We start from the raw sequence: 57,671 nt of genomic DNA, 5'->3' as shown, positions 1-57,671 counted from the left end.
AACAGAAAAAGGCGGCGCCATGAGCCGCCGTCCGAAATGCCATGCGCGCGCGGCGCCATTTGCAGTAAACTGCCATCCCAAGCACCAGCACTTTTTCCAAGGACATCCCATGCTTCCACGCCGCCAGCACGGCTTTACGCTCGTAGAAATCGCCATCGTCCTGGTCATCATCGGCTTGCTGCTCGGCGGCGTGCTCAAGGGACAAGGCTTGATCGACAGCGCCAAGGTGAAAAACATCATCCAGCAATCGAATGCGCTGACGGCCGCCGTCAATGCCTACCAGGACAAGTTCCGCGCCCTGCCCGGCGACGATATCCAGGGCACCGTGCACGTGCCCAATTCCGCCGGCAACGGCAATGGCGACGGCCAGATCGGCGACGGCCAGCCGCGCGAATTCACGCTGGCGCCGCAGCACCTGGCGCTGGGCGGCTTCATTACCGGCTCGTTCAACGGCACCTCGCAATTCATGACCAGCGCCCAGGGCGGCGCCGTCTACCTGTACAACGACGAAGTGGGCGGACGGGCTGGCAACGGCATCCGTTTCGACAACCTGCCCGAGAGCTACGCGGAGCAGATCGACAGCAAACTCGACGACGGCGTGGCCAGCACGGGCAGCGTCCGGGCGAACATGCCCTATGGAAATACCGGTGCTATCATCCCCCGCACCGCCGTGTTTTTCTGAGCCGCCAGTCACTATCGAAGGAATACCATGCCACTGCACCGCACACTCATCGTTTCCCTGGCCGCCGCCTGCGCCTTGCTGGCCGGCGGCGCGCACGCCCAGTACGTGGGCCCGACGGCCGGCCCGGCAGCACCCGGCAATGTGGCTGCCATCCTGAAAAATCCCGTCGACGACCAGGCCGTCGTGCTGCGCGGCCACCTGCTGCGCAAAGTGGGGAACGAGAAATACACCTTCTCCGACGGCACGGCGGAAATCCGCGTGGACATCGACGACAAGGTCTTCATGAACCGCAAGATCGACGCCAACACCCGGGTGGAAATCCGTGGCGAAGTGGAAAAAGACTTCATGGAAAGCCCGGAAATCGATGTCGACGTGCTGACCGTGGTCCCGTAAGTTTTCCTGCCCTCCCGCCGCCACGGCGGGATGGGCGCCCCCTCTTCTGTATCCCTTGCACAACCTTTTTTCCACCCAAGAAACTAGGCTTGTCAGAACAATCAATTTCGTCTAGCATCTTTTCATTCAAGGTCAGCCAGCGCCAGCGTGAGCCTGCCTGTCGACTCATCCATTCTGGGAGCTTTCCGGGTGCAAGATTTGCCTTCGATACGCTCAAGAATTTCATGGCTGGTGTTCGCCTGGGTCATTCCGACGGCGCTCGTGTTTCTCCTGCTCGTGGCGCAAAGCTACACGCGCGAACGCGACCATGTCGTCAGCGAAACGGCGCAGGCGGCGCGGGCGGTCGCCGCCGCCATCGAACGCGACCTGAGCGGCGCCCAGATGGCCGCGCGCATCCTGGCCGCCTCGCCCGCCCTGCAAGACGACGATATCGGCACCCTGCACACCCTGGCCGGCAGCCTGCTGCAGCCGGGCCGGGCCGTCAGCGCCTACATCATCTCCGACGCCAAGGGACGCCAGCTGGTCAATACAGCCTTGCCCGCCGGCCAGGCGCCGCCGCCCTTGCCGCAGAAATGGGCCGCCAGCCTGGAGCGCGCACGCGACTACGGCAAGCCACGGCTGACCAGCCTGCTCATGGCGCCGGACGAGGTGCCGCGGCTGGCCCTGAACCAACCCTTGCCGCGTGATCAAGGTCCCGCCTATGTGCTGACGGCGCTGTACCCGCCCGACTACCTGCCCGTGCTGCTGCGCGAGCTGCACCTGCCGGCCTACCTGGGCGCGGCCATCATCAATGCCGACGGCATCAACGTGGCGCGCACCCTGGCGCCGCAGCGCTATGTGGGCCAGCGCAGCCCGGCCCCCCTGCTGGAGCAGATACGCCAGGCGCGCGAAGGCGTGCTGCGCCATGCCACCCTGGAAGGCATCGACGTGTATACGGGCTTTCGCCGCGCGCCGGACAACGCCTGGACGGTGGCCGTCACCATCCGCACCAGCACGGTGGCCGAAGCCCTGCTGGGTTCCGTCGTCACGGGCTCCCTCATCCTGGCCCTGCTGCTGGGTACCGGCTTTGCCCTGGCCTGGCGCGTGGGCGGCCGCCTGGCCCGCACCCTGCAGGAACTGACCGTGCAGATCCAGGCGCTGGCGCAAGGCAAACCCCTGCTCTCGCACCGCCACACGGACCGCGAATCGGCCGACATGGCAGCCGCCCTGGGCGCGCTGGAACGCGACTTGCGGCGCCACCGCACGCAGCTCGAAAGCCTGGTGGACGAACGCACCCTGGCCCTGGAAAAATCCACGCGCCTGCTCGAAACCGTCTACGCGACGGCGCCCATCGGCATGCTGTTCGTGGACCTGGATTTGCGCATCGTCATGATCAACCAGTACCTGGCCGCCATCAACGGGGCCAGCGTGGCGCAGCATCTGGGCCGTCCCGTGGGCGCCATGCTGTTCGACGCCGCCGTGCGCATGGAGGTGGAACGCTGCGTGCGCCAGGTGCTCGAAACGGGATCGCCCATCGTCGACCTCGAATTGCAGGGCCATAGCGGGCAGCAGCGCGAGCAGCTGAGCCACTGGATCGTCTCGTATCATCCGATTTTCGGCCCCGAGCAGCAGTTGCTGGGCGTGTCGGGCCTGTGGCTGGACATTAGCGAACGCAAGCGCAGCGAAGCGGAATTCCGCCGCTCGAAACACCTGTTCGGCACCATCATCGAAAACATCCCGGCCATGGTCTTCGTCAAGCGCGCCGACAAGCTGAGCTTTGAAATGGTCAACCGCCACGCGGAACTGACCCTGGGACGCTCGCGCGAGCAATTGCTGGGCAAGACCGACCACGACTTCTTCCCGCCGCAGCAGGCGGCCGCCTTCGTCAGCGCCGACCGCAAGCTGCTGGCCACGGGGCAGATGGTGGAAATCGAACAGGAGCCGATCAACACGGCCGACGGCACCACGCGCTACTTCACCACGCGCAAGGTGCTGCTGCGCGACGACGCGGGCCGCGCCAGCCACGTGCTCGGAGTAGCGATCGACATCACGGAACGCAAGCGCGCCACCGAGGTGCTGCACGCCACCACCTTGCGCCTGGAACAGAGCGAGCGCTTCATCCGCACCGTCACCGACAACCTGCCCGGCATGGTCTCGTACTGGGGTGCCGATCTGCGTTGCCGCTTCGCAAATAATTTCTATAACGAATGGTTTGGCCGCAGCAGCGCCGAGCTGGCCGGCATCCACATGAGCGAATTGCTGGGGCAGGAATTGTTCGACGTGTATGCGCCTCATGTCGAGGGCGTGCTGGCGGGCCGGCCGCAAAGCTTCGAGCGCGACCTGCTCGACCCCACGGGCCAGGTATGCCATACGTGGACCAATTACATCCCCGACGTCGACGACAGCGGCGGCGTGCGGGGCTTCTTCGTGCTGGCCTCGGATGTCTCCGAACTCAAGCGCACGGAATTGCGCCTGCACGAACTCAACGAGCAAATGGTGCGCGCGCGCGACAAGGCCGAGGCGGCCAGCACGGCGAAGAGCGAATTCGTCGCCAACATGAGCCATGAAATCCGCACGCCGATGAACGCCATCATCGGCCTGGCGCGCCTGCTGGAAGAGTCGCCGCTGGAACGGCGCGAGCGCAGCTACGTCGGCAAGATCCAGATGGCCACGCAGTCGCTGCTCCATATCGTCAACGACGTGCTCGATTTTTCCAAGATCGAGGCGGGACAGATGGTGCTGGAACAGCGCCGCTTCCAGCTCGAGCGCATGCTGGGCAGCATCGGCGTCCTGCTGGCCAGCAGCGCCTGGGCGCGCGGCGTGGAACCCGTGTTCGTGCTCGACCCGGGCGTGCCCGACGAACTGATCGGCGACGCCCTGCGCGTGGAGCAGATCCTGATCAACCTGGTGGGCAACGCCGTCAAATTCACCGCGCATGGCGAAGTGGTGCTGACCATCGCCATGGCGGCCGAGGATGCGGCCAGCGCGACCCTCGAGTTTTCCGTGCGCGACACGGGCATCGGCATCGGCGCAGCCGAGCAGGAGCGCATCTTCGACGCGTTTTCCCAGGGCGACAGCGGCACCAGCCGCAAATACGGCGGCACGGGACTGGGGCTGGCCATCTGCCGGCGCATGGTGGAATTGATGGGCGGCCAGCTCAGCGTGAAAAGCGCGCTGGGCCAGGGCTCCGACTTCCGCTTCCGCTGCCGCTTCGGCAAGGTGGCGCCGCCGCCGGAGCCGGCGGGCAAGGGTGCGCCCAGGGATCTGTCGCTGCTGATCATCGACGACAACGCCAGCGTGCGCGCCATGCTGGAAGGCTGGTGCGCGGCGCAGGGCTGGCACAGCCGCAGCGCCGACAGCGGCGCGGCCGGCCTGGCGCTGCTGCGGGACCATGCCAGCGGCGGGCCGGCGGCAGACCTCGTATTGCTGGACGCGGCCATGCCGGGCATGGATGGCATTTCCATGCTCACCGAGGCGCGCGCCGGCGCGCACCTGGCACTGCCGCCCGTGATCATGCTGGTGGCCGACCAGGACAGCGAAAACCTCGAACGCCTGGCCGACAGCCTGATGCTGGCCGGCATCGTCTCGAAACCGGCCACCCCGGCGCGCCTGCTGGCGGCCGTGACGGCCGTGCGCGACGGCCGCAATGGGCGCAACGCACCGTCCGCGCTGCCCGTGTCCACGCCCTTGTCGGGTTTGCTGGAAGGCATGCGCGTACTGCTGGTGGAAGACAATGAAATCAACCAGGAAGTGGCGCAGTACATTTTGCTGCACTCGGGCGCGCGCGTAGCCGTGGCCGCCAACGGCAAGCTGGCCGTCGACCTGCTGGCGCACACCCCGCAAGCCTGGGACGTGGTGCTGATGGATTTGCAGATGCCCGTCATGAACGGCTATGACGCCACCCTGGCCATCCGCGCGCTGGGCTTGCCGGACCTGCCCATCGTCGCCATGACGGCCAATGCCATGGACGAAGACCGCCTGCGCGCCGTCGCCAGCGGCATGAATGCGCACGTGGCCAAGCCCATCGATGTCGACGAGATGATCCTGACCCTGACCCGGCTGGTGCCGGCGCCCGGCGGCGGCGCAGTCCGGACGGGCGATGCCGTCACGCGGACGCCGGACCTGCCGGCCGCGGTGCCCGGCATCGACCTGGCGGCGGCCCTGCACCGCTTCGGCGGCGATTACGGCGCCTTCCTGGCCCTGCTCAAGCGCTTTGAGAATTCGCAAGGCGATGCCGTCGAGGACACGCGGCGCCTGCTGGCCGCTGGCCAGACGCGCCAGGCGACGCAGCTGCTGCACCGCGTATGCGGCGTGGCGGCCAACCTGGGCGCCACGCATGTCGCCAGCCTGGCCGGTGCAGCGGAAAAGGCGCTGAACATGGAGCAATCGCACGCCGCGGCGGTCTTGCTGGGACAGCTGGAACTGGCGATGGCGGAAGTCATCGAAGCGGCGCGCACCCTGCCCTCGCCCCTGCGACGCGGCCAGCCGGCAGCGGCGGCGCCCGGCAGCGCACCGCTCGACCTGGGTGCCGGCCTGGCCGACCTGCTCGTCCTCATCCGCAACAATAACCTGAAGGCGCTGGCGCAATTTCACGCCCTGCACGCCGCCATACAACAGTCAGACCGGGAAGCGGCCCTGGCGCTGGCCAACGCGATCGAGACACTGGATTTTTCCGAAGCGGAAAAACTCGTGCTCGATCAGCTGAAACGAGAGGAAAACAAGTGAGCTGGACCAACCTTGCCATGAACGGGCGCATCCTCATCGTCGATGACGCCATGGAAAACATCCAGATCCTGCACCAGCTGCTGCGCGAGGAACACGACGTGCTGTTCGCCCTGAGCGGTGTCAAAGCGCTGGAAATTGCGCACAATCAACTGCCGGACCTGATCCTGCTCGACGCCGTCATGCCCGGCATGGATGGCTATGCCGTCTGCAATGCGCTGCGCGAATCGGCCGTCCTGAGCGCCATCCCCGTCATTTTCGTCACGGCCCTGAACCAGCCCGAGGACGAGACGCGGGCGCTGGAAGCGGGCGCCGTCGATTTCATCACGAAACCGTTCAACGCGGCCGTCGTGCGGGCCCGCGTGCGCAGCCAGCTGACCATCAAGCGGCAGGCCGACGCCATGCGCGAACTGTCGCTGACGGATTCGCTGACGGGCGTGGCCAACCGGCGCAGCTTCAATGACACGATGGACAGCGAATGGCGGCGCTGCGCGCGCGACGGCGTGCCGATGGCCCTCATCATGGCCGATATCGACCACTTCAAGGATTACAACGACACGTATGGCCACCAGGCGGGCGACCTGTGCCTGCAGCAGGTGAGCGCCGCCCTGCGCCGCTGCGCCGTGCGCCCGCCCGACCTGCTGGCGCGCTACGGCGGCGAGGAATTCATCATCCTGCTGCCGCAGGAAACGCGCGACGGCGCCGAAGTGGTGGCCCAGCGCATCCTCGACGAAGTGCGCGCGCTGCACATTCCCCACGCCAGATCGAGCGCCGGCCCGCACGTCACCGTCAGCCTGGGCATGGCCAGCGTCATGCCGACCGAAGGCATGGACCCCAGCGCCCTGATCCGCGCCGCCGACGCCCTGCTGTACCGCGCCAAGCATACGGGGCGGGACAGGTATTGCGCGTCGGAGGGGGAGTAAAGAGGAGGCGCGCGCACCTGCGTCGGCTTACGCCCTGCGGGCTAAACCGACCTACGCCGACCTACGATGTGGGCTCAGCTTGCCGCTCAGCGATAGCAACGCATCAGAAATTCCGCCACGCACACGGGTTTCGTGTCGCCTTCCCTCTCCATGGTGACGGCCCAGTTCACTTGCGCCCCTTCCGGCACGTCCTCGACGGACAGAATGTCGAGCCGCGCGCGCAGGCGGCTGCCGACAGGCACAGGGGCGGGGAAACGCACTTTATTGAGGCCATAGTTGATGGCCATGCGGATGCCGGCCATGTGCAAGGCGCCCTGCAACATCGCGGGCAGCAAGGACAGTGTGAGAAAGCCGTGCGCCACGGTGCAGCCGTACGGCGACTCGCGCGCGCAACGCTCCACATCGACATGGATCCACTGGTGGTCGTCCGTGGCGTCGGCAAAGGTGTCGATGCGCTGCTGCGTGATGGTGAGCCAGTCGGAGACGGCCACGTGCTGTCCCGACAAGGCCTGGAAACCGGCGATGCCGGCGATATCACGCATGGTGTTCTCCGGCCGGACGGCGGCCGAACATGCCCATGCCTTCGACGGTGGTCACCACCTCGCCATGCTGGTTGCGCACGCTCCATACGGAAATGACGATGCCGCGGTCCGGCTTCGAGGTCGACGGCCGCACTTCCTTGACCTGGTAAGTCAGCTGCAAGGTGTCGCCCGCGCGCACGGGTTTCAACCAGCGGATGCTGTCCAGGCCGGGCGAACCCATGCTGGACGAATGCTTGAGCAGATTGTCCACCACCAGGCGCATCATCATGCCGCAGGTATGCCAGCCGCTGGCGATGACGCCCTTGAAGATGGTCTTTTCCGCCGCCGCATGGTCGACATGGAACGGCTGCGGGTCGAAATCCGTGGCGAAGGCGATGATTTCCGCCTCCGTCACGTGGCGCTGGCCCAGGTCGATTTCCAGGCCTTGCGTAAAGTCTTCGAAATACCAGTGCTTGGGTTTAATTTCCGTCAATGCGGTCATGCGGTCTCCGTCGGCAAAAAGCCCGGCTGGGCGATAAAGCGCTCGATATGATGGTCCACGTCGCCCAGGGTCAGGGCGATCATGGAGAGGCGCTTGAAATGGTGGGCAGCGGGCAATTCATCGGTCACACCCATGCCGCCATGCAATTGCACGGCTTGCTGGCCGACAAAGGTGGCGGCCAGTCCCACCCGCGCCTTGGCGGCCGAGACCGTACGGCGGCGCTCGGCGACGTCTTCGCTGTCGACCTTGGCGGCGGCCAGCATGGCCATCGAACGCGCTTGCTCCAGGTGGATGAACATGTCGGCCATGCGGTGCTGCAAGGCCTGGAACTTGCCGATCGGCGCGCCGAACTGCTGGCGCGTCTTCAAATAGTCAAGGGTGGCGGCAAAGATGGCGTCCATGGCGCCCACGGCTTCCGCGCACAGCAAGGCGGCGCCATAGTCGAGAGCCGCGTCGAGCACGGCCCAGCCCTGCCCTGCCTGGCCGATCAGGGCGTCATGCCCCAGCACCACTTGCACGAGTGTCACGGTGGCGGCGCGCTGGCCGTCGATGGTACGGCAGTCGCGCACGGAAACGCCGGGCGCGCCGACGGGCACGAGGAACAGCGAGATGCCGTCCGTGTCATCCTGGCCGCCGCCGCTGCGCGCCGAGACGATCAGAGAATCCGCCTGGGCGCCATGGATGACGACGGTTTTCTCGCCATCGAGCACGAAACCGTCGCCGCTGGCGATGGCCGTGGTGGCGATATCGTGCAGGTCATGGCGCGACTGGCGTTCGCCCAGCGCGCAGGCGAGCTTCAGGCCGCCGCCGGCGACCTGTTCCAGCACCGCATCATGGCCGCCGGCCAGGGTCAAAAAGCGCGCCCCCAGCACGGTGGCGAAATACGGCTCGACCACGAGGCCACGGCCCAGTTCCTGCATCACCAGCAGCATGTCGACGGCCGTGCCGTCGAAGCCGCCTGCGCTGGCCGGCAGCGGCAAGGCCGTCATGCCCAGCTCGGCCAGGGTGGCCCAGGCGGCATCGGACGTGCCGGTGGCGGAATGGATGATGGTTTGCCGCGTTTCAAACGGGTAATCCTTGTCGACCCAGCGCCGCAGCGCGTCGGCGAATTGCTGCTGTTCCTGATTAAAATGGAAGTCCATGTCGTCTCCTTCTGCCTTACAGGCCCAGAATCATCTGCGTGATGATGTTTTTCTGGATTTCATTCGAGCCGCCATAGATCGATGTCTTGCGGTAATTGAAGTAATACGCGGCCAAGGGCGCTGCCAGGTCGTCGCCAGCGCTGCTGTGCGGCGCCCCGCCGTCAAGAAATGCCGGGTCGAAGGGCAAGGCTTGCGGGCCGATGGCTTCGACCATCAGTTCCGTCAGTTGCTGCTGCAGTTCCGAGCCGCGCACCTTCAGCATCGATGCCTGCGGCCCCGGCCCCTTGCCTTCTTCGCTGATGACGCGCAAGACCGTCATTTCCAGCGCCATCAGTTCGATTTCCAGGGTGGCCACCTTGGCGGCAAACGCCGGATCGTGCAGCAGCGGCGCGCCGCGCTTGGCTTGCTGCATGGCCAGCTGCTTGAGGAAAGTCAGCTCGCGCTTGGAGCGGCCCACGGCGGCGATGCCCGTGCGCTCGTGGCCCAGCAGATACTTGGCGTAGGTCCAGCCCTTGTTTTCCTGGCCCACCAGGTTGCTGACGGGCACGCGCACATTGTCGAAAAAGACTTCGTTCACTTCGTGCTCTTCATCGAGCATGATGATGGGGCGCACGGTGATGCCCGGCGTTTTCATGTCGATCAGCAAGAAACTGATGCCTTCCTGCTTGCGCACCGTGCTGTCCGTGCGCACCAGGCAAAAGATCATGTCCGCGTGCTGGCCCAGGGTGGTCCAGGTTTTCTGGCCATTGACGATGTAATGGTCGCCGTCGCGCTGGGCCGTGGTTTTCAGCGAGGCGAGGTCGGAACCGGCACCGGGCTCCGAGTATCCCTGGCACCACCAGTCGTCGCAGTTCAGGATGCGCGGCAGATAGTAGGCTTTTTGTTCGGCGTTGGCGAAGGCCATGATGACGGGCGCCACCATGTTGACGCCGAAGGGCAGGATGGGCGGCGTGGCGGCGCGCGCGCACTCGTCTTCCCAGATGTGGCGCTGCACGGACGTCCAGCCCGTGCCGCCGTATTCGACGGGCCAGGCCGGCGCGGCCCAGCCTTGCTGCGCGACTATCTTGTGCCAGCGCACATAGTCGTCGCGGTTCAGGCGCAAATGCTGGCGCACCTTGCGCTGCAAGTCCGCCGGCAAATGGGTGTCGAGGAAGGCGCGCACCGTGTCGCGGAACGCCGTCTCCTCGGCCGTGTAATGCAGGTCCATGTCTGTCTCCTTGTTCTTATCGGTTGCCGTGATGACTGCACGCAAGGAAGCTCAGCGCACAAAAAAGCACGACCGTTCTCAAGGATTGTACAACAGATTGGGAGTGGCGCCAGGGGTTTTACACAGGCCGGCGCGCAGGAGCGGGCCACCTGGCGGGCGCGTTCGCCGACAAGGGCGGATGCTCTACCCGTGGCTGGCTGCCGCGCCGATCCATATCAAACGCTGGCCGCGCGTCCGAGATCGGCGCCGAGCTTCTCGACGAAGCGTTCCATGGTTTCCTCGCCTAAATCAACCGCCTTGGCCCCGCCACCGGCAACGAAGGTCACGTCGCCGATACCGATCACGCCAAGCACGAGGCGCAGGTACTGGGTGGCGATGTCGCGCTCCCGGATCGGCGAGCCCTCCGTATAGACGCCGCCAGACGCGATCAGTACGGTTGCCTTCTTGCCGGTCACGAGGCCGCGTCCGTCGAAGCCCAGCGTCAGCCCCTTGCGCACGATATGGTCGATCCAGGCCTTGAGCACGGCCGGAACATTGTAGTTATAGACGGGCGTTGCGATGACAATGTGGTCGGCGGCAAGCAATTCCGCAACCAGCTCGTCCGACAGCCGTAACTCGTCCGCCATGGCGGGAGTATGCTGTTGCGCAGGCGTGAAGTAGGCTTGCAGCCAGGCCGCGTTGACGAACTGCAGTCCCGCATCCATGAGGTCGCGTTCGACCACTTCGCCATCCGGGTGCGCGGCGCGCCAGTCCTGCACGAAACGACGCGTCATGTTGCGCGACACGGAGTGCTTGCCACGAGGGCTGGTTTCGATTACCAATAGCTGAGTCATACAGTCATCCTTAAAAATAGCACCGCGGGGTAACGCCTGAAGCACGCTTGTCGGTCAGGCCGCTTATGTGTCTCCACTATATCGCCGCGAATCTATTTCCAATAGAGATTAAAATATGATGATTTCCATCGATAATTATGATGGAGTTGCCATGGAGACGCTATTTTGATTGGAAGTCTGACGCTGGACCAGTTGCGGGTACTGGTCACGATCGCCGATACGGGCAGCTTTTCCGCCGCCGGTCGACAACTTGGCCGCGTGCAATCGGCCATCAGCCAGGCCATCGCGACGCTGGAGGATGTGCAAGGCGTACGGCTGTTTGACCGCAGTGGCCATCGCCCGAGCCTGACCGAGACTGGCAGGGTTCTGGTCGAGCAGGCGCGTCTGGTCTTGGCGAGCGCGGCCCGCTTCGAGGGAGTGGCCATGGGGACGCGTTCGGGCCTGGAACCCGAGCTCGTCATTGCCATCGATCCTCTCGTGCCGACGGCGCCCTTGATCGAGAGCCTGTCCGCACTGAGCCGGACATTTCCCAATCTGCCCGTCAGCTTTTCGACCGAAGGCCTAGGCGGTTCGCTGCGGCGTCTGAGAAATGACCCGGCCGCCATCGGGATCTGCCTGTTGCTGCCTTCTGTTCCAGACGACATTGCCGCCTATCCGCTGCTGCGTGTCGGCATGCAGGCTGTCGTGGCGCCAGGGCATGCACTTGCCTCGCTGGCACGTCCGGCGACGCAGGCCGATCTGGAGCCGTATGTCCAGCTTGTGCTGTCAGACCCGGTCCATCCCGGTGGCGCCAACTTTGGGCTGGCAAGCGGCAAGCTTTGGCGCTTCGCCGACCTTGGCCGCCGCCTGGACTTCCTGCTCGGCGGTTTCGGCTGGTGCCGCATGCCGGACCATCTCGTGTCGCCATTGATTGCAGCCGGCAGCCTGGTTGCCATGCAAATCGAACACGACCCGACGCCCCGCGAAGGGCTGACGATTTATGCGGCGCACCAGCGGGGTCGCACGCTCGGGCCTGCAGGGCGATGGTTGCTGGACGACCTCACACGGCGCCTGTCTTGAAGTGATCGTTGCCGCCATCACCCATACAAATGCAGCAGCACCTGCACGGCGACGATTTTGACGATGGTCATGCTGGGGAAAATCATGGCGTAGCCGAGGTTGGGCCGGTCCGACCTGGCCAGGCGGTTGGCGAACACGAGGACGGCCGGGTTGCCCGTGGCGCCGGCCGCGATACCGAGCAACTCGGGAAACGGCAGGCGCAGGAAGACCTTGCCCAGGATCACGACGAGGGCCACCACCACCAGCACCGTCACGGCCCCCAGCGCCAGCATGGGCAAGCCATCGGCGCCCACCTGCTGCACGAAAGGCAAGCCGGATGCCATGCCGACGGCGGCGAGAAAGATCGTCAAGCCATAGTTGCGCATGACCAGGTTGGCCGACAGCGGCAAGCGCCAGCTGATCTTGCCCACCCTGCCCAGCCGTCCCAGGATCAGCGCCATCACCAGCGGACCGCCCGCCAGGCCCAGGCTGAACGAGCCTATCCATGGCAATGGTATCGGCACCAGGCCCAGCAGCACGCCCAGCACCATGCCCATGCCCAGCGAGACATAGCTGAACTCGGCCGTGGCCGTGATGGAATTGCCGAACAGCTTGCGCACGTCGGCCGCATGCTTGGCCGGCGCAATGGCCATCACCCGGTCGCCGAATTCCAGCGTCAGGAACGGATGAGGCAGAATCATGGCGTCGCCACGGCGTATGAACGCGATCTGCAGGGGAAAGTCTTTCGCCAGGTTCAGTTCGCCCAGCGGCACGCCGACGATTGCCGCGTCCGACACGAACACTTCCGTGCCGTCAAATGCGCTGCGGTCCTTCATCAGGCGGCCCGGATCCAGGTGGCCCAGCGCCGTGCGCGCCGCTTCCACGCCCGCCACCGTGCCCGACACCATCAGCGCGTCGCCCACGCCGAGCACCAGCGAGGGGTCGGGCAAACGGTTCTGGTGGCCCTGGCGCACGCCGATCACTTGCACGCCCGCCAGCGGACCGTCGGCCAGTTCGGACAGGGCCGCGCCCGCCAATTTGGCTTCGTCGATGGTAATTTCCGACACGACGATCGGTGCCGGCGGCGGCGTCAGCACGGGTTTTAATATGCGCCCGGCCAGATACAGGCCCAGCATGGGACCGACGACGCCGAACGGATACGCCACCGCATAACCGACGGCCGCGTCGCCATTGCCGTGCGACGCTTCCAGCGCCGCCTGCAGGGCGGCCGTGCTGGTCATGGCGCCGGCAAACACGCCGCTGGCCATGCGCAGCGAGATATCGATCCACTGTCCGCCCCAGACGGACACGGCCAGGCCGCCCATGACGGCGGCAAACGCGATCAGGTTGTGTTTTTGCCCCGCCCCGCGCAAGCCGGCGAAGAACTGCACGCCGTATTGCACGCCTATGCCATACAGAAACAGCAGCAAGCCGATGGAGCCGACCATGGGCGGCGGCACGGAACCGGGAGCGAACGCGCCCAGCGCCAGCCCCGCGAACAGCACGCCGCCCACGCCCAGCGAAAAACCGAACACGCTGATGCGCCCCAGCGCATAACCGACGCCGATGACGAGAAACAGGGCGAGGATGGGCGTCGACTCCAGCGTGTGGCGAAACAGTTCAATCATCAGGGCAACCTTGGTCTGGAGAAGGCCCAGTTTAGCATGCACAAAAGCAACACCATGCCTCGATGACAAGCAAGCGTGCGCCGTATGGCGCAGTAAAAAGCGGGCAAAAAAAAAGCCCGCTGCGGGAGCGGGCTGAATCTAATTCCTGTGAGGAAGTAGAGGAGACAGGTGCAATGATGCCGCGTTGCAGCATATAAAGCCAATTGTATGTTGTGATGATAGAAATAGCTATTCCCTATATCTGCCCTCTCCCCCTGCCATCCTCAGGCAACGTTATCGCCACGCAAGTTTTTCGCGGCCGCCACCATATTGGCCAGCGCGGGAATGACTTCCTTCCAGCCGCGCGTCTTCAGGCCGCAATCGGGATTGACCCACAGGCGCCGCGCGGGAATGCGCTCGGCCGCCTTGCGCATCAATGTCACCATCTGTTCCTGGCTTGGAATATTGGGCGAGTGGATGTCGTAGACGCCGGGGCCGATGTCGTTCGGATAGTTAAAATTATCGAAGGCGTCCAGCAATTCCATGTCGGAGCGCGAGGTTTCGATGGTGATGACGTCCGCATCCATGTCGGCGATCTGCGCGATGATGTCGTTGAATTCCGAATAGCACATATGCGTGTGGATCTGCGTCTCGTCGGTCACGCCGTTGGCCGCGATGCGGAACGCTTCCACGGCCCAGCGCAGGTAGTCGACCCATTGCGACTTGCGCAGTGGCAAGCCTTCGCGCAGCGCCGCCTCGTCGATCTGGATCACGCGGATGCCGGCCCGTTCCAGGTCCTGCACTTCGGCGCGGATGGCCAGCGCCAGCTGGTGGCACGACACGGAACGGGGCTGGTCGTCGCGCACGAAGGACCAGTTCAGGATGGTGACGGGGCCCGTCAGCATGCCTTTCATCGGCTTGTCCGTCAGCGACTGGGCGTAAGTGCTCCACTCGACCGTCATGGCGCGGGGGCGGCTGATGTCGCCGAACAGGATGGGAGGTTTCACGCAGCGCGAACCGTACGATTGCACCCAGCCGAACTGGCTGAAGGCATAGCCGTCGAGCTGTTCGCCAAAGTATTCCACCATGTCGTTGCGTTCCGCTTCGCCATGCACGAACACGTCCAGGCCCAGGCTTTCCTGTTCCCTGACGCAACGGGCGATTTCCGCCTGCATCAGCTTTTTATAGCCGGCTTCATCCAGCTGGCCGCTGCGGAACTGGCTGCGCGCCTGGCGGATTTCCGCCGTCTGCGGGAAGGAGCCGATGGTCGTCGTCGGATACAGCGGCAGTTGCAGCAGCGCAGCTTGCTTGGCGGCACGCTCCACATAGCCGCTCACGCGCTGGCCCATGCTGGCGGCTATGCGCGCCACAGCCGCCTTCACTGCCGGATTATGCACGCGGCTCGACTGGCGGCGCGCTTGCACGGCCGCATGATTGGCGTCCAGCGCCGCCTGCACGGAGGCACGGCCATGGTTCAAGGCGCCGGCGATGGTGTGCACTTCATCGAGCTTCTGGCGGGCAAAGGCCAGCCAGAATTGGATATCGGCATCGAGCTTTTGTTCGCTGGCCAGGTCGACGGGCACGTGCAGCAGCGAGCACGACGGGGCAATCCACAAACGGTCTTGCAGGCTGGCATGCACGGGTTCCAGCCATGCCAGCACGCCGTTCAAGTCCGTCTTCCAGATATTGCGGCCATTCACCACGCCCAGCGACAGCACGCTGCTGGCGGGCAACCGGGTGATGACTTGCTCCACTTCCTCGCGGGCGTTGACGGCATCGAGGTGCAAGCCCTGGACCGGCAATGTGCACGCCAGTGCCAGGTTGTCTTGCAGCTTGCCGAAATACGTGGCCAGCAGCAATTTGACGTGATGGACCTTGCTCAAGGCATCGTAGGCCGTCACCAGCGCCTGCTGCCAGGCGCCATCGAGTTCCGTGACGAGTATCGGTTCGTCGATCTGCACCCACTCCACGCCCTGGGTCGCCAGTTCCTGCAGCAGTTGCACGTAGACGGGCAGCAAGGCATGCAGCAGCGCCAGCTTGTCGGAATCATCCTTGGCCTTGCCCAGCCACAAGTAGGTGACGGGGCCGATCAGCACGGGCTTGGCTTTTACGCCGAGCTGGCGCGCTTGCGCCAGTTGCCGCAGCAGGCGGGAGCTGTCGAGCTTGAACTGCGTGCCGGCCTCAAATTCCGGCACGATGTAGTGGTAATTGGTATCGAACCATTTCGTCATTTCGCCGGCGTGGACGCAGCGGCAATCGCTGTCGCCGGCCGAGCGGCCGCGGGCCACGCGGAAATAGTTGTCGAGGGCGGCGCCTTCCAGGCCGCGCACGCGCCGCGGCAAGTTGCCGAGTGTAAAACTCAGGTCCAGCACCTGGTCGTAGAAGGAAAAGTCACCCACGGGCGCCAGGTCCAGCGCGTGCTGGTCTTGCCAGTGGCGCTGGCGCAATTCGGCGCCCTGGCCTTCCAGCGCGTCCAGGCTGCCTTGGCCCTGCCAGTAGTCTTCCAGGGCGAATTTCAGTTCGCGTTTGGCGCCGATGCGCGGGTAGCCCAGATTGTGTGTCGTGACGGTCATGACGGTGCTCCTTATGAAGTATGCACACATCATAAAAGGTTCCACCCATTAAAAATAATGATAATATTTTATATATCCATGAATAGTGCTCATGTGAAATCACGCTCGAATGCATCTGGCCGTCTTGCGCGGGTCACGCCCGACCCGCTGAAACGGACGACGGCATCGACTAGCGGCACTTTGTGACGGCGACGGGCAAAAAAAAGCCCGCTGCGGGGCGGGCTGAATCTATTTTCTTGGAGGAAGATAGAGGAGACAGATGCATGATGCCGCATTGCAAGCTATCAATCCAATTACATGTTGTGATAGTGGAGATATGAATTATCCATATCTCAAACAGACAAGGAAAAATGCAGCGCCATCGGCAGAGAAATAGCGGGCAGCGTAGCGATGATTGTTTAATCTTGAGCAGGCGAACAAAACGCAAAGCGTTGCCGATGCATACGCAGATAGTATTTCTGCTCCTCCTTCAGGACCATGCGCAACGGGATTGGCAACCCCAAGAGTTCGCGATGCCGCCCCAGCAACGAGGGGGAACACAACATGGCGCCATCATCCGCAAAGCTGATCAGGCCGCGATCAAACAAGGCATCCAGGGTCGCGATCAGCGGCAAGCCATTATGGGGGTCAAGCCGCTGCTGATCGGTGGCACCCTGCCAGGACAAGGCATGCGAAGCACGCAGAACCGGTTCAAGATCGCACCCCGTTACCGCACATTTCCGGTCCCACAATGCGAGCAATTCGTCCCGATACCTGCCTTGGCCGCGCCGGGCCTGGCACAGTATGTCGATCTCCGTTGAGCGTCCCTTCCCCCCTTGCCAGCAAATCATTGATATCGTTTTGCTCTACCTTGTTGGCGATCAATGCGAGGATGGCTTCCTTGCCCTTGTTCAGGGCGCCAAAAGCTTGTCGAGGATTGGTGCCGTGAAAAACAACGACCTCGGCCGAGGAAATAGGCGTACTGCGCAGATCAGCATACCAACGCACCATGCGATGATACTCCTCCGGCTCATTCGGACTGATCACTCCGCCGCCCCGGAACACGATGACTGGCACGTCGTCAAGCACCGTGCCGGCAGCAACAATGCCGATCTTGTTGACCCATAATAGGAGGGTATCGCCGCGCCTGGGCCGCTTGATCTTTTCCAGGAACTCGGGGCCGCCGCTTGTCAACGCAACGCCCCTGACTAGCCATTCGTTATGAAAACTGAACTCATTATTTGACGTTGCATCGCTATTGATGAAAAACGTGTCCGCCTCAGGAACTTGTTGATGTTCTTTGCTGAGATCTTCATGTGCCATGCCGGACGTTCATAGGAGAATAGCCGCGCATTGAAACACGCATTGCCATCAACGTCCACAAAATATCGTTCAGACAATAAATTGCCCTATGTAGATAGACCATCTGCAGCCGTGATGCCCGATCCCGGGCCAAAGCCGGCCTGGCGAATGTGTACCAGGCGATGATGATGAACTTGGCTATGTCACCGTCAGATGTGGGAATGCCCCAAGCGTTGCTTTCAATAACGTTTCGGGTGAGCGGATGCGCTTGGCGTCGAGTATCCAGCGCCAGCCCAGGTAGTTTGGCAGATAGCGCGTCGCCACGCCGTGAAACGGCCTTAACCATTCGCGCAGGCGGCTTTGATACGCATTGACGTTCTGCACATGCACGGCGCCGCGCACGCGGATGCCGTCGCGCAAGTTGACGGCCTGATGGCTGATGCCCGCCTCCCTGGCAAACGCCCGGTAGGCGGCATGACCATCCGTGACCAGCAGGATATCGTGGTCGATGACGGGCAACAAACAGCGGTGCAGTTGCGCCTTCGTCAGCGCGCCTTTGCCCGTGACGAAATTGAGGGTCTGGCCCGTGCGGTCGCGCGCCACCAGGATGCAGACTTGCTCGTTGGATATGCCGCGCTGGTGGGCATGGCCGCCCCGGCGGCGGGCCGGACGCGTCATCTGCCTCGATCCCTTTTCCGATTCCAGCACGTATAACTCGTCGGCCTCGGCGATGCCACGCAGGCCATGCGGCCGGTCCGTTTTTGCCAACGATAAAAATCGGTGGCGCCAGCGAAACGTAGTGTTGCGGTGCACGCCCAATTGGCTGGCCACCTGGCGTACCGACCGGGAATCGAGCAGGCAGTCGGCATAATCGAGCCACAGCGATTTATGGCGCAGACGTGCCAGCGGCGTCCCCGTCAAGACATTGAAGGTGCGCCCGCAAGGCACGCAGCGGTAACGCTGCAGGCCGTGCGCATGGCCATGCCGATGCAGGTGGGACGAGTGGCAGGCTGGGCAGGCCAAGCGCGGCTGCGCCACACCCTCCAGCAGCGCGACGGTCGCGTCGAGTGGCGTGTTGCCACGCAGCAGGGCCATGCCTGCCTGCCGCTGGCGCCGGTTCAACTGCGCAAACTGCGCGATAAAGCTGATCCATTCGGCTGGCTGCATGATCGGCTCCCTGTGCGGTGGGTATGCAGAGTCAGACAGTACCGCCATGGAAAGATTCCCGCATCTCCCCTATTTGCCGATGACAGAGTCATGAATTTTCGGGCAAAAAAAAGCCCGCTGCGGGAGCGGGCTGAATCTATTTCCTTGGAGGAAGATAGAGGAGACAGATGAATGATGCCGCGTTGCAGCATATAAAACCACTTTATATTCGTGATGTCAGAAATACGCGGCAGTGATATTAGGGGCAACAGACAATTCCGTGCGGCAACTTTTATGCTGCCGCTTCCGTTTTCCCGTCGCCTGAACGCAACATATTCTTGATGCCTCGCAGCGCCTGCCGCACGCGGGCCTCGTTTTCGATCAGGGCAAAGCGCACGTATTCATCGCCGTATTCGCCGAAGCCGATGCCGGGCGACACGCTCACCTTGGCTTTTTGCAGCAGCAGCTTGGCGAACTCCAGCGAACCCAGGTGGCGATACGCTTCCGGGATATGCGCCCAGATATACATGGACGCTTTCGGCTTTTCCACCATCCAGCCCGCTTCATGCAAGCCTTTCACCAGCACGTCGCGGCGGCGCTGGTACTGGGCGCAGATTTCCGTCACGCAGCTTTGGTCGCCTTCCAGCGCGGCAATCGCCGCCACTTGCACGGGCGTAAAACTGCCGTAATCGTGGTAGCTCTTGATGCGCGCCAGGGCCGCCACCAGTTCCGCATTGCCCACCATGAAGCCGATGCGCCAGCCCGCCATGTTGTAGCTTTTCGACATGGTGAAAAATTCCACGGCGACGTCGCGCGCCCCGGGCACCTGCATGATGGACGGCGCCTTCCAGCCATCGAAGGTGATGTCGGCATACGCCAGGTCGTGCACCACGAGGATATTGTGCTGTTTCGCCAGCGCGACGACGCGCTCGAAGAATTCCAGTTCCACGCATTGCGCCGTAGGGTTCGATGGAAAACCCAGCACCATCATCTTCGGTTTCGGGTAGCTTTCGCGGATCGCCCGTTCCAGTTCGGCAAAGAAATCCACGCCAGGGCCCATGCGCACGGAACGGATATCGGCGCCCGCGATGACGGCGCCCCAGATGTGGATGGGGTAGCTGGGATTCGGCACCAGCACCGTGTCGCCCCGGTCCAGGGTCGCCAGCATCAGGTGCGCGAGGCCTTCTTTCGAGCCGATGGTGACGATGGCTTCGCTGTCCGGGTCGATGTCGACCTCGTAGCGCTTCTTGTACCAGTGCGCAATGGCGCGGCGCAGCCGCGGAATACCTTTTGATGCGGAATAGCCGTGCGTGTCGGGGCGTTTCACCGTCTCGACCAGCTTGTCCACGATGTGGGCCGGCGTGGCGCCATCGGGATTGCCCATCGACATGTCGATGATGTCCTCGCCACGGCGGCGCGCGGCCATCTTGAGCTCGGCGGTGATATTGAAAACGTAGGGGGGAAGGCGATTGATGCGCGAAAAGCTGCGCGGAGCTTGGCTGTCGGTCATGGTATCTCTATACGTAAGCGCCCGGATCCGTCCGAGCGACGTTGGCGCAATGGGTGCGCCTATGACGATACTAACCCGGCTTTGACAGCACTGGCAAGTGTGTAGTCAAGCCGTTACAATACAGGCTGATCGAAAATGAGCGCACCGGTTGGTAATCCGGTAAGTGCCCGGCACCGTCCGGCATGCTCCCGCCCACGCGGACCCACGGCGCTGACCCCTGGCTGTTACACCAGCCGGGGAGGTGTTTTGGTTCGTGCATTTTCCCGCCGCGCCATCCCTCCCCTGCTTTGATGAGGAATAAAAAACGGATGGCAACACACGACACCGCAGTAAGCAGCATGACCCTGGACCGCGCCGGCATGGAGCAGCAACTGGCGCAATCAGTGCACCACTTCATCGATTGCGCCTTCGATGGCGAAGACCTGTCGCGCCTCGACTTGCAGGGTTGTACATTTGAACGCTGCACCTTTGCCGACACCAGCTTGTTCGCCAGCAAGCTCGCGCGCAGCACCTGGCGCCGTTGCCGCGCGGGCAGCGCCGATTTCGAATCCGTCGACGCCGTCGACGCCAGTTTCGAAGGCTGCGACCTGAACAACACGAAATGGCGGCGCGCCAAGCTGGCCTCGGTTACCTACCGGGGCTGCAAGCTGACGGGCGCCTCGTTCGAGGAAGCGGCTCACCTGGGCTTGACGTTCGAAGACAGCCTGCTGGTGGGCGCCGACCTGCGCGGCTTCTCGTTCCGCAAGGCAATACTCAAACAGCTGGATTTTTCCGACGCCTACCTGGCCGGCTGCGACTTCCGCGAGGCCGTCTTCGAAGGGGGCAGCTTGCGCAATGCCACCATCAAGCTGGCGAAGTTCCAGGGCGCGGACTTGCGCGGCGCCGACATCGACGGTTTCAAACTGAGCGAAGCGGCGCTGCTGAAAGGCGCCGTCATCACGCATACGCAGGCGGCCAACTTCATGCGCGCGCTCGATCTGGTGGTGATTTAAAAAACACAGGCAAAAAAAAGCCCGCTGCGGGAGCGGGCTTAATCTATTTCCTTGGAGGAGATAGAGGAGACAAGTGCATCTTGCGGCATTGCGGCATATCACGCCACTTTATATTCATGATGATAGAAATATCCATCAGTGATAATGAGACGCCATCAGGGTTTCAAGCCGTACGGCGCGTTGCCAAGGGTAAAAATTCTCCCAGCCATACCAGCAGGGCCAGGCCCGGAAACGCCATGCCGGTCAGCAAGGTTGCTGGCCAGCCATAGCTGGCATACACCCAGGCGCCGATGGCCGAGCCGGCCGCGCCGCCCGCAAAGAACAGGGCGAAGTACAGGCCGTTCAAGCGGCCCCGCACTTCCGCGCCCAGGCTGAAGATGGCGCGCTGGCCCAGCACCAGGTTGGCCGCCACACCCATGTCGAGCACGATGGAAGCCACCACCAGCAAGCCCAGCGCCACATGTTTCGATTCCGGCGCAAACATGGGCAAGGCAAACGCGACGATCCCCAGCGCCAGCGCGGCGGCCGTGGCCGGCAAGGTATGGCCCGCATCGGCCAGGCGGCCCGCGATGGGCGAGGCAACGGCGCCCGCCATGCCCACGAGGGCGAAGATGGCGATGCCCGTTTGCGACAGGCCGAATGCGGGGCTGGCCAGCACCAGCGGCGTGACGGTCCAGAACAGGCTGAAGGCGCCAAACAGGCCCGCGTGATAGGCGGCGCGGCGGCGCAGCACGGGCGTGCCCAGCAGCAAGTGCCACAGCGAGGCCATCAGCGCCGGATAGCGCATGGTCGACACGGGTTGGCGCACGGGCAAGGCGCGGCGCAGCACCAGCGCCAGCAATACCATCAGCACGGCGGCGCCGCCGAACACCACGTGCCAGCTGGCGTGCGCGGCCACCAGCGATGCCACGGGACGGGCCAGCATGATGCCCAGCAACAAGCCGCTGACGACCTTGCCCACCGTCTGCCCCCGCGTCGCTTCCTGCGACAGGTGGGCGGCAAACGGCACGATCACTTGCGCCGCCACGGAACCGAGGCCGATGGCCAGCGCGGCGGCGAGGAAGACGATGGCACCCGTGGACAGCGCCGCCGCCACCAGGGCCGTGGCCGTCACCAGCAAGGCCGTGACGATCAGGCGGCGGTTTTCCAGCAAGTCGCCCAGCGGCACGACAAACAGCAGGCCCAGGGTATAGCCGACTTGTGTCAGGGTGACGATCAGCCCGGCCGCCTTGGCGGACAGGCCCGTCGAGGCGCTGATGGGGCCGACGAGGGTTTGCGCGTAATACAGATTGGCCACGATGAGGCCGGAAGCGATGGCCAGCAACAGCACCATGGCGGGTGCGATGTCGTGGGGAGCGGAAGATGAGGCCTTGTTCATGTTGTTTCCTCGGTTCGATAGGGATGTTGCCATTCTAGGCAAAACCGGGGCAAAGATAATCAGGGCATAATCCACTTATACTTTTCACATAAAATGAACAATGAGAATGGAAGCTATCCTATGGACAAGATCAAGGCCATGCAGACCTTCGTGCGCATCGTCGAAGCCAACAGCTTTTCCAAGGCAGCCGAGACCTTGAATTTGCCGCGCGCCGCACTGACGGCCACCCTGCAAAAGCTGGAAGCCTACCTGGGCACGCAATTGCTCCAGCGAACCACGCGCCGCTTGTCGCTGACGCCGGAAGGGGCCGACTACTTTCGCCATTGCATTGATATTTTGAAAGCCGTCGATACGGCGGAACTGGCGTTTCGCGGTCCCGACGCGAAAAAACCGCGCGGCTTGCTGCGCATTAACCTGCCCAATACGGTGGGCCGGCGCCTGATCATTCCCCATATCGCGCACTTCCACGCCGCCTGGCCGGACGTGCAATTGCAACTGAGCCTGACGGACCGCCTGGTCGACCTGACGCAGGAAGGCATCGATTGCGCCTTGCGCGTGGGCACCTTGCAGGATTCCGCCTTCATCGGCAAGCAGGTCGGCCTGATGCGCTTCGTCACGTGCGCCTCGCCCGCCTATCTGGCGCGGCACGGCACGCCGCACACGCTGGCCGACCTGGCCGCGCACCAGGGCATCATGCATTACTCGGGCCGCACGGGACGCGCCTTCGACTGGGATTTCCTGCAGGGCAAGGAAGTCGTACGCGTGCAGATGGCCGGCCCCATCGCCGTCAACGACGCGGACGCCAGCGTCGATTGCGCGCTGCAAGGCCTGGGACTGGCGCAGGCGGCTGTGTACCAGGTGCGCCAGCACCTCGACAGCGGCGCGCTGGTGGCCGTGCTGGCCGAGCACCCGCCCACGCCCATGCCGATGTCGCTGCTGACGCCGCAAGGCCGCCTGGCCACGCCCAAGCTGCAGGCGTTTGCCGGCTGGATCACGGCCCTGCTGGCCAGCCAGCCCGATGTGCAAGCGCCCACGCACAAAATCTGAGGCAAAAAAAAGCCCGCTGCGAGAGCGGGCTGAATCTATTTTCTTGGAGGAGAATAGAGGAGACAAGTGCATTATGCTGCATCGCGGCATATCGATCCAATTGATTGTTGGAATGATAGAAATACGCCAAACAGATAACTGATCGGGGCAAAAAAAACCGGCTCCGCGAGGAACCGGTTTTTTACTGCGTGCAAAGTTTTACTTCGCTGCCGTCACCGGCGTCGCCTTGACATCCGCGCCATACGGCAAGACCTTGGCCGCCATGCGGGTATCGGCCTTGATCAGCGCCACTTCGTCGGCCAGGATGCGCGCCGCTTCGTTCAGCAGCACGTCCTTGGCGCTCTTGGCGGCCGTTTCGGCGTCGAGCTCAGCGCTCAGCGCCCGCTCGTCGCCCTGCAAGCCGTCGTCGGTGCGCAAGGCGCCCTTCACGGCGGCGATCTGCTTGGCCGTCTTGCTGGCCGCTTTCGCGCCCTTCAGCACGTCTTTCGGATCGGGAATCACCACCAGGTCGTCGGCTGGATTCGAGATCTGCGCAATCAGGCGTTTTTCACGGGCCTTGGCGCGCGCTTCCTGGGCATCGCGTTCCTTGCGGCGCACGGTTTCATTGAGCGAAATCTGGTTTTCCTTGCGCTGCTTGACGACGAGAGCGATGTCATCGAGCAAGTACTGGAAATCCTTGTCCTTGGCCACGCGCGCTTCATGCTTCTTGTCCAGCAGCGGCACGATCTCCTTCAGGTCGCCCGTCGGCATGTACTGCGCCGGCTTGATGGCCACCCATGGCAAGGCATTGTCATAGCTCGATTCGCCGAAGTTGTCCGTGTCCGACATGGCCGGCAGCTTGATGTCGGGGGTGACGCCGCGCAACTGCGTGGTGCCGCCATTGATGCGGAAGAACTGGGCGATGGTCATTTTCAGCTCGCCGAAACGGGCTTTCTCGCTGCCGCCGAAACGGTCGAGGTTGAACAGGGTCTGCACGGTGCCCTTGCCGAAGCTGCCTTCGCCGATGATGACGCCACGGCCGTAATCCTGCACGGCGGCGGCGAAAATCTCGGAAGCGGAAGCGGAGCCGCGGTTGATCAGCACGCCCATCGGGCCATCCCAGGCCAGGCCGGAATTGGTGTCGCTTTCCACGTCGACCTTGCCTTCGGCATTGCGCTGCATCACGACCGGGCCCTTGTCGATGAACAGGCCCGTCAGTTCGACGGCTTCGTTCAGCGAACCGCCGCCGTTGTTGCGCAAGTCGATCAGGACGTTGTCGACCTTATCCTTCTTCAACTCGGCCAGCAAACGGCTGACGTCTCGCGTGGCGCTTTTAAAGTCCTTGTCGCCACGGCGGCGCGCTTCGAAGTCCTGGTAGAACGTCGGCAGGGAAATGACGCCGATGCGGCGCTTGACGCCGTTCTCGCGCACTTCGATGACCGATTTCTTCGCCGCCTGCTCTTCCATGCTGATTTTCTTGCGCACCAGCGGCAAGACGACATGCTTGGCATCGGGGCCGGCGTCGGCCGGCAGGATGTCGAGGCGCACGGTGGAATCCTTGGCGCCGCGGATCAGCTGCACCACGTCATCGATGCGCATGCCCAGCACTTCGGTGATGGGGCCGCTTTCGCCCTGCCCCACGCCGACGATGCGGTCGCCCACTTTCAGCTTGCCCGACAGGCCGGCCGGGCTGCCCGGCACGACTTCGCGCACCACCGTGTACTCGTCGCGCGTCTGCAGCACGGCGCCGATGCCTTCCAGCGACAGCCGCATGGCGATGTCGAAATTGTCCGAGGCGCGCGGGCCCAGGTAATTGGTATGCGGTTCGATCGACATGGCGTATGCATTCATGAAGATCTGGAACACGTCTTCGCTGTTGAGCTTGCGCGAACGGGTCGTGTAGCTTTCATAGCGCTTGTCCAGCGTCTCGCGGATGGCCTTGTCTTCCTTGCCCGCCAGTTTCAGGCGCAGCCAGTCGTTCTTGACGCGCTTGCGCCACAGGTCGCGCACTTCCTCGTCATTCTTCGGCCAGGCGGCCTTTTCGCGGTCGATCTGGTAGCTTTCGTCGGCGGCAAAGTCGAATTTGCTTTTCAGCAACTCACGCGCATAGGCCATGCGCTCGTCGAAGCGCTGCTGGTACAGGTTGTAGATGGCAAACGGCGCCGTCAGGTCTTCATTGATGATGGCGTCGTCGAGCTTGGTGCGCAAGGGAGCGAAGCGGTCGATGTCGGCTTGCACGAAGAACAGTTTTTCCGCGTCCAGGGATTTGAAATAGCGGTCGAAGATTTTCTCCGACATGGCGTCGTCGAGCGGCATGGCCTTGTAATGGACGCGCGTCAGGACGCGCGATGCCCACAAGGCGGCCTGCGTTTGCTGGGCCAGCGGCTTCATGGTGAGCGGAGGAGCGGCGCTCTTGTCCGTCTGGGCTGCGCCAGCGTGGGCTGACAGGGCAAGCACCAGGGTGACCAGCATCATTTGCTTCTTCATCGGCTTCTCCGAAAATTAGTTAAATCAATTCCAGGCGGCGCAGAGATGCATGCGCCAGCCAGCAAGACAGTAAGGGGAATACACGACTGGTCTGCATATTATTCTACAGGATACGGCCTGGCAGTCTCCCATGGAAGATCAGTTTCTTCTTGGAAGCTTAAACGCGGATTAAAGGCGGCGTCTCATTCATTACAAAGTGAAACATTCGTGAGAAAAATCGCATCATTCGTCAACGACGGATATCAACATGCGCCATTGGAATGCAAAAAGTCAATGGACTAAAGTGCCAATCCTTGATCTCGATGATGTTTTTATGCGAAAAAATGATTCCTGCGGGGAACACTTAGTAACAAATGGCAAGCAACATGCTATCATCGCGCCCTGAAATACAGCTTGCCTGCGCGCCGCTCCCACAGCCGGCGCGCTTTCGTTTCAACAGTACTCCCCACCAGATCCCCTCCCCGCGTGTCATGTCATGACCAGGAATGGCCGAGCTGATTACCCTTTGCCAGACTCACACTATGCCTACAATTTCCTTCTCCCCCCGCCATTGGAGTGTCGGCGGCAAGATTACCGTCTTCACGTTTGCCCTGGTCAGCCTGATCCTCGCCAGCCTGACGGCCTTGATGAGTATCAATACCTCGCGCGTGCTGGAACAGCGCGCCGAAGCGGCCGTCACCAGCGAACTCAATAGCGTCATGACGACCACGCAAGTCTTCCATACGGCCATGGTCAACGAAGCGGCCAGCTTTGCGCGCCTGTTCGCGGCCGAATTTCCCGGCCCGTTCACGGTCGACGCGGGCGCCATGGTGGCGGTCGCCGGCAAGGCCACGCCGGCCCTGGCCAACGGCGGCAAGGTGCTCAACCTCGACACGGCCGTGGTCGACCGCTACACGGCGCAAACGGGCGTGATCGCCACCATCTTTGCCGCCAACGGCGATGAATTCGTGCGTATCAGCACCTCGCTGAAAAAACAGGATGGCGAACGCGCCATCGGCACCCAGCTCGACCACAACCACCCCAGCTATGCGCCGCTGCGCGCGGGCCAGCGTTTCGTCGGCATGGCAACCTTGTTTGGCAAGCAATACATCACACAGTACGACCCTGTGCGCGATGCGGCTGGCAAGGTGGTAGGCGTGCTGTTCATCGGCCTCGATATCAGCAAGAATCTGGCCATGTTGAAAGACAAGATCCGCCAGGTCAAGATCGGCCAGACGGGCTACATCTATATCGTCGACACGGCCCCCGGGGCCAACTACGGCCACCTGGTGCTGCATCCGAACAGCGAAGGCAAGAGCGCGCTCGAGTTCAAGGCCAGCGACGGCCGCCTGTTCATCCAGGAAATGCTGGCACAGAAAGACGGCGCCATGCGCTACACGTGGACGGCGCCTGGCGAAACGGCTGCCAGCGCGCGCGAAAAGCAGCTGTATTACCGTCAATTCAAGGATTGGCAATGGATCATCGCGGGCGGCACGTTCACGGACGAAATCACCTTGGAAGCGCGCCAGCTGCGCAACGAGCTGGCCATTTCCGGCTTCGTCGCCCTGCTCGTCTTCGCCCTGCTGCTGTACTGGCTGGTGCGCACCCTCGTCTCGCGCCCGCTGGCCGCCGCCGAAACGGCCGCCGCGCAAATCGCCGCCGGCGACCTGACGGTGCACCTCGATACCAGCAGCCTGGACGAAATCGGCCGCCTGCTGCGCGCCATGAACCGCATCAGCGACAACCTGTCGCAAGTGGTCGGCAACGTGCGCGGCAGCGCCGGGCAAATCGCCACGGCCTCCGGTGAAATCGCCAGCGGCAACCTGGATTTGTCGAGCCGCACGGAACAGCAAGCCAGTTCGCTGGAAGAAACGGCCGCCTCGATGGAGGAACTGAGTTCCACCGTGCGGCAGAACGTCGATCACGCGCAGCAAGCGAGCAAACTTGCGCATGAATCGTCCAGCCTGGCAGCCGAAGGCGGCGCGGCCGTGGCGCAGGTGGCCAGCACCATGGATGCCATCCGCAGCTCATCCGGCAAGATCGCCGACATCATCGGCGTCATTGACGGCATCGCCTTCCAGACGAATATCCTGGCCTTGAACGCGGCCGTGGAAGCGGCCCGGGCCGGCGAGCAGGGACGGGGCTTCGCCGTCGTCGCCACCGAGGTGCGCACCCTGGCGCAGCGCTCGACGGCAGCGGCGAAAGACATCAAGGACTTGATCCAGGCATCCGCCGGCACGGTGGACCTGGGCCACGCGCAAGTGAGCCAGGCCAGCGCCACCATGGACACCGTGGTGGCCAGCGTGCAGCAAGTGAGCACCATCATGGCGGAAATAGCGCAGGCGAGCGAAGAACAGCGCAGCGGCATCGAGCAAGTCAACCAGGCCATCGCCCAGATGGACCAGGTGACCCAGCAGAATGCGGCCCTGGTGGAAGAAGCGGCGGCCGCCGCCGACGCCCTGCAGGAGCAGGCGCATGAGCTGAACCAGGTGGTGGGCGTGTTCAAGCTGTAATTCAAACGACAAACAACAGCCTGGTGCTAAGATGGGGACGAATCCACCTTGCCAGGAGACACGATGCACGACGACTACGTTTTAATTGCCCGGCTGATGATCCCCACGGATGCGCACGTCATCCGCGGCTGCCTGGCCGCGGCCGGCATCGACGTACTGCTGACGGACGACCAGCACATGCAGGCCGACATGCTGCTGGCAGCCGCCATCGGCGGCGCCCGCGTCATGGTGCGCGAACACGACGTGGCGCGCGCGAATGACATCCTGGCCGCCTTCGAGCGGGGCGACCTGGCGCTGGTGGACGATGCGGATGTGGGGACGCCCGTCGCCGATTAATTTACGAGTAGATTTACGAGTAGAAACAGCGCCCGCACGCCTGGCGGTAGGCCTCGTTGCCGCCAATGCTGATCTGCTCGCCTTCCTTGATGCGGCGGCCCTGCTCATCCACCCGGATGTTCATCGTGGCCTTCTTGCCGCACGTACAAATATTCTTCAATTCCTCGATATCGTCGGCCAGCGCCAGCAGATAGGCCGAGCCGGGGAACGGTTCGCCCTTGAAATCCGTGCGCAAGCCGTAGCAGATGACGGGCACGCCCTTCACTTGCGCCAGCTGGTGCAGCTGCTGCACTTGCGCCGTGCTGAGAAATTGCGCCTCGTCCACCAGCAGGCAAGCGACCTGGGGAATATCGTCGAGGAAATTCGTGTCGGCATGAAAGATATCGACCTGGCGCTGCGGCCCCAGGCGCGAAGTGACCCGGCCCACGCCGTAGCGGCTGTCGATGGCGGCCGTATACAGGCGCACTTGCTGGCCCTGCTCCTCATAGTTGTGTGCGACCTGCAACAAGGCCGTCGACTTGCCCGCGTTCATCGCGGAATACCGGAAATAAAGTTTTGCCACTGCCGCCTGCCCTGTCTGGTTGATTTTCAATACTATTTAGTATCTTTTCGAGGCGTGATTATAAATCGCAATGGCGGGCTTGCGGCAGCTTAATAGTCCTGCCTGTGGCGCGGCAAGCGGGCCAAAAACGGTGCATACTCGCATCGCGTACCTTGTCGCCGATATGCGCAGGGCGCATATGCAAGCATGGAAACATTCGTTCGCCGCACTCGTCCACCCGCCTACACTGCGCGGCACGGAAGGCGGCTCGGGACACGATCCTGAGCGGCTGTTTCTCTGACAGGAGCCACCATGAATGATCGAATGCCATCCCCCTCCCAGCCGCCAGCGCTATACAGGCTGATCGGCAATACCCCGCTGGTCGAAGTCACCAGGCTCGATACGGGCCCGTGCCAGCTGTTCCTGAAACTGGAGTCGCAAAATCCCGGCGGTTCCATCAAGGACCGCATCGGCCTGTCCATCATCGAAGCGGCCGAAGCGGACGGCCGCCTGCAGCCGGGCGGCACCATCGTCGAGGCCACGGCCGGCAACACCGGCATCGGCCTGGCCCTCGTCGGGCGCATCAAGGGCTACCGCGTGATTCTCGTCGTGCCCGACAAGATGTCGACAGAAAAAGTGCTGCACCTGAAGGCCCTGGGCGCCGAAGTGCACACCACGCGCTCGGATGTGGGCAAGGGCCATCCCGAGTACTACCAGGATTACGCGGCGCGCCTGGCGCGCGAACTGCCGGGCGCCTTCTTCGCCGACCAGTTCAACAATCCCGCCAACCCGCTGGCCCACGAAACGACGACGGCGCCCGAAATCTGGGAGCAAACTGGCCATGACGTGGACGCCATCGTCGTCGGCGTCGGTTCGTCCGGCACCCTGACGGGCCTGACGCGCTACTTCCGCAAGGCGCAGCCCAAGCTGGAATTCGTGCTGGCCGACCCGCAAGGCTCCATCCTCACCGAATACATCGACACGGGCAAAGTGAGCGACACGAGCGGCTCGTGGGCCGTCGAAGGCATCGGCGAAGATTTTATTCCGTCCATCGCCGACATGGACAGCGTCACGAAGGCCTACACCATCACGGACCAGGAAAGTTTTGATTCGGCGCGCGCCCTGCTGCGCGCCGAAGGTATTTTAGGCGGCTCGTCCACGGGCACGCTGCTGGCAGCGGCCCTCAAATACTGCCGCGAACAGACGACGCCGAAGCGCGTCGTCACGTTTGTCTGCGATACGGGCACGCGCTACTTATCTAAAGTCTATAACGACGGCTGGATGCGCGACCAGGGCTTATTACAGCGGGCGCTCTCGGGCGACTTGCGCGACCTGATCGGGCGCCGCTACGACGAGGGCGACGTCGTCAGCGTGGCGCCGGGCGACACCCTGCTGACCGCCTTCAACCGCATGCGCGCCAGCGACCTGGCGCAGCTGCCCGTCATCGACGACGGCCAACTGGTCGGCATTATCGACGAATCGGACTTGCTGCTGCACGTCTCGGGCGACGCCGCGCATTTCGCGGGCCTGGTGGGCGCCACCATGACGACGCAGATCGAAACGCTGGCGCCATCGAGCGGCTTGCCCGCCCTGCGCGCCACCCTGGACCGGGGTCTGACGGCCGTCGTCGCCGACGATACCGGCTTCTATGGCTTGATCACCCGCTTCGACCTTCTCAACCACTTACGCAGGACACTATCTTGAGCAAAGAAACCACCCGCAAGAGCCATCTGGCCACCCGCGTCATCCACGCCGGCCAGTCGCCCGACCCGTCGACGGGCGCCATCATGCCGCCCATTTACGCCACCTCGACCTTCGTGCAGGACAGCCCCGGCGTGCACAAGGGACTCGATTACGGCCGCTCGCACAATCCCACGCGCTGGGCGCTCGAGCGCTGCGTGGCCGACCTGGAGGGCGGCAGCGCGGCGTTCGCGTTCGCCTCGGGCCTGGCCGCCATCTCGTCCGTGCTGGAATTGCTGGATGCGGGCAGCCACATCGTCGCTGGCGACGATATGTACGGCGGCACGTATCGACTGTTTGAACGAGTGCGCCGCCGCTCGGCCGGCCACGAATTCACGTACGTCGACCTGACGAATCCGGAAAACCTGCTGGCCGCGCTGCGCCCGGAAACGAAGATGGTGTGGGTGGAGACGCCCACGAACCCCATGCTCAAACTGGCCGACTTGCGGGCGATTGCCGACATCTGCCGCGAGCGGGGCATCATCGCCGTGGCCGACAACACGTTTGCCAGTCCGCTGGTGCAGCGCCCCCTGGAACACGGCTTCGACATCGTCGTGCACTCGACCACCAAGTATCTGAACGGCCACTCGGACATCATCGGCGGCATCGCCATCGTCGGCGCGGAGGAACGCCAGGCGGAATGGCGCGAGCAGCTGGGCTTCCTGCAAAACTCGGTGGGAGCGATTGCCGGGCCGTTCGACAGCTTTCTGGCCTTGCGCGGCGTGAAAACCCTGGCCATCCGCATGCAGCGCCACTGCGAAAGCGCCCTGGCGCTGGCGCAGTGGCTGGAGCAGCAAAAGGAAGTGCGCAAAGTGTTTTATCCGGGGCTGGCCTCGCACCCGCAGCACGCGCTGGCGCAGCGCCAGATGGACGGTTTCGGCGGCATCATCTCGATCGATCTCGACACGGACCTGGCCGGCGCGCGGCGCTTCCTCGAGCGCTGCGAAGTATTCGCCCTGGCCGAAAGCCTGGGCGGCGTGGAAAGTCTGATCGAGCACCCTGCCCTGATGACGCATGCCAGCATTCCCGCCGAACAGCGGGCCAAGCTGGGCATCGGCGACGGCTTGATCCGCCTGTCGGTGGGGATCGAGGATATCGAGGATTTGCGCCATGACTTGCGCACGGCGCTCGACGCGATTTGAGGAGACAGGTGTCGGATTACGCGGCGTACCGCCGCTCATCCGACCTACATGCCAAAAGATACCGTAGGTCGGATTAGCGAAGCGTAATCCGACACATTGTTGTCATGAACAGCCACGCTCACTCCCCGGGCCGATACCTGCGCTCCAGGTGCTTCGCCACGTCCTCGGGATAAAACAGCACCTCCTTGAACTCGCCGCACGCATACATGGCCGCCTGGTCCTGGAAGTGGGGCGACTTCGGGTCGCCGCTCTGCCCGCCCGCCAGGATGCTTTTCGCCCTGATGCGCGGACCGAATTCCACGGCCGCGACAAAGCTGTTGCCGCGTTCGCCGTAAATACGCTTCGTGGTACTTCTGCTGCTCTGGCCATACGCGGCCAGCGCGCCCCAGTTGCCCGACGCGTAAGGCACAGGCAAGCTGGCTTGCGCATCGTCGAACGGCTGCACCACGTCGCCCGTCAGGCGCTGGAAGCGGTTGATCTCGCCCCACGGCGTTTGCCAGTTGCCGAAATCGCGCTGCAGTTTGTCCGCCGCCGTCGCCAGGGCAGCCAGCCGCTGCGCCGCGGTGACCTTCTCCGTCGCCATGAAGTCGACCACGGGCACGCCCTGCTCGCGCGCCTGCTTGCCCGTCAATTCCGCCAGTTCCTGGCCCCAGAACACGGCCAGCGAGGTAGCGGTGGACGTCAGCGAATAGCGCCAGTCCCAGGCCCGCAGCAAGGCGATCTTGTCGGCCAGCGCCAGCTGTTGCGCGCCGCCGGCCGGCAGCGCATCGTAGGCCGCGAACAGCGGCGGCAGCAGCGCCTCGAACGCCGTCAGTTCGCTGTCGTAGGAGGCGGCGATCAGGCTGTCGAGCGTAAAACCGGTCTTGTTCTGGAAGACCTTGACCGCATGCAGGCCGCGCGCGTTTTCGCCATACACGGACATGTAGGCGGGATAGTCCTGCTGGCGCGGGCTGTTGGCCCCGGCCGCCGAATACGGCCAGTTGTTCGTGTTCTGGATCCAGCCATTCTTCGGATTGAACAGGGTGATGGTTTGCGCCACCGTGTGCAGTCCTTTCCATTCCGTGGCCGGGTCGCTGCCGTCGACGGGCTGCTTCCAGTTGAAGCGCGGGTCGCGCACGGGAATGAAATTGCCGTGGAAATAGGCGATGTTGCCGTCCGCATCCGCATACACGGTGTTATTCGAGGAATTCGTGCGCAGTTCCATGGTCTTGTAAAAGGCCGCGTAATCGCGCGCCTTGGTGCGCGTGTACGACTGCGTGAGCGCCTTCAACGGTTCATGCATCAGGCGCACGGCCACCCATTTACCGTCCTGCGCACGCACGATGGGGCCGTGGTGGCTGTAGTAGACCGTGATGATTTTCGAGCCCATGGCGCCGTCGGCCAATTTATATGGCAAGGTAATCGGCACGGCTTTCAAGGGGCGCAGCCCGCCGTCATAGCGGTAGAACCAGGCGCCATCCTTGTCGACGATGCTTTCCAGGTATTCGTCGATGACGTCGCCGCCGCCCGAGGTATGCATCCAGCCCAGGCGCTCATTGAAACCCTGGTAGACGAAGAACTGGCCCCAGGTGACGGCACCGTACGCGTTCAGGCCTTCGCCGCTGGTGACCTGCACTTCGGGACGGAAGTAGAACGACGTATGCGGGTTGATCATCAAGAGCGCATGGCCATTTTTCGTGATCGCGGGCGCAATGGCGAAGCCGTTCGAGCCGCTCGGCTCCGGATCCAAGCCCGTTTCCACGCTGGCCAGCGCCACGGCGGCAGGCATGGCCTGCTGGCCGTAGAACGCTTCGAGCTGCGCCAGGTTGATCGATTCGATATCGCCGCCGATGCTGCCCTCGCTGAAGCTCAGGGCCATCCACGGCTCGAAATGCGTGATCAGCTTTGGTTTCACCTGCGGATGCGTGGCCAGGTAAAAATTGAGGCCGTCGGCAAACGCATCCATCAGCTTGCGCAGCCACGGCGGGCTGGCGCGGTACTGCGCCTGCAAGTCGGCCGGATCGATGAACAGCTTCATGCGCAGGTCGCGGTACAGCTCCCGTTCGCCCTCCACTTCCGCCAGCCGCCCCATGGCGTTGATGTAATTGAGTTCCACGCGGGGGAAATCGTCCTCGGCCTGCGCATACATCAGGCCAAAGACGGCATCCGCATCCGTCTTACCCGTCACATGGGGCACGCCCCACGTGTCGCGCGCGATGCTGACGTTCGCGGCCTGGGCCCGCCAACGGGCCATGTCCGCGACAGAAACAGCGGGCGCGGCCAGCACGGGAGCACTGGCAACGATGCCGCAGGCGATGGCGGCGAACAGGGCACTGCGATGTAACATGCAAAAACTCCAGATCAGGATGCGTCGATCAAGGCGGCGATACGCTGGTTCAACTCCACATTTTCCGCCTGCAGCTGCGCCACCTTTTGTTTCAGGCTGGCGATCTCGCCGCGCAGGCGTTCCGTTTCGGACGGCGCCTGCGCCGCGTTTTCCGCCCACGGTTCGTTGCCCGTTTCCGGCGTGTCCTGCGACACGTGGGGCACCTTCGGCTCGCGCGGCGTGCGCGTGGCGGCGCGCTGTTCGCGGATTTCCTTGGCCGCCTGGCGCAGCAGTTTTTTACCGCCGGCGACGGCCGCCACCTGCTCTTCCGGCGGCAAGGATGCCACGGTGGCCGCCGCGTTGATCGAGATCGTGCCCGAACGGACGGCTTCAACCAGTTCCGGCGACGCCGCCTTCTGGATCTTCTCGATCTGGCTGATCTGGTTGCTGCTCAATCTCGCCGCCTTGGCCACCTCTTCGCGCGTGCTCATGGGTGGCTTCGGCGCGCTTTCGCCTTCCGGCGCATCCTGGGCGCTGACGGGCGCGGGTCTGCGCGCGGCGACGATTTCCTTCTTGCGCAGGGCCAGCACACCGCGCTGGAAGTCCGATACGCTGCGGCGCGCCAGGTGATTGTCGATCATCCACAACATGACGTCGTCGAGCGAGGTAAAGCTGGTGTTCTGGATGGTCTTGAATTCGATGCCGTGCTGGCGGCAGATGGCGTAGCGGTTATGCCCGTCGATCAGCACGTCGTTCCACAGCACCAGCGCGTCGCGGCAGCCTTCGGCCAGCAGGCTGCGCTCGAGCGCCGCGTACTCGCTGGCGGTGAGCGGGTCGATATACGACTGCAGCACCTGATTGATAGTGATATTCATGGTTGTCCTCAATATTGCGGCGCGATGGTCCGCGCCGGCACGAATGCTACACCATCCACCGACCCTGGCCGGGTAAAATCACGGCGGCACAGCTCATACAAAAACACGGACCATGAAAAGAAAGTACGCCACCGCGATCATTTTTACCGTCGCCGCCATCGGCTTCACCTGGGTCAGCCCCTACATCGCCATGTACCGCATCAGCATCGCGGCGAAATCCGTGCGCCTGGAAAACCTGGCGCAGCAGGCCGATCTGCCCGCCATACGCGCCAGCGTGGCGCGCCAGTTGCGGGCGGCCGGCGAAACGGCCAGCGAAGACGATTTCAAGGAAATGCTCGACACCATCGTCTCGCCGCCCGGCATCACGGTATTGATCCTGCACGGCAAGCAGGGGGCCGACGGCAAGCGCCACGACTTCGGCATGGCGTACCGTTCATGGAACGAAGTGGTGCTGCGGCGCAGCGGGGCCGGCCCCGCCGCCAGCCAGTTTCTACTGCGCCGGCACGGCATCTGGGACTGGAAACTGATGGACATTACCCTCCCGCCGGAATTACTCTAAAGAAACTTGATCTAAAACAACACTTACCTAAACCGCCATGTTGATTTTGGGAAATATTATGTAGAATGCCAACACCTCAGGCGCACCGGGTCGCCAGGCATCCGAGAGATTGCACGATGAAAAGAATGATGCTTCTCGCTGTAGTGGCACTGGTCGCGCTGGCCGGCGTCTTCTATGGCAGCCCGTATTTCACCATGGACAAGATCCACACGGCCACCATGGACGAGGATACGCAGGCGCTGGCCGCGCAAATCGACCTGGCCCAGTTGCGCGGCAGCCTGGAGCAACAATTGCATGCCCTGTTCTCGGCGCCGGAAGTGGCCGACGACATCAGCCCCGACGTCATCGATCCCTTGCTCGACACCATGCTGATGCCCGAAGGCATTGTCGCCTTGATGAAGCTCAATGACCGCTACGAAAAGCCGATCGCCAAGGTCAGCGACATCAGCGGCCGCAAGCGCACCCCCAAGCCCGACTACAAACTGCGCTACACCTCCTGGAACAGCGTCGTGGTGCGGCGCACCCACAGCAAGAGCCACATTGGCGAGCTGACCCTGGCGCGCGACGGCCTGTGGCGCTGGAAGCTGGTGTCGGTGGCCCTGCCAAGGAACCTGCTGGCCGACGCGTAAAGGCCCGCCCTTCGTATCGGCAAACCTGCGGCTATCCGACACGGGACACTGCTATCATCGGGTTTTGATTTCCATCGGAGGCAGCATGTCGGACCTGGTACAACACGCCTTGACCCACGCGGGCAAACCGACCACCACGCCGTGGGTGGTGACCCTGATCAGCGGTGAAAAACTCACCGGCCCCATTTCCCCGCTCAGCGACGGCTGCTACGCCATCGGTCTGGGACAGATCAAGTACTTTTCCAGCGACAAGGTCGCCTGCCTGAACGTATCGGGCGCGGGCGCATTTCCTATCTGACGGCCTTGGCAATGGACGACGCGCAGCACAATACGCCGGACACCCTGGCGGCGCATCTGCAGGCGCTGGAAGCGGCACTGCAAAGCCAGGCCGTGCGCGCCGACAGGGCCAGACTGGCGGCCCTGCTGGCCGACGACTTCGTCGAGTTCGGCAGCTCGGGCAATCTCTGGACGCGCGCGGCAACCCTGGCGGACTTGCCGGCGGAAGACTTTTGTCAGCGCAGCATCAGCGATTTCCAGACCCGCTTGCTGGCCGACGATGTTGCCTTGGTTACCTACCGCTCGCAACGCCACGCCAGCGGCACCCTGCCCGCCAGCGCCAGCTTGCGCAGTTCGCTGTGGAAGCAGCGCGATGGCCGCTGGCAAATGTTTTTTCATCAGGGCACGCCGATTCCCGGCTGACCCACATCCTCCCCAGACGCTTTCCTGTGCCCGATCCAGCGGCGCAGGAAGCAGCATCCATGCCGAAAAGTTGTTTTTTGACACGCAAAATCTCATTGATTTACTGAATTTTTTGTGCAACAATGAATTTAATAAATAAAACAAATAAATTATTGAAATCGGTTTTTTGAATTAATTCCATCCTCACACCACGAATCCGTGTTCTGGATAGAAAAGCACTGCGCAGGGCACGACCCGTCGCCAGGCAAGCGCCTGCCACCCGTCCCACGCAAGCCCCCTTTCTAATCATCATCACGTATTTGGGAGAGACATCATGGATAAATTCACCGTGCGCACCCAGCTCACTCTGGCTTTCGGCCTGCTGGTCTTTTTCCTCATCGGCATCTCGATCCTGTCCGTGCGGAGCTTTTCCAACTTCAACACCGGCTTTGACCGGTATGTCAACGGCATCATGGCCCGCGCCAATACGGCGCACCGCGTGCGGGACGCGATCGACATGCGTGCCGTGGCGGCCAGGAATCTGGTGCTCGTCACCAAGCCGGAAGACCTGGAGATCGAACGCAAACAGGTCTTGCAGGCACAGGCCGATGTCGTCAAGAACATGCAGCATCTGCTGCAGTTGGCGCAGGAGCCCGGGGTATCGGACGAGGTGCGCGGCGCCATCAACAAGATCGACGGCATCGAAAAACGCTATTCTCCCGTGGCGCTGGCCATCGTGGACCTGGCGCTGCACAAGAAAACCGACCAGGCCATCGTCAAGATGAACGAGGAATGCCGCCCGCTGCTGGCCGCCCTCGTCGCCGCCAGCGATGAATATTTCGCCCTGACGGACCAGCGCTCCGCCGTCATCCTGCAGGAAGACAACGAGCGTTACACTCTCAACAGGAATATCCTCATCGGCGCCAGCTTGCTGTCCATCGTGCTGGCAGGCCTGGCCGGCTGGCTGATCACACGCAGCCTGCTCAAGGCGCTGGGCGCGGAACCGAAGCATCTGTGCGATGCCGTCAGCCTGCTGGCCGGCGGCGACCTGACAGGCAAACTCAACGTTGCACCGCACGATACCGCCAGCGTGCTGTCGGCGCTGCAGCGCATGCAGGAGTCGCTGACCACGGTAGTGTCCTCCGTGCGTCAGGATTCCGACACCGTTTCCCTTGCCGCCGCGGAGATTTCCAGCGGCAATAGCGATCTGTCGCTGCGCACGGAACAGCAGGCCAGTTCGCTGGAAGAAACCGCTTCCTCGATGGAAGAACTCACCAGCACCGTACGCAAGAATGCGGAAAACGCCCGTGAAGCCAATGTGCTGGCCACGACGGCATCGGACGTCGCCAGCAAGGGCGGCGCCGTGGTGGGACAAGTAATGGGCACCATGGACCTGATCAGCGAATCGTCGCGCAAGATTGTCGACATCATCAGCGTCATCGACGGCATCGCCTTCCAGACCAATATCCTGGCCCTGAATGCGGCCGTGGAAGCGGCGCGTGCCGGCGAACAGGGCCGCGGCTTCGCCGTCGTGGCGACCGAAGTGCGCGGCCTGGCCCAGCGCAGCGCCAGCGCGGCCAAGGAAATCAAGGCGCTGATCGACGATTCCGTCAGCCGTGTCGATGCAGGCTCCCGGCTGGCGGCGCAGGCGGGCACGACGATGTCGGAGGTGGTCGCCAGCGTCGCCCGCGTCAGCAACATCATCGCTGAAATCACGGTGGCCAGCCAGGAACAGTCCGCCGGCATCGAGCAGATCAATCAGGCGGTGACCCAGATGGACAGCGTCACGCAGCAAAATGCCTCGCTGGTGGAAGAAGCGGCGGCGGCGGCCGAATCGCTGCGCGACCAGGCCAGCCACCTGGTGCAAACCGTGAGCATCTTCAAGACGCACGACAGCCAGGTGGCGGCGCACGCGCCAGCCCCGGCACGCGCCAGCGCCAAGCCGCTGCGCCTGGTACCGGCGCCCGCCAGCAGCCCCGCCAAGCGCCAGGCCGCGCCCGCGAAACACCGCGCGATGCAAGCGGAAGCCGTGACGGCCGGCGACTGGGAAGAGTTTTAAGCAGATAGAGGCATGCGGCCATGCATGCCCCGCGTCACACGCACAGGGGAGAGCCGCAGCCGGCCTCCCCTGTCGCGTTGCAACAACACGCCCCTCGCATAAAAAATCCGCGGCAACTGTTGTATTTCTGGCGCCCGGATCCTGCTGCTACGCCAAAACGGCGCACGCTTTTTTGCGCAGCCGCAGGAAACCCCATCGTCCTGTCCCGCCTCTTTTGCGCCCGCGCAGGCCTGCCGGCACCCTACTATGCACCCGCCAGATATTGACGACAAATACGATTTTATTTGTGTATTGAGTCGAAACGGATATGAATAGCGGCAGCTGGAAAATGGCATGAATACTAAGATTTTCCGTGCTAGCATGATTTTTCGTCTAGCGGACTCGCGCCTGCCTGGACCTTTCGAACAACCTTGACCGACAGGAGCCGTTTCATGATGACACCGCATGCCAGCACAGTACGCCACACCCTGATTGCCCTGGCAATCGCCGCCGCCTTCCCCCTGCAGGCGATGGCCCAGGACAGCGTCCCGGCGCCAGCCGCCGACGCGCCTGCCGCTCCGGCGGCACAGGCAGGTCCTGGCCAGCTGGAAACGGTGATCGTGACGGCGCAGCGGCGCGCGGAAAACATCAAGGACGTGCCCATGTCCATCGCTACCTTGAAAGGCGACAAGCTCGACACGCTGACGGCCGGCGGCGCCGACATCCGCTTCCTCAACAGCCGCTCGCCCAGCGTGTCCGTCGAATCGGATTACGGCCGCACCTTCCCCCGTTTCTACATTCGCGGTCTGGGCAATACCGACTTCGACCTCAACGCCTCGCAGCCGGTGGGCCTGGTGATGGACGACGTGGTGCAGGAAAACGCCATGCTCAAGGGTTTTCCCGTGTTTGACGTCGACCAGGTGGAAGTGCTGCGCGGCCCGCAAGGCACCTTGTTCGGGCGCAACTCGCCGGCCGGCGTGATCAAATTCGATTCCGCCAAGCCCGTCTTCAAGACAGAAGGCTACCTGAGCGGCGGCTTCGGCAAGGATGGCATGAAGAGCCTGGAAGGCGCGTTCAACGTGCCCGTCAGCGACACGGTGGCCCTGCGCTTTTCCGGCCAGACGCAGCGCCGCGACGACCGCGTGCACAACCCGCGCCCCACCGGCACGCGCGACTTCGAAGGCTATGAAGACAGCGCCGCCCGCCTGCAGGTGCTGGTCAAGCCCACGCGCGACTTCACGGCGCTGTTCAACGTGCACGCGCGCAACCTCGACGGCACGGCCACCCTGTTCCGCGCGAACATCCTGAAACAGGGCACGAACGACCTGGTCGACGGCTTTGATTATGACAACTACCCGACCGACGGCATCAACCGCCAGCACCTGAAAACCAAGGGCGCCAGCATGCGCCTGAAATGGGACTTGCCCGGCGTGACCCTGCATTCGATCACGGGCTACGAAAAACTCGATTTCTACAGCCGCGCCGACGTCGACGGCGGCTATGGCGCCGTGTACGCGCCGCCGATGGGCCCGGGCTTCATCCCGTTTGTCGTGGAAACGGCCGACGTGATCCCCAACCACAAGCAGATTTCGCAGGAATTCCGCGCCGAATCGTCTGCCCGCGGCCCGTTGCAATGGATAGGCGGCCTGTTCTACTTCAAGGAAGATATCCAGATCGACAGCATCAGCTTTGACAGCCTGGCGCCCGGCAATCCGCAAAACAGCGCCTACGCCACGCAAAACCAGAGTTCGAAGTCGTACGCGGCCTTCGGCTCGCTCAACTACACGGTCTCGGATGCCCTGAAACTGCGCGCCGGTCTGCGCTACACGAGTGACAAGAAAGATTTCTCGGCCAAGCGCGTGGAAGCGACCACCGCCGGGCCCTTCAATCTGCACGACACTTCGCACAACGTCAGCTGGGACTTGAGCGGCACCTATGTCCTGACGCCGGCAACGAATGCCTACGCGCGCATCGCCACCGGCTACCGCGCGCCGTCGATGCAGGGACGCCTGAACGGCCTGGCCGACCGCCCTTCATTTGCGGGCGCCGAGAAAGCGCTGTCCGTCGAGGCGGGCATCAAGCAGGACCTGTTCGACAAGCGCGCGCGCCTGAGCCTGGCCGTGTTCCAGTACCGCGTGAAGGACAAGCAACTGACGGCCGGCAGCGGCGCCGTCAACATGAACCAGCTGATCAACGCCGACAAGGCCACGGGCCGCGGTGTGGAACTCGATTTCCAGGCAAACCTCAGCGATTCGCTCAGCATGACCCTGGGCGGCAGCTACAACCACACGGAAATCCAGGACAAGAAGCTGTTCGTGCAAAGCTGCGGTAACGCGCAAAACAACCCGGCCAGCGGCTGCACCGTCACCGATCCGCTGGGCCCGTTCAAAGGCACGGCCTACATCGACGGCAACCCGCTGCCGCGCGCGCCGGAGTGGCAAACCAACTTCACATTGAAATACAGCATTCCCCTCGCCAATGGCGAGTTCTACGCCTACACGGACTGGGCCTATCGCACCAGCTACAACTTCTTCCTGTATGAAGCGAAGGAATACAAGGCCAAGGAACTGCTCGAAGGCGGCTTGCGCGTCGGCTACAAATGGGACAAATACGAACTCTCCGCGTACGGCCGCAACATCACCAACCAGATCCAGTCGCTGGGCGCGATCGATTTCGATAACCTGACGGGCATCATCAACGAACCGCGCACGTACGGGGTGCAGTTCAAGGCGACGTTTTAAGCGATAGTGACTGAGGGAGAGCGGGCTAAAAATATGCAGCTCGGTATAAGCCGGGCGGCATTTCTCGCTCCTTCAAGGACAGGGATCGCTCATGGCTAGGCATGCTGGCAAGGCAGCGCTAAAGGGTGTCATCAGCGGTACTGGAGTTTGTTGCAACACGCGCTCGCGGCATAGCAACGCTTCCCTTCGATCCGATGTCAGGCCAAGGAGCCGATAGAAATCCTGACTATGCGCCACCGGAAAAATCAAGCTGGAAAATACCCCCAGGCTCTCCTTCCCTACCGAAGCGCCGAGTGCACGCGCCGAACAATCGGCCATCGCCTCCGAACCAATTTTCAGCATTCCATGCGAAAGTTCATGCGCCAGTAAAAAAAATAACTCATCGGCGAGGCACTGCGCCATCCCGTCTGCAGATTTTTCCGCCGCCGCCACCGTCGCTGTGACATCGCCTGCCCTGACAGTACCGTCAAGCAATCGAAGCCTCAGATTTTTTTTCAAGTCGGCATTCAAACTCGGCCGATAATGACGGCTTACCGAACAGAAAACCAGGGCGGCACGTGGCACAGTGGGAGAAATGTACAACGTACCTGCGTTGGTCTGCGCCTCGGCATTGAACCACCCTCTAGGATCGTGCCCCATCAAATCCGCGACGCTGGTGAACTTGCGGTCGAACCGCACTGTGAACGGACTTGCGTCTGGTCGCGCTTGCAATATGAATCGTTGCAAGGCCTGCACATTGTCCTGTATCTGCCGCTGTAAATAGCCGGCCAGGGGAATCCTGTCGTCATCGACATCGGCGTAACGAAAAGCCTGGCCCAGCATGACTAAGTGCATTTCATCCTGGCCGACCTGGAAAGGGAAATTCTTCGCCGCGTCAGCCGCCAGCTCGGATTCGACATTCACGGCCTTGGAATTGGTATCCGAAGGCAACGATGCCCCCGACATGTTGATGGCCATGCCAGGTGGTACGCAACCGGCCTTCTGCACACGAACCACCGCATCCAGATACGCCGCAGCTTCGCGCTGGCGTTCGCCAAAGACTCGCACCACAGGGCGCGCCGGGCCATCGTCCCACTCGCTGCAGCCGTAACTTGACGCAATTTCTTTGCCTGAACTGACGTCTTCAAGCAAGGCAAAAAATGCCGCGCCCAAGGCGGAGCTAGTGGTCGCGGGCATCTGTGCCAGCAGCTGCGAAGGTAATATCGGCGGACTATCCCGGTCCAGTGAATTTACACGCAACAAGACGGTGCGCTTGCGCAAGGTGGCAGCGAGCGCGTTGTCGATATCGTCCAGCCGGTGCGCCACAGCATCGATGCGCGCCAGCATGCTGTCAGTGTCGGATGGCCTGGACTCCGCCGAGCGACATGAACACAGTACGCCGGCCAGCATCAGCACCAGGCAGCGACGGAAAACAATGTTCATTTTTGGCGCCAGCCAGTGATGCGGATCGGCTGGCCGACCTCGACAAGTTCCAGCCTCTGGATTCCGCCAGAGCCTGACGAGGCGATACGTAACTCTTTCGGTTTGATGCAGACATTCAATGGCTGGGGAAACTTTGCGCTCAGCACGTAGGCGGTATTGGACTTGTTCTCGCCTAAACTCAGCTTGCCTTTGACCATATCACGCACAGATGCCTCGGCACTAATCTTGCTCAGGTCATCGCGCTTGATTTCGTAAGCGGCATTGTCCGCGAGCAAAGCTTCGCGCACCAGGTAATATCGGACGCCAGGCTCGATACGATAGTGCTTGGTATTGGAAAACCAGTTGATGGCATCAGCCTCAGGCTGCCCTTCGATGACCATCAGCGTGGGCCTATCGTATTTGCTCGTCACCAACAGGTTATTGGCGGCGTTGGCCCCCACTTGCGCATTCCAGCCGGTAGCATTGGTCAATGCAGCCAAGGTCGACAGAAACAATCCAACATTGAAATTGGTGCTGGACGAATATTCCGGAAATGCCGCAGGGCGCGGACCGCTGGGCTTGATGGTGTCCACCGTGCCGATCTGAAATGAGGTGCCGGCCTGGTCGACAGAAAATATGCTGCCAGCGGCCATCCAGGTGCTGGGCACCGGCAAGCATTGGAAGCCGGTATCCTTCGGCACGATGCTGACCGTGTCGACGGCCTTCGGTTTCGATGTACATCCTGCGGACAAGATCGAGAGCAGCAGCAGTGTACAGATGCAGTATTTTTGGTGGATTGCATGCATGGTAGATACCTCCCATTATTGGATGGACACTCGCGCTCGGGTGACACGACTGCCGGCTTGGTCCATGGTCCGCGATCCAAGAACGGCGAGCATGATAAATATCAATCAAGCGCCGGCATAACGCGCGAAGATGGAGGCCTTGACCCGCAGGAGGAACTATGTGGAGACGATGCTGGATATTATGCTCATGCCTGGCGTACATGGTGGCCGTACCGGTGCAAGCTGCCCCGAAGGCGCCGCCATCGTGGGCCTTGCACAACAACGGCGGCTTGATCTCGGTGGACCTGGATCAGATGCAGGCCTATCGTATACAAGCTGTCGCCGGCCAGGATATCGGCTGGCCAGGGCCAAGGCCGGCGGCGGCGCGCAAAGTCATCACGGTTGCGATCCTAGATACCGGCATCGATGCCAGACATCCAGCGTTTGCCGACCAAATCGCCTCAGGGACGGATGCGAATTCCGCCGATACCAATAGCAGTCCGCAGTTGCGGGACACCGACGGCAGCGGCACTCACCTGGCCGGTATAGTCGCATCGATATCGCAGGACATTGTCATCATGCCGCTGCAAGTATTACAGCGCGGAAGCAATGCTCCCATCAAACCCTACCATCTCGATGCCATGTCGGAAAAGTGGGGCATGGATACCGTGCCGGTGCAAGGCTTGTCTGAACGCGTGGCCGCAGCCATCTACAGCCTTGCAGAAAAGCGGGTACAGGTAATGTTGCTGCCTTTCGGCTGGCCTCGCACTGCCTCCACCGACCCGGTCGCCACGGCAATCGCTGCCGCCCAGGCCAGTGGCGTGTTGGTCGTTACGGCGGCGGGAAATGATGCATCAACCACGCTGCCCCTTCCCTGTCAACTAACAGCTGTCATTTGTGTAGCAGCAAGCAGGCCTGACGGCGCTATCGCCGATTTTTCGAACTTTGGCCCGGGTGTGGATATCGCAGCGCCCGGTGTGGAGATTCCGGGGCCGCTACCGGCAGGCCGGCGTTCCATCCGACAACCAGGAAACATCTACGACAACAGGTCGGGGACTTCCCAGGCGGCAGCCATGGTCACCGGCGCCGTTGCACTTTTACTGTCGCACGGCATTCCAGCCGCTGACGTTTATCCGCGCTTGGTGCTGGGCGCCAGGCCCATGCTACCTGAAACCCGCCTCATCGAAGGACCGTTCAATCTCAGCGGCCATCCTATCGATAGCCTTGGCACGGATGAAAAGCCGTTGCGATCCGGCCAGCTGGACATCGCCGCTGCATTGGCGCTGCGTCCGCGCACACTAATACTTCCCGCAAACAAGGACTCCCACGCCATCGCATGGGATGGCGCCGCACGGACCGTCGAACTGGAGATCGGACTGAAAAACGTCTGGAAAGCGAGTCCCGCCGCACGTTTCGAAATTACCATCCATCCCGCTGCTGCCGATCCGGCCTTGCCATCGGCCACGATCGAGCGTGCCACCTTTCACGGAGACTGGCCGGCGCAGCAGGAGAGGCGCTTTCATGTTCGCTTGCGGCTGGCCGACACAGGCCGTACCGGCCAGCGGGTTCCCGCCGACCTCCGCTACACGGTGACTGTAAGCATCAATGGCGTCGCCCAGCCCGGCTTCGACATATGCGTCACGCTGAACCGGTATGTCGACAAGACAATGAGAGACCCTCAACTTACGACCTACCCGATCAGCGGTAGCGTGGAGCCTGGCATGCACCTGCATAGGATTGAGCAATCCGACCTTGATCGCAACCCGCACAGCTACCTGGCCCTAGGGACTGATCCGGCCAACCCGCGCGCGCTTCGGGTGGGCCTGGCCAATTTCAGCGATGACACGCTAGTGCTGCCGGTACCGGTCAGTGTCGCGATCGATGGTTTGTTCGAGCGCTGCCACCTGCAGCAGCAGATGAAGCTCGATGTCGACTTCGACGGCAAAAGCGAATACATCCTCTATTTAACCGAGGACTCGCCGGCCACCCCCATCGGGTCACAGCCACGTCCGCATGCCGCACACTTGCTGGTCCTCGATGCGCAAATGCAGCTCCTGAGCTATCAAAAAATACAAGATGAACGCTTCACGACGCCGACGCAATTTCGCTGGATGAGGCTAGGAAATGCGATGCGGCCCGCATGGATTACCGAAGACGAGCGGGTCAGAGGCCCTGTCGCCAGCCATTTCTATTACCTCAACAACGATTTTCGCGTGCAGCGCCTGGCGCTGGATCCAACGTTGCACTTGTTCCCATTTTATTTACCAGAGACTTACACGGGAAGAATACCGCTATTGTTTGCGGTAAGAGAAACGCCTTGCGTATCGAACTTCTGTTCCGACCTGTTACAACTGGGAATAGCAGAAGAGGGGAAATTTCAGCGCGATGCCCAGATGAACAATACCGAGTTTCGCTTTTTTTCCGACACCTTGAGCGGTCCTTTGCTCGATCCAGCACATGGGAAGCACATCGCCGGCCTGTATTGGTACGCCAGGGATGCGCACCACACGCTGAGGATCAGCCTTTTCAATCAGGGTATGCACTATTTCGACCAGCGACTGATCGCCGCCACGCGCGCAGCGCTCGATATCCCCATCGCCGTGACGGGCGCTTTCCAATCGGAGCGACAGTCCGCTGTTTTTGTCAACACCGTACAAGACTTGCAATATCATGATCTCAAGACCGGTCAAATCGCCACAACGAAGCTCAACGCCTACTCCTTCCTAGGCGAGCACCGTTACCTGCCACAGCAGTTCCCCATCGTCATACAAGATTTATCAGAGGTCGTAGAAGGCCGCCCCGGACTATTGATTGCGGCAGGGCAAGGTGAATATCGCATCGCCCTGCCTGTTCTGACACAAGCAGGCAAGGGCAATCGGATTACCAGCCCTGCCCGCTGGCACTTGCGCAGCACCGCCGACTGCCAGGCGCTGGAAGAACCAGTGTTTCTGACGGCACGGGCAGTCTACGCAATGGATTTTTTTTGTGGCGACCGGCTGTTGCGGATAGCATTCGCAGACTGAGCGTGACGTCTAGGCCTGCTCACTTGATGCCCCCCATACCGCCACTGGCCTGCGGAAGATGGCGTTATGGCCATCTCTTGTGCTAGAATCTCGCCGCGCTGCCCGGATGGTGAAACTGGTAGACACTGGAGACTTAAAATCTCCCGCCTGTAAGGGCGTGCCGGTTCGATTCCGGCTCCGGGCACCAAGAACTCAGCCGTAAAAATCCAAGAACGTCCAAAAACCCGCCTTCGTCATAGGAGCGCGGGTTTTTTGTTGTCCGTATTTGTCCATCGGCGTACATTAAAAGCCATGAACTTTGTTGGTACTTTTTGCTGGATTTAGGATTTTCTCTAAAAAAATACCATCAGGGAGTGCGCCATGCCACTGTCCGATCTGTTTATCCGCCATGCCGTCTACCAGGGCACGCCCAGCGGCGACAAGTATCCCGACCTGTACGGCATGTACCTGCTGGTCACCCGTACCGGCAAGTACTGGCGGTTGAATTACCGCCATGCAGGCAAGCAAAAGACCTTGGCCCTGGGCGTCTACCCCCGCGTGAGCCTGGCCCAGGCGCGGCGCAAGGCCGAAGAGGCGCGCAAGGCGCTGGCCGAAGGGATCGATCCGAACGGCGTCAAGCGCGCGCAGAAGGCCGAGCAGCGCAGCGCTGCCTTGAATACCTTCGACAAGCTGGCGCGCCAGTGGCTGCTCACTATCCAGCGCAACGGCAGTGCCAGCACGCGCAAGAAAGTCGGCAACTGGCTCGAAGGCGACGTCATCCCGTATCTGGGCAAGATGCCGCTCAACACCATCCGCCCGCGCGACGTGCTGCGCGTGGTGCAGCGCGGCAAGGCCGCCATCGAACTGAAAATCGCCCTGTCATCTTGTCCACGCGCAAGTATGTCGATGACCAGATTATTATTTTGGCCCAATCTGAACGTCCGCAAGGCCTACACCGGCATTGGGCGCTCCCATCAGCCAGTATTTGACCGCAAAAAATGGGCATGGGAAAGCCACCTTCAAAAAACACAAGCAACGTGGCATAGTTGATACCGGCGAAGTCGTTTTTGAATTGATTCCGCTCAATGAGGATTATTCTACGCTCTGAAACGATGAACACGCCTGGTCGCTATAGCATGATGGCGAAGCATGGTCGGAAGACAAAGGCGCCGGCAAACATCGCAATTTTTCACAATAGCAAACTAAGGAAAGTATGAATTTAGAAAAAGAAATGCCATCATCCGCCGATGGTAGCATTGCCCCTGCTATAGATAGAGCACTTGTCAGAAACCTGGCTGTTAAAAACTTTGAGGCGCTACAGGCCGCCGCCATCGCTGGGCAGAATACCCATCAACTGGCCCTTGACCAAAGCGACGAAATAGAGACCTTCATCAAAACTCTGCCGCCTGAAGATAGATCAAAATTCTCCGCTCTCTACGAACAGGAGTTGAATGCAGCTACCCAAGCCTCGATCGACAAGACCATGGCGATTAATTCACAAACTGCCAATCAACTCTTAGATAACGTTACAAAAACTAATAACGTCTCTATATGGATTAGCATTATTGCCTTTTTCATTGTCCTCATCGGCTTCATAAAGATGATAAAGAGCTAAATCACCCTACCACCGCCTGCATGAACACGGACATATACGGCCAAGCGATCACCTTGGCCGTGTCCGTAAAACAAGTATGCGTCGCACACGGCCGTCACAGCTCTGCCGGCTTTTATACAACACCGCCCATCGCTCCACGTGCCCCGCGCTTACTCCAGGCCGCTCTACTGATATAATACTTACAATCAAGTAACATTCAGAAATGTGCGCCTTCAGGCTCCCGCAACCGTCTGTGTACTGCTAGCCCATGCGCTCCCTTTTCGACCACGAGATCATCAAACAGCTGCACAACGGCGCCCGCTCGCGGGTCTACCGCGCCAGGGCCGCGGATGGCACGTCACTGATCGTCAAGAAGCCCAATCAGCCGTTCCCCTCCTTTCAGCAGCTGGCACAATTCAAGCGCGAATATGCGATCGCGGGCCGCTGCCGCCATCCTGGCGTGGCGCTTCCGCTGGCGCTGCAGCTGCACGACGGGTGCTGGACGATGATAGTGGAAGATTGCGGCGGCCAGGCGCTCGACCAGATATTGCGCACGCAGGTGGCGGCGCGCAGGACGCCGTCGCAGCCCGCATTGGCGATGGACGTTTTTTTCGACATCGCGCTGCAACTGTGCGCGGCGCTGGAGGCGGTCCATCATCAGGGCGTGATCCACAAGGACATCAACCCCGCCAATCTGGTGTGGAACGATGAACGGCGCCTGCTGCAGCTGATCGATTTCGGCATCGCCTGTGAACTGCCCTACGAAAGCCATGGCATTGTCAATCTCCAGACCCTGGAAGGCACGCTGCGCTATATGGCGCCGGAGCAGACGGGGCGCATGAACCGGCGGGTCGATTGGCGCGCCGATTTCTATGCGCTCGGCGCCACCTTGTACGAAATGCTGACCGGCCAGGCGCCGTTCGAGACGGGCGACGAGATGGAACTCGTGCATTGCCACATTGCGCGCAGCCCGGACTGGTCGCACCCTGCACTGGCCAGCTTGCCTGGCCAGCTGCTGCCGATCATCCAGCGGCTGCTGGAAAAAAATGCCGATCAGCGCTACCAGAGCTTGCAGGGCTTGCGCAACGACCTCGAAGCCTGCCGCGCGCAAAAGCCGGCGCAGGCGCTCAAGCTGTCAGACCACAACGGCCGCTTCCTTGTGCCGCAAACGCTGCACGGGCGCGAGGATGCCATCGCCGCGCTGCTGGCGGCGTTTGAACGCAGCGCCGCGGGCAGGTGCGAGATGCTGCTCGTGGCCGGCCATTCGGGCATCGGCAAGTCAGCGGTCGTCAACGAAGTGCAAAAGCCCATCATCGCCCGGCGCGGCTGCTTCCTGTCCGGCAAATTTGACCAGCTCCAGCGCGACGTGCCGTATGCCTCGCTGATCCAGGCCTTCCAGGAGCTGGTGCGCCAGCTGCTCGGCCAGCCCGAGGAAACGCTGCACCAGTGGTCCGCGAAACTGCACGAGGCCCTGGGCAGCGGCATCGGTATGCTGGTCGAACTGATTCCCCAACTGGCACTGATCGTCGGCCCCACGGACACGGTGCCCGCGTCGGCGCCGGCACAGGCCCAGCTGCGCCTGGACCGCCTCTTCCCCCGCTTCGTCGAAGTGTTCGCCTGCGCCGGGCATCCGCTGGTGCTGTTCCTCGACGATCTGCAATGGGCCGATGCGGCCACGCTGCGGATGATCGAACTGCTGATGGTCTCGTGCGACAAGAGCTGCATGCTGTTCATCGGCGCATATCGCGACAACGAAGTGAGCGATGCGCATCCGCTGATCGCGCTGCGCGACAAGCTGCTCGCCCGCGAGGTACGCCTGTCGACGCTGTTACTGGGCGCATTGACCGAGCCGCAAGTGGCACAAATGGTCTCGGCCACCGTGCGCGTGGCGGCCCACGACTGCGCGCCGCTGACCAGCATTTGCTACCGCAAGACGGCCGGCAATCCCTTTTTCCTCAACCAGTTTCTCACGTCGCTCAATGAAGCGGGCCATCTGCGCTACCGGGCCGAGGGCGATTGCTGGGACTGGGACCTGCCCGCGATACAACAGGCCAAATATACCGACAACGTGGTCGAGGTGCTGCTGGAAAAAATCCGCCGCCTGCCGGCGGTGACGCAGCATCTGCTGCAACTGGCCGCCTCCTGCGGCAACCGCTTCACGCTCGATACGCTCGCGCTGGCAACCGACCGTGCACCCCTGCAAACGCAGCAAGACCTGTGGCCGGCGCTCAGGGCAGGCTTGATCCAGCCGTTCGACGAACGCTATAAGTACGTCAGTGGCAACAGCGACGCGGCCAACAGCGGCGTCGCTTACCGCTTCCTGCACGACCGGGTGCAGCAAGCCGCCTACGTGGTCGCCGATGCGGTTGCGCGCACTGAAAATCATCTTCTCATCGGCCGCCTGCTGCTGCGGCATACGGCGCCGAAGCGTCGGGACGTAACACTGTTCGAGATCGTCGAGCAGCTCAACGCCGGTCGCGCGCTGGTCAAGGATGCGGACGAGCGCGTGCAGCTGGCGACGCTCAATCTCCAGGCCGGCATCAAGGCACGGCGTTCCGCCGCGTTCCAGTCCACGCTGGAGCACATGCGCATAGGTCTCGAGCTGCTGCCGGCGCAGGCGTGGAGCGCTTACTCCAATCTCTGGCTCGAGCTGCAGCTGGGCGCGGCCGAAGCGGCCTACCTGTGCGGCCAGTTCGATACGGCCGAGGCGATCTATCCGCTGGTGCGCGCGCGTACCTTGAGCCCCCTGCTGCAGGTGCGCTGCATCGCCATCCAGGCGCACCAGTATCAATTGCAAGGCCGCCTGCTCGATGCCATCGCCGTGCAGCGCGAAGGCCTGGCCCTGCTGCACATCGACATTCCGCACGAGGTGGCGCACATGAAAGCGCGCTTCAGCGACATTCTCGCCGACATCGGACAGCAGCCTGGCGCGCACGCACCCGACACCCTGCTGGCGGCCGATGACATGTGCGAGCCGGACGCCGTGGCCGCGATGCAGATGATGCAGGGCCTGTGGATGGCCAGCTACTACGCCGGCCAGCAGGATCTGAGCGCGCTGATGGTGGTGTCGATGACGCGGCTGTCCATGCAGCGGGGGAACAGCGATTTCAGCGCTGTCGCCTATGTCGGCTACGCGCTGATGCTGGTTCTGTACCACGGCGACGTCGCGCGCGGATACGCCTTCGGCGCGATGGCGATGGCGCTGGCCAGGCGCCGCGCCAACCTGCAGACGCGCACGCTCACGGGCCTGATGTTCGGCGCGCTCAGCAACCACTGGACGCAGCCGCTGCGCAGCTCCGACGCCCTGTACGAAGAAGCGTTTGGCTGGGCGCTGGAAATCGCCGACTTCGTGCAGGTTGGCGTGGTGGCGGCCGTGCGCGCCACCGACCGCATCATCCTCGGCGACTACCTGCCGCATCTGATGCACGACATCGAACACGACCTGGCGCTGATGCGCGCCAACGGCCAGCAGGCGATGGCCGATTGCTGCGTCGCCGCCGCGGTCCAACCGATCAAATGCCTGATGGGGCTCCTGCCCCGTCACGACAGCTACGATGATGGGGCCTTCAGCGAGGCGCGCTTCCTCGAACACTATGGCGACTCGCAACTGTACCGCGCCTACTTCTTGCAAGGGAAGATACGCAACGCCTACCTGTTCGACAGTGCCGACGCCGAGCTGCTGGCCGGCCAGCTCGGCATCGTCACGCAGATCATGCGCGGCCAGGCCAAGGTCGCCGAGTGCAGTTTCTACGCCGCGCTGATCCTGGTCCGCACCTTGCGGCGCGATCCTGCGCGCCCCGATGCGGGCGATGTGCTGTCCGTGATCGGCACGCTGCAGGCGAGTCTTACCAAGTGGGCCACGCAGGGCTCGGACAATAGCCACGCCAAACATCTGCTGGTGATGGCCGAGATGGCACGCTACCGGAAAGACCTGCAACTGGCCACGCGCCTGTACCAGCAGACGATCGACGCGGCCGGCCTGGCGGGCTACGTCAACGTGCAGGCGCTGGGCAATGAGCTGTGCGGCGAATGCTGGTCGGACCAGGGCCACGCGCGCGTGGCCGGCGTGTTCATCCGGGACGCCATCGGGCATTACGGCCAGTGGGGCGCGCAGGGCAAGGTGGCACAGCTGCGGGCGCGCCACGGCGCAATGCTGTCGAGGATGGAAGACCGCGGCACGCACGGCAGTTCCGCGCTCGACCTGGTGTCGCTGCTGAAAGCATCGCAGATTCTGTCGAACGAAGTGGGCCTGCGCAACGTGCTGACACGCCTCATTGCCATCGTGTGCGAAAACGCCGGCGCGCAGGTGGCGCGCCTGCTGCTGCTGTCGGAAGGCAGCTACCAGCTCGAGGCCAATATCGATGGCGATGGCATCACCGTCCTGCAAGCGCGCCCGCTCGACCTGAACGCCGCCAGCGACCCGCAATTCCCGCTGTCGCTGCTGCGCTACGTGATCCGCACTGGCGCCGAGGTGATCGAAGACTGCATCACGGACGCCTCGCGCTTTGCCGCCGACCCTTACGTGCAGTTGCAGCAGCCGCGCGCCGTCATGTGCCTGCCGATCCGGCACGGCGGCCAAACCGGCGGCATCCTGTACTTCGAAAACCGGCTTGCCGAGGCCTCGTTCACGCAGGAGCGCGTGGCGTTCCTGCGCATGCTCGGCGCACAGGCGATGATCTCGATCTCCAGCGCCAGGCTGCATGACAGCCTGGAGCGGCGCGTTGCCGAACGCACGGAACAACTGGAAGACGCCAACCGCAAATTGGCGACCTTGTCCATCACCGACGGCCTGACGGGCCTGGCGAACCGGCGCCATTTCGACGACGTGCTGCGCACCGAATGCGCGCGCGCCACGCGCGTCGGCCAGCCGCTTGCCGTCATCATGCTTGATGTCGACTACTTCAAGCTATTTAACGACCGGCACGGCCACCAGGCCGGGGATGCATGCCTGATCCGGGTCGCGCAGGCGCTGGCGGCCGGCATGCGGCGCGCGGGCGACCTGACGGCGCGCTACGGCGGAGAAGAGTTTTCCATCGTGCTGCCGAACACCGGCGTGGACGAAGCGCGCCACACCGGCGAAGCGCTGCGGCGCGCCATCGAGGACCTGGGCATCTGCCATGAAGGTGCGGATGGCCAGCAGGTGACGATCAGCGTCGGCATCGCGATCCAGCCGCTACCGGGTGCCGCCGATCCGGACGCCCTGCTGCGCCTGGCCGATGCCGCGCTGTACCAGGCCAAGGATGCGGGGCGCAATTGCGTGGTGCTCAGGACTCTGCCGGCTGCGTGACCGGCATGCGGCGCGCTGCGCTCACGGCATTGGCCGACACCTCACTCGCTGCCATGGCTGTTGTCGCGCGCCTGTTCCCGTGCTTTTTCGCTGGACGCCAGCCCGTTGAAGAACAGATTGAGCAGCACGGCAACGATGGCGGCCAGCAGGATGCCGCTGTGCAGCAACGGCGACAGGGCTTTCGGCATGTGCTGCGCGTACTGCTCGGCCACCAGCGGCAGCATGCCGAAGCCGATAGCCAGGGCCACGATGAACAGGTTGTTGCGGTTGCTCTTGTAGTCGACGTCGGCCAGGATGCGGATGCCCGTGGCGGCGACCATGCCGAACATCACCAGCCCTGCCCCGCCCAGCACGAAGGCCGGCACGGCTTCGGCCGTCTGCGCGATCTTCGGGATCACGCCCATAACGAGCAGGATAAGGCCGGCCGCCACGCAGACCCAGCGGCTGCGCACGCCCGTCACGCCCACCAGGCCCACGTTTTGCGAAAACGAAGTGTACGGGAAGGTATTGAAGATGCCGCCGATCAAGGTGCCCAGACCATCGACGCGCAAGCCGCGGCTGATGTCGGCCTGTTCGATGCGCTTGCCCGTCATCTCGCCCAAGGCCAGGAACATGCCCAGCGACTCGATCATGACGACGATCATCACCAGGCTCATGGTGACGATGGCAACCAGGTCGAAAGTCGGCATGCCGAACTGGAACGGCGTGACGATGGCGAAAGCCTTGGCGCTGGCCACCTTGGCAAAGTCGGCCTTGCCCAGCGCAAACGACAGGGCCGTACCGGCGATGATGCCGATCAACACGGCAATATTCGACAGGAAACCCCGGCCATATTTGGCAACAAGCAAGATAACGGCCAGCACGAAGAAGGCGATGCCCATGTTGTCCAGCGCGCCATAGCCGGGATTGGCGATCATGGGTGCGGGGCCGGCTGGTGCGGGCAAGCCGGCCGCCGTCGCGGCAGCGGCCATCTTGAGGAAGGCGGGATCGGCGATTTGCGCCATGGCGGGCGGCCCGCCCATGGCCCAGTTTACGCCCACGCGCATCAGCGACACGCCGATCACGGCGATGATGCTGCCCGTGACCACGGGCGGGAACAGCGCCAGCAGGCGGCTGATGAACGGCGCGATCAGCATGGAAACGACGCCGGCGCCGATCACGGCGCCAAAGATGCCCGTGATGCCCAGGGTCGGGTTGTTCGCCATGGCCAGCATGGGACTGACGGCGGCAAAGGTCACGCCCATCATGACGGGCAGGCGGATGCCGAAATGCTTGCCGATTCCCAAGGACTGAATCAGGGTCACGAGGCCACAGCAGAAGAGGTCGGCACTGATCAGCGCCGCCACCTGCTCGGGCGGCAGCTTGAGCGCGCGGCCGACGATCAGCGGCACGGCGATGGCGCCCGCATACATGACGAGCACGTGCTGCAAGCCCAGGGTGAACAGTTTTCCGGCCGGCAGTACTGCATCGACAGGTGATGGCGCGGCAGGCACGCTGCCGGGCGCGCTGCGGTGGATGGATTTCAAGCGGGGAGAGGCCATTTACGCTCCATTTCCTGGGTTACCGCGGCCCGGATGGGCGCAGGTGAAAGGGAAAGGCAAGACAGAAACGGGACGGCAGGAACACACCAGCGGCCGATGATGCATGCGAAGCTCCTTGGATGGGATGACCAAGGTATGCCATGCACGCATCGTGCCAGGTGGATTGTATATAGAAATTGTGACAAAATATCACTGGAGAGCGGCCAATTTGACGAAGGGCGCACCGTTTTCTCTCATGCCGCCCCGCGCCTGCACCAGAAGGCGGCACATGGCGGTTGCGCCGGCAGGCTAATGCTGACTTGTGACTGCGGCTTGGAGCGCTGATAAAGCCTGCTGCGCATCGTCATTTGCGGCCTGCCATGCGCACTTCCCTGGCATTCTTGTGCTTCGTGCAGTTGCGCTTCCTGGGCCAGCGGGGGACGCGCCCGCCTTCCGCCCGCTACGTTTTTGTTTCGCGCTGTCAGGCCTTGCTAGCTGCCGGAGCAGGCATCGAGTAGCGCTTCCAGCTGGCGGACATGGGCGGCTCGCAATTGCTCGCGCGCCAGCAAGGCTTGCACTTGCTCGAAGATACCGTGGGATGGCACCGCCGGCAAGACGGGCGCAACGGGGCGCGTGGCGATGCATGGCGTGCTCACGGGCCAAGCTTCCACGTTCGATGCTGGCGCGCAGGCCGCACAACCGGTCAAGAAACTCAGCAGCAATAAGCTAGCTAAACTGTTGGCGAGGCTGCCTGCATGTCTTACGGCACGTTTACGCGGCCGCCTCACGGCATTTCGCTGGCGATCAGCGCCTCGGCCGCACGGCAGGCATCGCCTTCGGGCTGCAACGCCAGGATGCGCGCAGCAGCCGCTTGCGCGTCTGCCTGCCCGGCTTGCGCCGCGGCCTGCGCCTGCCTTACCCGCGCCGACCGGCGCGCGCCCTCCTCCCGCATCGCGTTCAGCGCCTGGTTCTGGCGCCGCAACACGCCCTGCACCTCGCTCACTTGCGCCGCGCACGCGGCACGGCCCGCTTCGCGGCCCCAGCGCTGGGCGCAAAACACGGCCGCGCCCAACAGCAACAGCATGGCCGCAATGCTCAACGACGGCTTCATGCCAGCACCTTGCGCGCTGCCTGGTACAAGGCCAGACGCTCGGCCAGGCCGTTGACGCCACCGTTGATGCGGCGCGTCACGCGCTCCTGGTCGCCCGCATCAGCCAGGCGGTTCAAGCCGCGCGATTGCCAGAACCAGCCCGCCGAGCGGCACGCGAAAGCCGTTTGCTCGAGCAACTGCGGCGCCGCCAGCAGGTCCTGGCCCAGCGCCACGCCGCACGCCGCATAATTGGCGCGCCCCGTCACCTGCAGCAAGCCGCGCCCCTTGAAGCGCACGCCATCGCCGGCGATCACATTGCCCAGGTCGGCGCGTCCTTCATAGGCGGCGCCGCTGGCCAACTCGCGCACATATCGCAGCTGCCCTGATTCGTGGCCCACCTGCGCCAGGAATGCCGCCTGGCGCTGCGGCGTATCGATGCCGAATTCCGCCATCGCCGCATTCAAGGGCGCCAGGAACAGCGTAGCGCGGCGGCCGGCCAGCGGCATGATCTGCATCAATTGCGCGCCTGTCACAGCATGCCCCGCACGTCCTTGACGGCAGCGGCCGCGTCGGCCGCCAGCTCGCCGATATCCTTGCCGCGCCGCTTGTCAAACCAGCGCACGCAGGCGCCCAGCACCCACCAGGCTGGCAAACCGGCCGCCACCATCAGCGGCGCGGCGATGAATAAAAATCCCGTGGCAGGGTCGCCGCCATACAGGCCCGCCACCGTCTTCGCGCTGTCGAACAGGCTGGGCCACCACGACAGCACGGCCGCCACGAGCACGGGACCGAGGAAGGTGGAAATGATGATGCTGGAACAAAAACGAATGAATGCCTCCTTGGTGGATCGGGGCCACATGAACATGAAGCCCAGCGACGTGGCGGCGGCGCCGGCCAGCACGGGCACGCCAAACAGTTTGATCAATGCGCCGCCGGCGGCGGTGGTTTCGAGGGCCATGGTTGCCTTTCAGGTG

At 62.8% G+C, this 57,671-nt stretch carries 45 protein-coding genes and 1 tRNA gene (1 of these 46 only partly in view); 23 read left to right on the top strand and 23 right to left on the bottom strand.

All coding sequences use genetic code 11. The features are described from left to right. From ACQ4WQ_RS06400 to ACQ4WQ_RS06380, 5 genes are all read left to right on the top strand, one after another. Nucleotides 1–23: the 3' end of a hypothetical protein gene (locus ACQ4WQ_RS06400; protein ID WP_436495468.1), read on the top strand. It extends 697 nt beyond the left edge of the window; the window shows 23 of its 720 coding nt (coding positions 698–720); its start codon lies beyond the left edge, outside the window; the stop codon is at nt 21–23. A gap of 86 nt (nt 24–109) precedes the next feature. Then, entirely contained in the window at nt 110–682 is a 573-nt protein-coding gene (locus ACQ4WQ_RS06395; RefSeq protein WP_070313522.1) for a prepilin-type N-terminal cleavage/methylation domain-containing protein, read from the top strand. 27 nt (nt 683–709) lie between these two features. Further along, the gene (locus ACQ4WQ_RS06390; protein ID WP_326459754.1) at nt 710–1,075 is read left to right on the top strand and encodes a YgiW/YdeI family stress tolerance OB fold protein; all 366 of its coding nucleotides are present in this window, start codon (nt 710–712) and stop codon (nt 1,073–1,075) included. A 231-nt stretch (nt 1,076–1,306) separates the two neighbouring features. Further along, nucleotides 1,307–5,779, top strand: coding sequence for a PAS domain-containing protein (locus ACQ4WQ_RS06385; protein WP_436495466.1), 4,473 nt, complete (start codon nt 1,307–1,309; stop codon nt 5,777–5,779). Then, nucleotides 5,776–6,699 (top strand): diguanylate cyclase domain-containing protein, encoded by a 924-nt coding sequence (locus ACQ4WQ_RS06380; protein ID WP_326459756.1) that lies wholly within the window; start codon nt 5,776–5,778, stop codon nt 6,697–6,699. Before ACQ4WQ_RS06385 ends, ACQ4WQ_RS06380 begins: the two co-directional genes overlap by 4 nt. Nucleotides 6,700–6,785: 86 nt before the next feature. Here the strand turns inward: ACQ4WQ_RS06380 and ACQ4WQ_RS06375 are convergent, their stop codons facing one another. From ACQ4WQ_RS06375 to ACQ4WQ_RS06355, 5 genes are all read right to left on the bottom strand, one after another. After that, on the bottom strand, nt 6,786–7,241 hold the full coding sequence (locus tag ACQ4WQ_RS06375; protein WP_436495463.1) for a MaoC family dehydratase: 456 nt from the start codon (nt 7,239–7,241) through the stop codon (nt 6,786–6,788). Continuing rightward, nucleotides 7,234–7,722 (bottom strand): MaoC family dehydratase, encoded by a 489-nt coding sequence (locus tag ACQ4WQ_RS06370; RefSeq protein WP_100873442.1) that lies wholly within the window; start codon nt 7,720–7,722, stop codon nt 7,234–7,236. The genes ACQ4WQ_RS06375 and ACQ4WQ_RS06370 overlap by 8 nt, the downstream gene beginning before the upstream one ends. Further along, nucleotides 7,719–8,864 carry an acyl-CoA dehydrogenase family protein gene (locus ACQ4WQ_RS06365; RefSeq protein ID WP_436495461.1) on the bottom strand — a complete coding sequence of 382 codons (1,146 nt, stop codon included), beginning with the start codon at nt 8,862–8,864 and terminating at the stop codon, nt 7,719–7,721. The genes ACQ4WQ_RS06370 and ACQ4WQ_RS06365 overlap by 4 nt, the downstream gene beginning before the upstream one ends. Before the next feature lie 16 nt (nt 8,865–8,880). Beyond that, nucleotides 8,881–10,071, bottom strand: a complete 1,191-nt coding sequence (locus ACQ4WQ_RS06360) for an acyl-CoA dehydrogenase family protein (RefSeq protein ID WP_436495459.1) — start codon at nt 10,069–10,071, stop codon at nt 8,881–8,883. Between the two features lie 215 nt (nt 10,072–10,286). Next, on the bottom strand, nt 10,287–10,904 hold the full coding sequence (locus ACQ4WQ_RS06355) for an FMN-dependent NADH-azoreductase (protein ID WP_436495457.1): 618 nt from the start codon (nt 10,902–10,904) through the stop codon (nt 10,287–10,289). Between the two features lie 165 nt (nt 10,905–11,069). Here ACQ4WQ_RS06355 and ACQ4WQ_RS06350 point away from each other — a divergent pair, with 165 nt between their 5' ends. After that, complete coding sequence (locus ACQ4WQ_RS06350; protein ID WP_436495455.1) at nt 11,070–11,963, top strand: LysR family transcriptional regulator; 894 nt, start codon at nt 11,070–11,072, stop codon at nt 11,961–11,963. Nucleotides 11,964–11,980: 17 nt separating this feature from the next. Here ACQ4WQ_RS06350 and ACQ4WQ_RS06345 read toward each other — a convergent pair whose 3' ends face one another. The 6 genes from ACQ4WQ_RS06345 to alaC all read right to left on the bottom strand — a co-directional run bounded on the left by ACQ4WQ_RS06345 (nt 11,981) and on the right by alaC (nt 20,059). Continuing rightward, a complete protein-coding gene (locus ACQ4WQ_RS06345) occupies nt 11,981–13,570 on the bottom strand; it encodes an aspartate:alanine exchanger family transporter (protein ID WP_436495453.1) in 1,590 nt (529 codons plus the stop codon). Nucleotides 13,571–13,833: 263 nt separating this feature from the next. Continuing rightward, nucleotides 13,834–16,122 (bottom strand): 5-methyltetrahydropteroyltriglutamate--homocysteine S-methyltransferase, encoded by a 2,289-nt coding sequence (gene metE, locus ACQ4WQ_RS06340; protein WP_436495451.1) that lies wholly within the window; start codon nt 16,120–16,122, stop codon nt 13,834–13,836. A 398-nt stretch (nt 16,123–16,520) separates the two neighbouring features. Next, nucleotides 16,521–16,787 (bottom strand): HNH endonuclease, encoded by a 267-nt coding sequence (locus ACQ4WQ_RS06335; RefSeq protein ID WP_436495449.1) that lies wholly within the window; start codon nt 16,785–16,787, stop codon nt 16,521–16,523. 25 nt (nt 16,788–16,812) lie between these two features. Further along, complete coding sequence (locus ACQ4WQ_RS06330) at nt 16,813–17,424, bottom strand: hypothetical protein (RefSeq protein WP_436495447.1); 612 nt, start codon at nt 17,422–17,424, stop codon at nt 16,813–16,815. Between the two features lie 177 nt (nt 17,425–17,601). After that, the gene (locus tag ACQ4WQ_RS06325; protein WP_436495445.1) at nt 17,602–18,570 is read right to left on the bottom strand and encodes an IS1595 family transposase; all 969 of its coding nucleotides are present in this window, start codon (nt 18,568–18,570) and stop codon (nt 17,602–17,604) included. Nucleotides 18,571–18,841: 271 nt separating this feature from the next. Beyond that, the gene (alaC, locus tag ACQ4WQ_RS06320) at nt 18,842–20,059 is read right to left on the bottom strand and encodes an alanine transaminase (protein ID WP_083287373.1); all 1,218 of its coding nucleotides are present in this window, start codon (nt 20,057–20,059) and stop codon (nt 18,842–18,844) included. Between the two features lie 308 nt (nt 20,060–20,367). Here alaC and ACQ4WQ_RS06315 point away from each other — a divergent pair, with 308 nt between their 5' ends. Beyond that, the gene (locus tag ACQ4WQ_RS06315) at nt 20,368–21,051 is read left to right on the top strand and encodes a pentapeptide repeat-containing protein (RefSeq protein ID WP_436495443.1); all 684 of its coding nucleotides are present in this window, start codon (nt 20,368–20,370) and stop codon (nt 21,049–21,051) included. A 163-nt stretch (nt 21,052–21,214) separates the two neighbouring features. On the opposite strand, the gene ACQ4WQ_RS06310 is transcribed toward ACQ4WQ_RS06315, so the two are convergent. Further along, the gene (locus ACQ4WQ_RS06310; RefSeq protein ID WP_436495441.1) at nt 21,215–22,429 is read right to left on the bottom strand and encodes an MFS transporter; all 1,215 of its coding nucleotides are present in this window, start codon (nt 22,427–22,429) and stop codon (nt 21,215–21,217) included. A gap of 120 nt (nt 22,430–22,549) precedes the next feature. On the opposite strand from ACQ4WQ_RS06310, the gene ACQ4WQ_RS06305 reads away from it, so the two are divergent. Continuing rightward, entirely contained in the window at nt 22,550–23,476 is a 927-nt protein-coding gene (locus ACQ4WQ_RS06305; protein WP_436495439.1) for a LysR family transcriptional regulator, read from the top strand. 198 nt (nt 23,477–23,674) lie between these two features. Here the strand turns inward: ACQ4WQ_RS06305 and ACQ4WQ_RS06300 are convergent, their stop codons facing one another. Next, nucleotides 23,675–25,942 carry a carboxy terminal-processing peptidase gene (locus ACQ4WQ_RS06300; protein WP_436495437.1) on the bottom strand — a complete coding sequence of 756 codons (2,268 nt, stop codon included), beginning with the start codon at nt 25,940–25,942 and terminating at the stop codon, nt 23,675–23,677. Nucleotides 25,943–26,463: 521 nt separating this feature from the next. On the opposite strand from ACQ4WQ_RS06300, the gene ACQ4WQ_RS06295 reads away from it, so the two are divergent. Next, nucleotides 26,464–28,434, top strand: a complete 1,971-nt coding sequence (locus ACQ4WQ_RS06295; protein WP_436495435.1) for a methyl-accepting chemotaxis protein — start codon at nt 26,464–26,466, stop codon at nt 28,432–28,434. Between the two features lie 63 nt (nt 28,435–28,497). Continuing rightward, entirely contained in the window at nt 28,498–28,770 is a 273-nt protein-coding gene (locus ACQ4WQ_RS06290; protein ID WP_436495433.1) for a putative signal transducing protein, read from the top strand. A 13-nt stretch (nt 28,771–28,783) separates the two neighbouring features. On the opposite strand, the gene ACQ4WQ_RS06285 is transcribed toward ACQ4WQ_RS06290, so the two are convergent. Beyond that, nucleotides 28,784–29,332, bottom strand: coding sequence for a thymidine kinase (locus ACQ4WQ_RS06285; protein ID WP_086136657.1), 549 nt, complete (start codon nt 29,330–29,332; stop codon nt 28,784–28,786). 291 nt (nt 29,333–29,623) lie between these two features. Here ACQ4WQ_RS06285 and ACQ4WQ_RS06280 point away from each other — a divergent pair, with 291 nt between their 5' ends. Together ACQ4WQ_RS06280 and ACQ4WQ_RS06275 are read left to right on the top strand one after the other, a co-directional pair. Then, nucleotides 29,624–31,015: a pyridoxal-phosphate dependent enzyme gene (locus ACQ4WQ_RS06280; RefSeq protein ID WP_436495430.1), complete on the top strand. Its 1,392-nt coding sequence runs from the start codon at nt 29,624–29,626 to the stop codon at nt 31,013–31,015. After that, on the top strand, nt 31,012–32,193 hold the full coding sequence (locus ACQ4WQ_RS06275) for a trans-sulfuration enzyme family protein (RefSeq protein ID WP_326456660.1): 1,182 nt from the start codon (nt 31,012–31,014) through the stop codon (nt 32,191–32,193). Before ACQ4WQ_RS06280 ends, ACQ4WQ_RS06275 begins: the two co-directional genes overlap by 4 nt. Nucleotides 32,194–32,311: 118 nt before the next feature. Here ACQ4WQ_RS06275 and ACQ4WQ_RS06270 read toward each other — a convergent pair whose 3' ends face one another. Beyond that, nucleotides 32,312–34,519, bottom strand: coding sequence for an acylase (locus ACQ4WQ_RS06270; protein ID WP_436495428.1), 2,208 nt, complete (start codon nt 34,517–34,519; stop codon nt 32,312–32,314). A 14-nt stretch (nt 34,520–34,533) separates the two neighbouring features. After that, nucleotides 34,534–35,373 (bottom strand): hypothetical protein, encoded by an 840-nt coding sequence (locus tag ACQ4WQ_RS06265; protein WP_436495426.1) that lies wholly within the window; start codon nt 35,371–35,373, stop codon nt 34,534–34,536. A 112-nt stretch (nt 35,374–35,485) separates the two neighbouring features. Between ACQ4WQ_RS06265 and ACQ4WQ_RS06260 the strand changes: the two genes are divergently transcribed. From ACQ4WQ_RS06260 to ACQ4WQ_RS06235, 6 genes are all read left to right on the top strand, one after another. Next, a complete protein-coding gene (locus ACQ4WQ_RS06260; protein WP_436495424.1) occupies nt 35,486–35,932 on the top strand; it encodes a DUF2939 domain-containing protein in 447 nt (148 codons plus the stop codon). Nucleotides 35,933–36,057: 125 nt separating this feature from the next. Continuing rightward, complete coding sequence (locus ACQ4WQ_RS06255; protein WP_436495422.1) at nt 36,058–36,561, top strand: DUF2939 domain-containing protein; 504 nt, start codon at nt 36,058–36,060, stop codon at nt 36,559–36,561. Between the two features lie 85 nt (nt 36,562–36,646). Further along, nucleotides 36,647–36,859 carry a hypothetical protein gene (locus ACQ4WQ_RS06250; protein WP_436495420.1) on the top strand — a complete coding sequence of 71 codons (213 nt, stop codon included), beginning with the start codon at nt 36,647–36,649 and terminating at the stop codon, nt 36,857–36,859. An 11-nt stretch (nt 36,860–36,870) separates the two neighbouring features. Continuing rightward, nucleotides 36,871–37,260, top strand: a complete 390-nt coding sequence (locus ACQ4WQ_RS06245) for a nuclear transport factor 2 family protein (RefSeq protein ID WP_436495418.1) — start codon at nt 36,871–36,873, stop codon at nt 37,258–37,260. A 313-nt stretch (nt 37,261–37,573) separates the two neighbouring features. Beyond that, nucleotides 37,574–39,298: a methyl-accepting chemotaxis protein gene (locus tag ACQ4WQ_RS06240; RefSeq protein WP_436495416.1), complete on the top strand. Its 1,725-nt coding sequence runs from the start codon at nt 37,574–37,576 to the stop codon at nt 39,296–39,298. Between the two features lie 434 nt (nt 39,299–39,732). Then, nucleotides 39,733–42,018: a TonB-dependent receptor gene (locus ACQ4WQ_RS06235; protein ID WP_436495972.1), complete on the top strand. Its 2,286-nt coding sequence runs from the start codon at nt 39,733–39,735 to the stop codon at nt 42,016–42,018. 72 nt (nt 42,019–42,090) lie between these two features. Here ACQ4WQ_RS06235 and ACQ4WQ_RS06230 read toward each other — a convergent pair whose 3' ends face one another. Continuing rightward, entirely contained in the window at nt 42,091–43,440 is a 1,350-nt protein-coding gene (locus ACQ4WQ_RS06230) for a hypothetical protein (protein WP_436495414.1), read from the bottom strand. Further along, nucleotides 43,437–44,225, bottom strand: a complete 789-nt coding sequence (locus ACQ4WQ_RS06225) for a flagellar basal body L-ring protein FlgH (protein ID WP_436495412.1) — start codon at nt 44,223–44,225, stop codon at nt 43,437–43,439. The genes ACQ4WQ_RS06230 and ACQ4WQ_RS06225 overlap by 4 nt, the downstream gene beginning before the upstream one ends. 200 nt (nt 44,226–44,425) lie before the next feature. On the opposite strand from ACQ4WQ_RS06225, the gene ACQ4WQ_RS06220 reads away from it, so the two are divergent. From ACQ4WQ_RS06220 to ACQ4WQ_RS06200, 5 genes are all read left to right on the top strand, one after another. Then, nucleotides 44,426–47,227, top strand: coding sequence for a S8 family peptidase (locus ACQ4WQ_RS06220; RefSeq protein ID WP_436495410.1), 2,802 nt, complete (start codon nt 44,426–44,428; stop codon nt 47,225–47,227). Between the two features lie 100 nt (nt 47,228–47,327). Then, a tRNA-Leu gene (locus ACQ4WQ_RS06215) sits at nt 47,328–47,414 on the top strand. Between the two features lie 173 nt (nt 47,415–47,587). Next, nucleotides 47,588–48,256 carry a tyrosine-type recombinase/integrase gene (locus tag ACQ4WQ_RS06210; RefSeq protein WP_436495408.1) on the top strand — a complete coding sequence of 223 codons (669 nt, stop codon included), beginning with the start codon at nt 47,588–47,590 and terminating at the stop codon, nt 48,254–48,256. A 163-nt stretch (nt 48,257–48,419) separates the two neighbouring features. After that, complete coding sequence (locus ACQ4WQ_RS06205; RefSeq protein ID WP_436495406.1) at nt 48,420–48,821, top strand: hypothetical protein; 402 nt, start codon at nt 48,420–48,422, stop codon at nt 48,819–48,821. A 247-nt stretch (nt 48,822–49,068) separates the two neighbouring features. Then, nucleotides 49,069–54,087: a diguanylate cyclase domain-containing protein gene (locus tag ACQ4WQ_RS06200; protein ID WP_436495404.1), complete on the top strand. Its 5,019-nt coding sequence runs from the start codon at nt 49,069–49,071 to the stop codon at nt 54,085–54,087. Between the two features lie 41 nt (nt 54,088–54,128). Here ACQ4WQ_RS06200 and ACQ4WQ_RS06195 read toward each other — a convergent pair whose 3' ends face one another. The 5 genes from ACQ4WQ_RS06195 to ACQ4WQ_RS06175 form a co-directional block, all read right to left on the bottom strand. Then, nucleotides 54,129–55,628: a nucleobase:cation symporter-2 family protein gene (locus ACQ4WQ_RS06195; RefSeq protein WP_436495402.1), complete on the bottom strand. Its 1,500-nt coding sequence runs from the start codon at nt 55,626–55,628 to the stop codon at nt 54,129–54,131. Nucleotides 55,629–56,098: 470 nt separating this feature from the next. Beyond that, on the bottom strand, nt 56,099–56,263 hold the full coding sequence (locus tag ACQ4WQ_RS06190; protein ID WP_436495400.1) for a hypothetical protein: 165 nt from the start codon (nt 56,261–56,263) through the stop codon (nt 56,099–56,101). A 128-nt stretch (nt 56,264–56,391) separates the two neighbouring features. Then, entirely contained in the window at nt 56,392–56,718 is a 327-nt protein-coding gene (locus ACQ4WQ_RS06185) for a hypothetical protein (RefSeq protein ID WP_436495398.1), read from the bottom strand. Beyond that, nucleotides 56,715–57,212 (bottom strand): glycoside hydrolase family 19 protein, encoded by a 498-nt coding sequence (locus tag ACQ4WQ_RS06180; protein WP_436495396.1) that lies wholly within the window; start codon nt 57,210–57,212, stop codon nt 56,715–56,717. Before ACQ4WQ_RS06180 ends, ACQ4WQ_RS06185 begins: the two co-directional genes overlap by 4 nt. Before the next feature lie 14 nt (nt 57,213–57,226). Further along, nucleotides 57,227–57,655, bottom strand: coding sequence for a hypothetical protein (locus tag ACQ4WQ_RS06175; RefSeq protein ID WP_152257883.1), 429 nt, complete (start codon nt 57,653–57,655; stop codon nt 57,227–57,229). Nucleotides 57,656–57,671: the final 16 nt, after the last annotated feature.

The sequence above is a fragment of the Janthinobacterium goodfellowi genome (genome assembly GCF_051380695.1).
GTDB lineage: Bacteria > Pseudomonadota > Gammaproteobacteria > Burkholderiales > Burkholderiaceae_D > Janthinobacterium.
This window is presented reverse-complemented; position numbering and strand designations above follow the sequence as displayed.

Bases quoted from the DNA above. Each gene is read 5' to 3' on its own strand.
- ACQ4WQ_RS06185 (WP_436495398.1), bottom strand. From the start codon at position 56,718: ATGAAGCCGTCGTTGAGCATTGCGGCCATGCTGTTGCTGTTGGGCGCG.
- ACQ4WQ_RS06395 (WP_070313522.1), top strand. From the start codon at position 110: ATGCTTCCACGCCGCCAGCACGGCTTTACGCTCGTAGAAATCGCCATC.
- ACQ4WQ_RS06375 (WP_436495463.1), bottom strand. From the start codon at position 7,241: ATGCGTGATATCGCCGGCATCGCCGGTTTCCAGGCCTTGTCGGGACAG.
- ACQ4WQ_RS06330 (WP_436495447.1), bottom strand. From the start codon at position 17,424: ATGGCACATGAAGATCTCAGCAAAGAACATCAACAAGTTCCTGAGGCG.
- ACQ4WQ_RS06195 (WP_436495402.1), bottom strand. From the start codon at position 55,628: ATGGCCTCTCCCCGCTTGAAATCCATCCACCGCAGCGCGCCCGGCAGC.
- ACQ4WQ_RS06200 (WP_436495404.1), top strand. From the start codon at position 49,069: ATGCGCTCCCTTTTCGACCACGAGATCATCAAACAGCTGCACAACGGC.
- ACQ4WQ_RS06290 (WP_436495433.1), top strand. From the start codon at position 28,498: ATGCACGACGACTACGTTTTAATTGCCCGGCTGATGATCCCCACGGAT.
- ACQ4WQ_RS06255 (WP_436495422.1), top strand. From the start codon at position 36,058: ATGATGCTTCTCGCTGTAGTGGCACTGGTCGCGCTGGCCGGCGTCTTC.
- ACQ4WQ_RS06315 (WP_436495443.1), top strand. From the start codon at position 20,368: ATGGCAACACACGACACCGCAGTAAGCAGCATGACCCTGGACCGCGCC.
- ACQ4WQ_RS06305 (WP_436495439.1), top strand. From the start codon at position 22,550: ATGGACAAGATCAAGGCCATGCAGACCTTCGTGCGCATCGTCGAAGCC.
- ACQ4WQ_RS06390 (WP_326459754.1), top strand. From the start codon at position 710: ATGCCACTGCACCGCACACTCATCGTTTCCCTGGCCGCCGCCTGCGCC.
- ACQ4WQ_RS06250 (WP_436495420.1), top strand. From the start codon at position 36,647: ATGTCGGACCTGGTACAACACGCCTTGACCCACGCGGGCAAACCGACC.
- ACQ4WQ_RS06240 (WP_436495416.1), top strand. From the start codon at position 37,574: ATGGATAAATTCACCGTGCGCACCCAGCTCACTCTGGCTTTCGGCCTG.
- ACQ4WQ_RS06370 (WP_100873442.1), bottom strand. From the start codon at position 7,722: ATGACCGCATTGACGGAAATTAAACCCAAGCACTGGTATTTCGAAGAC.
- ACQ4WQ_RS06210 (WP_436495408.1), top strand. From the start codon at position 47,588: ATGCCACTGTCCGATCTGTTTATCCGCCATGCCGTCTACCAGGGCACG.
- ACQ4WQ_RS06365 (WP_436495461.1), bottom strand. From the start codon at position 8,864: ATGGACTTCCATTTTAATCAGGAACAGCAGCAATTCGCCGACGCGCTG.
- ACQ4WQ_RS06295 (WP_436495435.1), top strand. From the start codon at position 26,464: ATGCCTACAATTTCCTTCTCCCCCCGCCATTGGAGTGTCGGCGGCAAG.
- alaC (WP_083287373.1), bottom strand. From the start codon at position 20,059: ATGACCGACAGCCAAGCTCCGCGCAGCTTTTCGCGCATCAATCGCCTT.
- ACQ4WQ_RS06220 (WP_436495410.1), top strand. From the start codon at position 44,426: ATGGTGGCCGTACCGGTGCAAGCTGCCCCGAAGGCGCCGCCATCGTGG.
- ACQ4WQ_RS06355 (WP_436495457.1), bottom strand. From the start codon at position 10,904: ATGACTCAGCTATTGGTAATCGAAACCAGCCCTCGTGGCAAGCACTCC.
- ACQ4WQ_RS06265 (WP_436495426.1), bottom strand. From the start codon at position 35,373: ATGAATATCACTATCAATCAGGTGCTGCAGTCGTATATCGACCCGCTC.
- ACQ4WQ_RS06300 (WP_436495437.1), bottom strand. From the start codon at position 25,942: ATGAAGAAGCAAATGATGCTGGTCACCCTGGTGCTTGCCCTGTCAGCC.
- ACQ4WQ_RS06280 (WP_436495430.1), top strand. From the start codon at position 29,624: ATGAATGATCGAATGCCATCCCCCTCCCAGCCGCCAGCGCTATACAGG.
- ACQ4WQ_RS06270 (WP_436495428.1), bottom strand. From the start codon at position 34,519: ATGTTACATCGCAGTGCCCTGTTCGCCGCCATCGCCTGCGGCATCGTT.
- ACQ4WQ_RS06225 (WP_436495412.1), bottom strand. From the start codon at position 44,225: ATGCATGCAATCCACCAAAAATACTGCATCTGTACACTGCTGCTGCTC.
- ACQ4WQ_RS06180 (WP_436495396.1), bottom strand. From the start codon at position 57,212: ATGCAGATCATGCCGCTGGCCGGCCGCCGCGCTACGCTGTTCCTGGCG.
- ACQ4WQ_RS06175 (WP_152257883.1), bottom strand. From the start codon at position 57,655: ATGGCCCTCGAAACCACCGCCGCCGGCGGCGCATTGATCAAACTGTTT.
- ACQ4WQ_RS06230 (WP_436495414.1), bottom strand. From the start codon at position 43,440: ATGAACATTGTTTTCCGTCGCTGCCTGGTGCTGATGCTGGCCGGCGTA.
- ACQ4WQ_RS06205 (WP_436495406.1), top strand. From the start codon at position 48,420: ATGAATTTAGAAAAAGAAATGCCATCATCCGCCGATGGTAGCATTGCC.
- ACQ4WQ_RS06345 (WP_436495453.1), bottom strand. From the start codon at position 13,570: ATGATTGAACTGTTTCGCCACACGCTGGAGTCGACGCCCATCCTCGCC.
- ACQ4WQ_RS06360 (WP_436495459.1), bottom strand. From the start codon at position 10,071: ATGGACCTGCATTACACGGCCGAGGAGACGGCGTTCCGCGACACGGTG.
- ACQ4WQ_RS06325 (WP_436495445.1), bottom strand. From the start codon at position 18,570: ATGCAGCCAGCCGAATGGATCAGCTTTATCGCGCAGTTTGCGCAGTTG.
- ACQ4WQ_RS06260 (WP_436495424.1), top strand. From the start codon at position 35,486: ATGAAAAGAAAGTACGCCACCGCGATCATTTTTACCGTCGCCGCCATC.
- metE (WP_436495451.1), bottom strand. From the start codon at position 16,122: ATGACCGTCACGACACACAATCTGGGCTACCCGCGCATCGGCGCCAAA.
- ACQ4WQ_RS06235 (WP_436495972.1), top strand. From the start codon at position 39,733: ATGACACCGCATGCCAGCACAGTACGCCACACCCTGATTGCCCTGGCA.
- ACQ4WQ_RS06245 (WP_436495418.1), top strand. From the start codon at position 36,871: ATGGACGACGCGCAGCACAATACGCCGGACACCCTGGCGGCGCATCTG.
- ACQ4WQ_RS06310 (WP_436495441.1), bottom strand. From the start codon at position 22,429: ATGAACAAGGCCTCATCTTCCGCTCCCCACGACATCGCACCCGCCATG.